The sequence below is a fragment of the Alkalimonas amylolytica genome, assembly GCF_900107845.1.
Taxonomy (GTDB): domain Bacteria; phylum Pseudomonadota; class Gammaproteobacteria; order Enterobacterales; family Alteromonadaceae; genus Alkalimonas; species Alkalimonas amylolytica.
The window spans coordinates 57,672-103,380 of sequence record NZ_FNRM01000010.1 but is presented as its reverse complement, the minus strand read 5'-3'; the positions used below and the strand labels follow the sequence as shown (position 1 = coordinate 103,380).

The 45,709-nt window shown below is 51.6% G+C and carries 57 protein-coding genes, 4 tRNA genes and 1 rRNA gene (1 of these 62 running past the window's edge); 11 read left to right on the top strand and 51 right to left on the bottom strand.

Annotated features, from left to right (window positions below; all coding sequences use genetic code 11):
* The 40 genes from BLW37_RS16460 to murB form a co-directional block, all read right to left on the bottom strand.
* Positions 1 to 207 (bottom strand): 16S ribosomal RNA (locus BLW37_RS16460); the annotation flags it as partial.
* A gap of 262 nt (positions 208 to 469) precedes the next feature.
* Entirely contained in the window at positions 470 to 1,774 is a 1,305-nt protein-coding gene (locus BLW37_RS16455; RefSeq protein WP_091344877.1) for a serine hydrolase, read from the bottom strand.
* A gap of 112 nt (positions 1,775 to 1,886) precedes the next feature.
* Entirely contained in the window at positions 1,887 to 2,288 is a 402-nt protein-coding gene (rplQ, locus tag BLW37_RS16450; RefSeq protein ID WP_091344876.1) for a 50S ribosomal protein L17, read from the bottom strand.
* A gap of 38 nt (positions 2,289 to 2,326) precedes the next feature.
* On the bottom strand, positions 2,327 to 3,316 hold the full coding sequence (locus BLW37_RS16445; RefSeq protein WP_091344875.1) for a DNA-directed RNA polymerase subunit alpha: 990 nt from the start codon (positions 3,314 to 3,316) through the stop codon (positions 2,327 to 2,329).
* Positions 3,317 to 3,340: 24 nt separating this feature from the next.
* Positions 3,341 to 3,961, bottom strand: coding sequence for a 30S ribosomal protein S4 (gene rpsD, locus BLW37_RS16440; protein WP_091344874.1), 621 nt, complete (start codon positions 3,959 to 3,961; stop codon positions 3,341 to 3,343).
* A gap of 33 nt (positions 3,962 to 3,994) precedes the next feature.
* Positions 3,995 to 4,384 (bottom strand): 30S ribosomal protein S11, encoded by a 390-nt coding sequence (gene rpsK / locus BLW37_RS16435; RefSeq protein WP_091344873.1) that lies wholly within the window; start codon positions 4,382 to 4,384, stop codon positions 3,995 to 3,997.
* A gap of 12 nt (positions 4,385 to 4,396) precedes the next feature.
* The gene (gene rpsM, locus BLW37_RS16430) at positions 4,397 to 4,753 is read right to left on the bottom strand and encodes a 30S ribosomal protein S13 (RefSeq protein ID WP_091344872.1); all 357 of its coding nucleotides are present in this window, start codon (positions 4,751 to 4,753) and stop codon (positions 4,397 to 4,399) included.
* Positions 4,754 to 4,878: 125 nt separating this feature from the next.
* On the bottom strand, positions 4,879 to 4,992 hold the full coding sequence (gene rpmJ, locus BLW37_RS16425) for a 50S ribosomal protein L36 (protein WP_091344871.1): 114 nt from the start codon (positions 4,990 to 4,992) through the stop codon (positions 4,879 to 4,881).
* A gap of 22 nt (positions 4,993 to 5,014) precedes the next feature.
* A complete protein-coding gene (gene secY / locus BLW37_RS16420; protein WP_091344870.1) occupies positions 5,015 to 6,340 on the bottom strand; it encodes a preprotein translocase subunit SecY in 1,326 nt (441 codons plus the stop codon).
* Between the two features lie 17 nt (positions 6,341 to 6,357).
* On the bottom strand, positions 6,358 to 6,792 hold the full coding sequence (gene rplO / locus BLW37_RS16415; RefSeq protein WP_091344869.1) for a 50S ribosomal protein L15: 435 nt from the start codon (positions 6,790 to 6,792) through the stop codon (positions 6,358 to 6,360).
* 3 nt (positions 6,793 to 6,795) lie between these two features.
* Positions 6,796 to 6,978 (bottom strand): 50S ribosomal protein L30, encoded by a 183-nt coding sequence (gene rpmD, locus BLW37_RS16410; RefSeq protein WP_091344868.1) that lies wholly within the window; start codon positions 6,976 to 6,978, stop codon positions 6,796 to 6,798.
* A gap of 6 nt (positions 6,979 to 6,984) precedes the next feature.
* A complete protein-coding gene (gene rpsE / locus BLW37_RS16405) occupies positions 6,985 to 7,488 on the bottom strand; it encodes a 30S ribosomal protein S5 (RefSeq protein WP_091344867.1) in 504 nt (167 codons plus the stop codon).
* 9 nt (positions 7,489 to 7,497) lie between these two features.
* Complete coding sequence (gene rplR / locus BLW37_RS16400) at positions 7,498 to 7,848, bottom strand: 50S ribosomal protein L18 (RefSeq protein ID WP_091344866.1); 351 nt, start codon at positions 7,846 to 7,848, stop codon at positions 7,498 to 7,500.
* Between the two features lie 9 nt (positions 7,849 to 7,857).
* Positions 7,858 to 8,391 carry a 50S ribosomal protein L6 gene (rplF, locus tag BLW37_RS16395; protein ID WP_091344865.1) on the bottom strand — a complete coding sequence of 178 codons (534 nt, stop codon included), beginning with the start codon at positions 8,389 to 8,391 and terminating at the stop codon, positions 7,858 to 7,860.
* Positions 8,392 to 8,405: 14 nt separating this feature from the next.
* Complete coding sequence (rpsH, locus tag BLW37_RS16390; RefSeq protein WP_091344864.1) at positions 8,406 to 8,798, bottom strand: 30S ribosomal protein S8; 393 nt, start codon at positions 8,796 to 8,798, stop codon at positions 8,406 to 8,408.
* Between the two features lie 21 nt (positions 8,799 to 8,819).
* Positions 8,820 to 9,125 carry a 30S ribosomal protein S14 gene (rpsN, locus tag BLW37_RS16385; protein WP_091344863.1) on the bottom strand — a complete coding sequence of 102 codons (306 nt, stop codon included), beginning with the start codon at positions 9,123 to 9,125 and terminating at the stop codon, positions 8,820 to 8,822.
* Positions 9,126 to 9,136: 11 nt separating this feature from the next.
* A complete protein-coding gene (rplE, locus tag BLW37_RS16380) occupies positions 9,137 to 9,676 on the bottom strand; it encodes a 50S ribosomal protein L5 (RefSeq protein WP_091344862.1) in 540 nt (179 codons plus the stop codon).
* Positions 9,677 to 9,695: 19 nt separating this feature from the next.
* The gene (rplX, locus tag BLW37_RS16375) at positions 9,696 to 10,010 is read right to left on the bottom strand and encodes a 50S ribosomal protein L24 (protein ID WP_091344861.1); all 315 of its coding nucleotides are present in this window, start codon (positions 10,008 to 10,010) and stop codon (positions 9,696 to 9,698) included.
* Between the two features lie 9 nt (positions 10,011 to 10,019).
* Positions 10,020 to 10,388: a 50S ribosomal protein L14 gene (gene rplN, locus BLW37_RS16370; RefSeq protein WP_091344860.1), complete on the bottom strand. Its 369-nt coding sequence runs from the start codon at positions 10,386 to 10,388 to the stop codon at positions 10,020 to 10,022.
* Positions 10,389 to 10,556: 168 nt separating this feature from the next.
* Positions 10,557 to 10,811, bottom strand: a complete 255-nt coding sequence (gene rpsQ / locus BLW37_RS16365; RefSeq protein WP_091344859.1) for a 30S ribosomal protein S17 — start codon at positions 10,809 to 10,811, stop codon at positions 10,557 to 10,559.
* Entirely contained in the window at positions 10,811 to 11,002 is a 192-nt protein-coding gene (rpmC, locus tag BLW37_RS16360) for a 50S ribosomal protein L29 (RefSeq protein ID WP_091344858.1), read from the bottom strand. The genes rpsQ and rpmC overlap by 1 nt, the downstream gene beginning before the upstream one ends.
* On the bottom strand, positions 11,002 to 11,415 hold the full coding sequence (gene rplP / locus BLW37_RS16355; RefSeq protein ID WP_091344857.1) for a 50S ribosomal protein L16: 414 nt from the start codon (positions 11,413 to 11,415) through the stop codon (positions 11,002 to 11,004). The genes rpmC and rplP overlap by 1 nt, the downstream gene beginning before the upstream one ends.
* Before the next feature lie 12 nt (positions 11,416 to 11,427).
* Positions 11,428 to 12,138 (bottom strand): 30S ribosomal protein S3, encoded by a 711-nt coding sequence (gene rpsC, locus BLW37_RS16350; protein ID WP_091344856.1) that lies wholly within the window; start codon positions 12,136 to 12,138, stop codon positions 11,428 to 11,430.
* 9 nt (positions 12,139 to 12,147) lie between these two features.
* On the bottom strand, positions 12,148 to 12,480 hold the full coding sequence (rplV, locus tag BLW37_RS16345) for a 50S ribosomal protein L22 (RefSeq protein ID WP_091344855.1): 333 nt from the start codon (positions 12,478 to 12,480) through the stop codon (positions 12,148 to 12,150).
* Positions 12,481 to 12,490: 10 nt separating this feature from the next.
* Positions 12,491 to 12,769, bottom strand: coding sequence for a 30S ribosomal protein S19 (gene rpsS, locus BLW37_RS16340; protein ID WP_019677720.1), 279 nt, complete (start codon positions 12,767 to 12,769; stop codon positions 12,491 to 12,493).
* Between the two features lie 16 nt (positions 12,770 to 12,785).
* Positions 12,786 to 13,610: a 50S ribosomal protein L2 gene (gene rplB / locus BLW37_RS16335; protein WP_091344854.1), complete on the bottom strand. Its 825-nt coding sequence runs from the start codon at positions 13,608 to 13,610 to the stop codon at positions 12,786 to 12,788.
* Positions 13,611 to 13,626: 16 nt separating this feature from the next.
* Positions 13,627 to 13,929 (bottom strand): 50S ribosomal protein L23, encoded by a 303-nt coding sequence (rplW, locus tag BLW37_RS16330; protein WP_091344853.1) that lies wholly within the window; start codon positions 13,927 to 13,929, stop codon positions 13,627 to 13,629.
* Positions 13,926 to 14,531, bottom strand: coding sequence for a 50S ribosomal protein L4 (gene rplD / locus BLW37_RS16325; protein ID WP_091344851.1), 606 nt, complete (start codon positions 14,529 to 14,531; stop codon positions 13,926 to 13,928). Before rplD ends, rplW begins: the two co-directional genes overlap by 4 nt.
* An 18-nt stretch (positions 14,532 to 14,549) precedes the next feature.
* Positions 14,550 to 15,188: a 50S ribosomal protein L3 gene (gene rplC / locus BLW37_RS16320; RefSeq protein ID WP_091344850.1), complete on the bottom strand. Its 639-nt coding sequence runs from the start codon at positions 15,186 to 15,188 to the stop codon at positions 14,550 to 14,552.
* Between the two features lie 29 nt (positions 15,189 to 15,217).
* Positions 15,218 to 15,529, bottom strand: a complete 312-nt coding sequence (gene rpsJ, locus BLW37_RS16315; RefSeq protein WP_091344848.1) for a 30S ribosomal protein S10 — start codon at positions 15,527 to 15,529, stop codon at positions 15,218 to 15,220.
* A gap of 213 nt (positions 15,530 to 15,742) precedes the next feature.
* Positions 15,743 to 16,606: a phospholipase A gene (locus BLW37_RS16310; protein ID WP_091344846.1), complete on the bottom strand. Its 864-nt coding sequence runs from the start codon at positions 16,604 to 16,606 to the stop codon at positions 15,743 to 15,745.
* An 83-nt stretch (positions 16,607 to 16,689) separates the two neighbouring features.
* A complete protein-coding gene (locus tag BLW37_RS16305; RefSeq protein WP_091344844.1) occupies positions 16,690 to 18,396 on the bottom strand; it encodes an acyl-CoA dehydrogenase family protein in 1,707 nt (568 codons plus the stop codon).
* A 139-nt stretch (positions 18,397 to 18,535) separates the two neighbouring features.
* Positions 18,536 to 19,720: an elongation factor Tu gene (gene tuf / locus BLW37_RS16300; protein ID WP_091344842.1), complete on the bottom strand. Its 1,185-nt coding sequence runs from the start codon at positions 19,718 to 19,720 to the stop codon at positions 18,536 to 18,538.
* A 72-nt stretch (positions 19,721 to 19,792) separates the two neighbouring features.
* Positions 19,793 to 19,868, bottom strand: a tRNA-Thr gene (locus BLW37_RS16295).
* 15 nt (positions 19,869 to 19,883) lie between these two features.
* Positions 19,884 to 19,958: transfer RNA gene (locus BLW37_RS16290), tRNA-Gly, on the bottom strand.
* Between the two features lie 29 nt (positions 19,959 to 19,987).
* Positions 19,988 to 20,072, bottom strand: a tRNA-Tyr gene (locus BLW37_RS16285).
* A gap of 5 nt (positions 20,073 to 20,077) precedes the next feature.
* Positions 20,078 to 20,153: transfer RNA gene (locus BLW37_RS16280), tRNA-Thr, on the bottom strand.
* A 120-nt stretch (positions 20,154 to 20,273) separates the two neighbouring features.
* Entirely contained in the window at positions 20,274 to 20,969 is a 696-nt protein-coding gene (locus BLW37_RS16275) for a type III pantothenate kinase (protein WP_091344841.1), read from the bottom strand.
* Between the two features lie 3 nt (positions 20,970 to 20,972).
* Positions 20,973 to 21,962, bottom strand: coding sequence for a bifunctional biotin--[acetyl-CoA-carboxylase] ligase/biotin operon repressor BirA (birA, locus tag BLW37_RS16270; RefSeq protein WP_091344839.1), 990 nt, complete (start codon positions 21,960 to 21,962; stop codon positions 20,973 to 20,975).
* Positions 21,963 to 21,984: 22 nt separating this feature from the next.
* Complete coding sequence (murB, locus tag BLW37_RS16265; RefSeq protein WP_091344837.1) at positions 21,985 to 23,004, bottom strand: UDP-N-acetylmuramate dehydrogenase; 1,020 nt, start codon at positions 23,002 to 23,004, stop codon at positions 21,985 to 21,987.
* Positions 23,005 to 23,202: 198 nt separating this feature from the next.
* Between murB and BLW37_RS16260 the strand changes: the two genes are divergently transcribed.
* Positions 23,203 to 23,808 (top strand): YkgJ family cysteine cluster protein, encoded by a 606-nt coding sequence (locus BLW37_RS16260; protein ID WP_091344835.1) that lies wholly within the window; start codon positions 23,203 to 23,205, stop codon positions 23,806 to 23,808.
* A gap of 65 nt (positions 23,809 to 23,873) precedes the next feature.
* Complete coding sequence (locus tag BLW37_RS16255) at positions 23,874 to 24,218, top strand: MGMT family protein (protein ID WP_091344833.1); 345 nt, start codon at positions 23,874 to 23,876, stop codon at positions 24,216 to 24,218.
* A 5-nt stretch (positions 24,219 to 24,223) separates the two neighbouring features.
* Here the strand turns inward: BLW37_RS16255 and BLW37_RS16250 are convergent, their stop codons facing one another.
* From BLW37_RS16250 to BLW37_RS16225, 6 genes are all read right to left on the bottom strand, one after another.
* Entirely contained in the window at positions 24,224 to 25,408 is a 1,185-nt protein-coding gene (locus BLW37_RS16250; protein WP_091344831.1) for a BaiN/RdsA family NAD(P)/FAD-dependent oxidoreductase, read from the bottom strand.
* A complete protein-coding gene (gene waaA / locus BLW37_RS16245) occupies positions 25,398 to 27,404 on the bottom strand; it encodes a lipid IV(A) 3-deoxy-D-manno-octulosonic acid transferase (RefSeq protein WP_091344829.1) in 2,007 nt (668 codons plus the stop codon). Before waaA ends, BLW37_RS16250 begins: the two co-directional genes overlap by 11 nt.
* Positions 27,405 to 27,418: 14 nt before the next feature.
* Positions 27,419 to 28,171, bottom strand: coding sequence for a glycosyltransferase (locus BLW37_RS16240; RefSeq protein ID WP_091344827.1), 753 nt, complete (start codon positions 28,169 to 28,171; stop codon positions 27,419 to 27,421).
* Between the two features lie 99 nt (positions 28,172 to 28,270).
* The gene (locus BLW37_RS16235) at positions 28,271 to 28,744 is read right to left on the bottom strand and encodes a peroxiredoxin (RefSeq protein ID WP_091344826.1); all 474 of its coding nucleotides are present in this window, start codon (positions 28,742 to 28,744) and stop codon (positions 28,271 to 28,273) included.
* Between the two features lie 70 nt (positions 28,745 to 28,814).
* Entirely contained in the window at positions 28,815 to 29,570 is a 756-nt protein-coding gene (locus BLW37_RS16230; protein ID WP_091344824.1) for a class I SAM-dependent methyltransferase, read from the bottom strand.
* Positions 29,571 to 29,638: 68 nt separating this feature from the next.
* On the bottom strand, positions 29,639 to 30,127 hold the full coding sequence (locus BLW37_RS16225) for a hypothetical protein (RefSeq protein ID WP_091344822.1): 489 nt from the start codon (positions 30,125 to 30,127) through the stop codon (positions 29,639 to 29,641).
* 107 nt (positions 30,128 to 30,234) lie between these two features.
* Between BLW37_RS16225 and BLW37_RS16220 the strand changes: the two genes are divergently transcribed.
* Together BLW37_RS16220 and traT are read left to right on the top strand one after the other, a co-directional pair.
* Positions 30,235 to 30,966 (top strand): complement resistance protein TraT, encoded by a 732-nt coding sequence (locus BLW37_RS16220; RefSeq protein WP_091344820.1) that lies wholly within the window; start codon positions 30,235 to 30,237, stop codon positions 30,964 to 30,966.
* Entirely contained in the window at positions 30,966 to 31,820 is an 855-nt protein-coding gene (gene traT / locus BLW37_RS16215; protein ID WP_091344818.1) for a complement resistance protein TraT, read from the top strand. The genes BLW37_RS16220 and traT overlap by 1 nt, the downstream gene beginning before the upstream one ends.
* A gap of 27 nt (positions 31,821 to 31,847) precedes the next feature.
* On the opposite strand, the gene prlC is transcribed toward traT, so the two are convergent.
* Entirely contained in the window at positions 31,848 to 33,896 is a 2,049-nt protein-coding gene (gene prlC / locus BLW37_RS16210; RefSeq protein ID WP_091344816.1) for an oligopeptidase A, read from the bottom strand.
* 147 nt (positions 33,897 to 34,043) lie between these two features.
* Between prlC and gorA the strand changes: the two genes are divergently transcribed.
* Positions 34,044 to 35,399: a glutathione-disulfide reductase gene (gene gorA / locus BLW37_RS16205; RefSeq protein ID WP_091344814.1), complete on the top strand. Its 1,356-nt coding sequence runs from the start codon at positions 34,044 to 34,046 to the stop codon at positions 35,397 to 35,399.
* A gap of 3 nt (positions 35,400 to 35,402) precedes the next feature.
* On the opposite strand, the gene BLW37_RS16200 is transcribed toward gorA, so the two are convergent.
* Together BLW37_RS16200 and BLW37_RS16195 are read right to left on the bottom strand one after the other, a co-directional pair.
* Positions 35,403 to 35,795: a type II toxin-antitoxin system VapC family toxin gene (locus BLW37_RS16200; protein ID WP_091344812.1), complete on the bottom strand. Its 393-nt coding sequence runs from the start codon at positions 35,793 to 35,795 to the stop codon at positions 35,403 to 35,405.
* The gene (locus BLW37_RS16195; protein ID WP_091344810.1) at positions 35,795 to 36,025 is read right to left on the bottom strand and encodes a CopG family transcriptional regulator; all 231 of its coding nucleotides are present in this window, start codon (positions 36,023 to 36,025) and stop codon (positions 35,795 to 35,797) included. The genes BLW37_RS16200 and BLW37_RS16195 overlap by 1 nt, the downstream gene beginning before the upstream one ends.
* Positions 36,026 to 36,131: 106 nt before the next feature.
* Between BLW37_RS16195 and BLW37_RS16190 the strand changes: the two genes are divergently transcribed.
* Complete coding sequence (locus BLW37_RS16190; protein WP_091344808.1) at positions 36,132 to 36,875, top strand: alpha/beta hydrolase; 744 nt, start codon at positions 36,132 to 36,134, stop codon at positions 36,873 to 36,875.
* Here BLW37_RS16190 and BLW37_RS16185 read toward each other — a convergent pair.
* A complete protein-coding gene (locus BLW37_RS16185; RefSeq protein ID WP_091344806.1) occupies positions 36,872 to 38,158 on the bottom strand; it encodes an amidohydrolase in 1,287 nt (428 codons plus the stop codon). The two genes, BLW37_RS16190 and BLW37_RS16185, sit on opposite strands and share 4 nt — an antisense overlap.
* A 63-nt stretch (positions 38,159 to 38,221) precedes the next feature.
* Complete coding sequence (locus tag BLW37_RS16180; RefSeq protein ID WP_091344805.1) at positions 38,222 to 39,454, bottom strand: MFS transporter; 1,233 nt, start codon at positions 39,452 to 39,454, stop codon at positions 38,222 to 38,224.
* Positions 39,455 to 39,647: 193 nt separating this feature from the next.
* Between BLW37_RS16180 and BLW37_RS19030 the strand changes: the two genes are divergently transcribed.
* The 5 genes from BLW37_RS19030 to BLW37_RS16155 all read left to right on the top strand — a co-directional run.
* Entirely contained in the window at positions 39,648 to 40,022 is a 375-nt protein-coding gene (locus tag BLW37_RS19030; protein ID WP_091344803.1) for a c-type cytochrome, read from the top strand.
* Between the two features lie 212 nt (positions 40,023 to 40,234).
* On the top strand, positions 40,235 to 41,257 hold the full coding sequence (locus tag BLW37_RS16170; RefSeq protein ID WP_139243739.1) for a beta propeller repeat protein: 1,023 nt from the start codon (positions 40,235 to 40,237) through the stop codon (positions 41,255 to 41,257).
* Positions 41,258 to 41,337: 80 nt separating this feature from the next.
* Positions 41,338 to 42,225 carry a substrate-binding periplasmic protein gene (locus BLW37_RS16165; RefSeq protein ID WP_091344800.1) on the top strand — a complete coding sequence of 296 codons (888 nt, stop codon included), beginning with the start codon at positions 41,338 to 41,340 and terminating at the stop codon, positions 42,223 to 42,225.
* A 30-nt stretch (positions 42,226 to 42,255) separates the two neighbouring features.
* Complete coding sequence (locus BLW37_RS16160; RefSeq protein WP_171907655.1) at positions 42,256 to 44,298, top strand: S9 family peptidase; 2,043 nt, start codon at positions 42,256 to 42,258, stop codon at positions 44,296 to 44,298.
* Positions 44,299 to 44,394: 96 nt separating this feature from the next.
* A protein-coding gene (locus tag BLW37_RS16155; RefSeq protein ID WP_091344796.1) for a putative bifunctional diguanylate cyclase/phosphodiesterase crosses the window boundary here: on the top strand, positions 44,395 to 45,709 show its 5' portion. The gene runs 1,007 nt beyond the window's last position; the window shows 1,315 of its 2,322 coding nt (coding positions 1-1,315); its start codon is at positions 44,395 to 44,397; its stop codon lies off the right edge, out of view.

Below are 45,709 nucleotides of genomic sequence, written 5' to 3'. Positions count from 1 at the left end.
GGCCCGAAGGTCCCACGCTTTGGTCCGTAGACATTATGCGGTATTAGCCACCGTTTCCAGTGGTTGTCCCCCTCCATCGGGCAGATACCCAAGCATTACTCACCCGTCCGCCGCTCGTCATCACCCGAAGGCATGTTACCGCTCGACTTGCATGTGTTAGGCCTGCCGCCAGCGTTCAATCTGAGCCATGATCAAACTCTTCAATTAAAGTTTTGACTCAGTATTTTCTGACTAATAAATTACATTGGTCACTCATACTGATTATTCGTTTGCACGTATCAACACAAGTACCCACACAGATAATTGATTGCGAATTGTTAAAGAGCAGTGCTTCATTCCGAAGCAGATGGCGATTTGGCGGTAACCTCGTCGTCATCTGTGGAGCGCATTATAAGGATCCGACAAAGTCGATCAAGATCTTTTTTGCATGATCCTGTCTAAGCGCTCAGATTTTGCTCGCCTTGCAGACTTATTGAACGAATTGGTCTAATAATAGCTGCCAGTGGCTTAGATCCGGCTTGTGTTGATTAGGCTTGCTGGATAACTGTTGATACAGGTATTCACCGAGCTCACGGTGAAATGGCAAGCCAATTTGCTGATATTCGTAGGTATCATCATTCAGAGTTTGATTGGCATTGACATAAATGGTAGCGGTGACAAAGAACTCCAACTGCTGCTCAAGATCAACGAAATATCCTGCATCGGTTAAAAAACCATAAGCACTGCCAATCTTATTGAGCCAGCGCTGATTCCTGGGTAGCTCTGTCGGCTGACCACCAAATTTAATGTACTTGTAGCGGTTATCTGCAATGCCATGAGCAGCGTAGTCGGGTTGTTTGCTTTCAGATGGATAGAGCAACATGGCAGCCAGTAACCAGTCACGCATGTCTGGTTCCAAATGAAACTGCTGCTCTTGCGGAAACAACTCAGGGAAGATCAATCGCTCTACTACACCGGATAGATCCTGAATCGACAGTCGGTTCTTATCGCTAAAACCCATCGGCTCATTGATTAACTCGCCGTTTTGGTAAAAGGCCGAACCAAGCTTCGGCTGCAGCTGATTAGGATACTCGGTCTGGCTAGAGCGGGCAGGTAGTTGCAAAATCACCTCGTGCTCGGCATTAAAAAAGGCCAATGGATTGTAATGCCGGTTCTCTGCTGCAGACATCGGCAGACTCAAACGGTGATTGATGGTAGCAGACGATAAGCCTTTACTGCGTAATTGCTGATTGATGTAATCCTGGCCCAGTAATTCATACATTCGGTTAAAGCCGGGGTTGTCGCTAACCATCATCACTTGCCAGATGTAATGCGCCAATGTTGGACGATGACCTACCGCCATCACATCCTCTGTCACCATTTGCTGTGAATCACGGCTGGCATAGGTATGAAAAGTGCTATCCAGGCCTATCTGAGCTTGTTGCTGCAACCACTCCAGAGCCAACAGCGTAACCGGGAGTTTAACGGTACTGGCGGGGTAAAAATAACGCTCATCATCCACAAAAAGACGGTAGCTGATTAAATGCGGCTGTTGCTGCGGATCACGCACAATCTGACTGACTTGGATCTGTACCTTATAGCGCTCGGGATTGGCCAACACCTGCTGCAGGATTGGGAACTGATCCGGGATCTTTGCCAGCAAACGGCTATCGGCCTGATCACAGATGGCCGCATGATCAGAGCGGCATTCAATCTCCACGGGCAGCACGGACGATTGAGCAGTACATGCTAACGAAGCCAAGATGATGGATAAAGCAAAGATACGCACCAACATAGCACAAAACCGAATAATTTATTCCTATGAACATTGTTATAAAGAATAACCCAGCAAATCGCAAGCGAAAAAAAACCGGGAGCAAGTCCCGGTTTTCTATTCAATGTGCAGCTTACTCAGCTACAGCCTCTTCAGTGACAGTTTCCATATCCACTTCTGGACGGTCAACAAGCTCAATGTAACACATTGGCGCATTGTCACCGGCACGGAAGCCACACTTGATAATACGAGTGTAACCACCTGGGCGGGCGTTGTAGCGTGGACCAAGTTCAGTGAACAAGATACCAACTGCTTCTTTATCCTGAGTACGGGCAAAAGCCAAACGGCGATTTGCCACGCTGTCGTTTTTAGCCAGTGTGATCAAAGGCTCAATAACACGACGTAACTCTTTTGCTTTAGGCAAAGTCGTTTTGATGATTTGATGCTTCACCAACGAGCTTGCCATGTTGCGGAACATTGCCTGACGATGGCTGCTGTTCCGATTTAATTGACGACCACTCTTACGATGGCGCATGACCTATTCCTTCTTACTAAACCAGGAACCGGATCCGGTTAGTCTTTGTTTACCAGACTGGCTGGTGGCCAATTCTCAAGGCGCATGCCAAGAGACAAACCACGTGATGCCAGTACGTCTTTGATTTCGGTAAGCGACTTCTTACCCAGGTTAGGCGTTTTCAACAGCTCAACCTCGGTACGTTGCACCAGATCACCGATGTACTGAATTTGCTCTGCTTTCAGACAGTTAGCAGAACGAACCGTTAATTCGAGATCATCGACAGGACGCAACAGAATCGGATCAAACTCCGGCTTCTCTTCGCGTTTTTCTGGCTCACTCTTATCACGCAATTCTACGAAGAACTCCAGCTGTTCAGCCAGAATAGTCGCAGCACGACGGATTGCCTCTTCAGGCTCGAGCGTACCATTGGTTTCCATATCGATAACCAACTTGTCCAAATCGGTGCGTTGCTCTACCCGAGCCGCTTCCACACTGTAAGCAATACGCTCAACAGGACTGAAAGAGGCGTCAAGCAGCAAGCGACCAATTGGACGCTCGTCGTCATCAGAGGACAGACGGGCTGATGCCGGCACATAACCACGGCCTTGCTCAACTTTCAGACGCATACTGAATTCAGTATCGCCAGTCAGATGGCAAATAACGTGATCAGGATTTACAATGACAACACCGTCACCGTGCTGGATATCAGCAGCAGTCACAGGGCCAGCACCTTTTTTGGTCAAAGTCAGTGTGACTTCATCTTTGTCTTCCAGGCGGAAGGCTAAGCCTTTCAGGTTCAACAGAATATCAATGATATCCTCTTGCACCCCTTCTTTCGAACTGTACTCATGGAGTACGCCTTCGATCTCAACTTCAGTGACAGCAAAACCTGGCATAGAAGAAAGTAGAATACGGCGAAGTGCGTTACCCAAGGTATGTCCGAAACCGCGCTCAAGTGGTTCCAAAGTAACTTTGGCACGAGTTGGAGTGACTTTGTCGATCCCAACTAATCTCGGCTTAAGGAATTCGGTGACAGAACCCTGCATTGTATCCTCTCTTAATGGTTAGCTTTACTTAGAGTAAAGCTCGACGATTAACTGTTCGTTGATGTCAGCAGACAAATCTGAACGCTCAGGAAGACGCTTGTATACCCCTTCCAGCTTAGTCGTGTCTACTTCAACCCAAGTTGGCTTCTCGCGCTGACCAGCCAGCTCCATTGCCGCAGCAATACGAGCTTGTTTTTTGGCTTTTTCACGAACAGAAACAACTTGTTCTGGCAATACAGTGAAGGATGGGATGTTAACCACACGGCCATTCACCATGATTGCTTTGTGGCTGACCAGCTGACGTGCTTCAGCACGGGTACTGGCCAAGCCCATACGGTACACTACGTTGTCCAACCGTGACTCCAGCAACTGAAGCAGGTTTTCACCGGTGTTACCTTTCAAACGAGCAGCTTCTTTGTAGTAATTACGGAACTGCTTTTCCAGCACGCCATACATACGACGTACTTTTTGTTTCTCACGCAACTGAATACCGTAATCAGACAAGCGGCCACGACGGGCACCATGCTGACCAGGAGCAGTTGTTAAGTTACATTTAGAGTCAATTGCCCGCACGCCACTTTTCAGGAACAGGTCCGTTCCTTCACGGCGACTTAGCTTGAGCTTAGGGCCCAAATATCTAGCCATCTTCTTTCTCCAATAATCCGTGAAGCGCTATGGTTACACGCGACGTTTTTTAGGTGGACGACAACCGTTATGAGGGATTGGCGTCACGTCGGTGATATTCGTGATACGGAAACCTGCGCCGTTCAAGGCACGGATGGCAGATTCACGACCTGGTCCTGGACCATTCACAAACACTTCGAGGTTTTTTACACCATATTCTTGCGCAGCAACGCCAGCACGCTCAGCAGCTACCTGAGCAGCGAAAGGCGTGGATTTACGAGAGCCACGGAAGCCTGAACCACCAGCAGTAGCCCAGCACAGTGCATTGCCCTGGCGGTCAGTGATGGTGACGATGGTGTTGTTGAAAGAAGCATGGATATGAGCCATACCATCTGCAACTTGCTTTTTTACCCGTTTACGAGTACGAACTTGTGCTTTTGCCATAAGTTACCTGCCTTATTTCTTAATCGGCTTACGTGGACCTTTACGGGTACGCGCATTGGTTTTAGTGCGCTGACCACGAACAGGTAAACTACGACGGTGGCGCAAGCCACGGTAACAACCAAGATCCATCAAACGCTTGATGTTCAAGGTTACTTCACGGCGCAAGTCACCTTCAACGGTGTATTTTGCAACTTCTTCACGAAGGGTATCCAATTGAGCATCGCTTAACGCGCTGATTTTGGTACTTTCTTCGATACCCGCTGCTGCCAAAATGGCCTGAGCGCGAGTTTTACCGATACCATAAACATAGGTCAACGAGATGACCGCATGCTTATTATCGGGGATGTTAATGCCAGCTATACGGGCCACTAACCTTCTCCTTCACTTAAAATTTATGGGTGCCGATTTGAAAAGCCCGTAAGGATACTCAAATGGCGTCTATTTTGCAAACAATTCGTGGGCCAATCGCTCAGCCCACTGGATTGCTTCTGCTGTTAGCCTTGGCGTTGCTTGTGCTTAGGCTCACTGCAAATCACGCGCACAACGTTGTTGCGCTTGATGATTTTGCAGTTACGGCAGATCTTCTTAACGGAAGCACGTACTTTCATGACTTCACTCCGCAATAAACTCTTATCGGCCTACGCCTTTAAGATTCGCTTTCTTAAGCACAGAATCGTATTGATGAGACATCAAATGAGTCTGTACCTGTGCCATAAAGTCCATAATAACCACAACGATAATCAGCAAGGATGTACCGCCGAAGTAAAATTGCACATTCCATGCAACCATCATGAACTCGGGTACTAAACAGATAAAGGTAATGTACAAAGCACCGGCCAATGTCAGGCGAGTCATTACTTTATCAATGTATCTGGACGTCTGTTCACCCGGACGAATACCAGGGATAAAAGCACCGGATTTCTTCAGGTTGTCTGCTGTATCACGCGGGTTAAATACCAACGCAGTATAGAAGAAACAGAAGAAAATAATGGCAGCTGCATACAACATCATGTACAGCGGCTGACCCGGAGACAAGGTTAACGCCAATTCCTGCAGGAAGTTTGCGACCATGCCTTCACCAGTGCCGAACCAGGTAGCAATCGTGCCTGGGAACAGAATGATGCTCGATGCGAAAATAGGCGGGATAACCCCGGCCATGTTGACTTTTAAAGGCAAATGGCTGCTTTGCGCTGCAAAGACCTGACGGCCCTGTTGACGCTTGGCATAGTTTACCACAATACGCCGTTGTCCGCGTTCAAAGAACACCACAAAGGTCGTAATAGCCACTACAATCACAACGATCGCGACCAGTAATAAAAAGTGCAAATCGCCCTGTCGAGCTTGCTCGATGGTGCCACCTACAGCAGATGGCAGTCCAGCAACGATACCTGCAAAGATCAGCAACGAAATACCATTACCTATACCGCGCTCAGTAATCTGCTCACCCAACCACATCAGGAACATGGTGCCGGTAACCAAACTAACCACCGCAGTAAAATAGAACGCAAAGCCCGGGTTAATGACCAGACCAGGCATCATATTCGGCAAACCGGTAGCAATACCAATCGACTGCAGCGTTGCCAATGCAAGAGTACCATAGCGTGTGTATTGCTGAATTTTACGCTTGCCGGCTTCACCCTCTTTTTTCAGCTCCGCCAGATGCGGATGCACCACCGTCAATAACTGCACGATAATGGACGCTGAGATATAAGGCATGATGCCAAGCGCAAACACAGAAGCACGCTCAAGTGCACCACCGCTGAACATGTTGAACATTTCAACGATGGTGCCTCGTTGTTGCTCGAATAACTGAGCTAGCACGGCGGCGTCAATTCCAGGAATTGGCACAAAGGTTCCCAGTCGGAAAACGACCAGGGCTAAAAGTACAAACAGTAAGCGTGCTTTGAGCTCGCCAAAACTGCCTTTACTTTTTAGGTCCGAACCTGGTTTAGCCATTACGTACTATCCTTTTGTTATTCTTCGACTTTTCCACCAGCAGCTTCAATGGCTGAGCGGGCGCCTTTGGACACACGTAGACCTTTTACAGTCAACGGACGTGTCACTTCGCCAGACAGAACCACTTTGGCAAATTTGGTGGTGCGCGGGATGATATTCGCATCCATCAGGGTGCTCAGATCAACCACATCACCTTCAACTTTTGTCAGTTCATGCAGACGAACTTCAGCAGTTACCAGCGACTTACGAGATGTAAAGCCGAACTTAGGCAAACGCTGTTTCAAAGGCATTTGACCGCCTTCAAAGCCTGGACGAACTGAACCGCCAGAGCGGGATTTCAAACCTTTGTGACCACGGCCACCGGTTTTACCCAGGCCTGAACCGATACCACGGCCCAGACGCTTCTTCTCTTTTTTGGCGCCAGCTGCAGGAGAGAGTGTATTTAAAAACATCGCTTACTCCTCCACTTGAACCATGTAGTACACAGCATTGATCATGCCGCGAACTGCTGGTGTGTCTTCTAATTCAACCGAATGCCCGATACGACGTAAACCCAAACCACGCAGCGTAGCTTTGTGCTTTGGTAGACGACCGATACTGGACTTGGTCTGAGTTACTTTCACTGTCTTTTTAGCCATGGCAGATTACCCCAGAATATCGTCCACGCGCAGGCCACGCTTAGCAGCTACCTGAGCTGGTGACTTCACTGAAGCCAAAGCGTCGATAGTGGCGCGAACTACGTTGATTGGGTTGGTAGAGCCGTAGCACTTGGACAGGATGTTTTGAACACCTGCTACTTCCAGTACTGCACGCATGGCACCACCCGCGATCAAACCGGTACCTTCAGAGGCCGGCTGCATGTAGACATTGGAGCCAGAATGCACACCACGTGTTGGGTGATGCAAAGTATGACCATTCAATTCTACCTGAGTCATGTTACGACGCGCTTTTTCCATTGCCTTTTGAATGGCAGCAGGAACTTCGCGCGCTTTGCCGTAACCGTAACCTACACGGCCGTTGCCGTCACCGACTACAGTCAGAGCTGTGAAGCTGAAAATTCGACCACCTTTCACAACTTTGGAAACGCGGTTTACAGCAACCAGCTTTTCTTGCAAATCAGATTGTTGTTTCACTTCTTCGTTAGCCATGTGCTACTCCTAGAACTGAAGACCGGCTTCACGCGCCGCGTCTGCTAAAGCTTTCACGCGACCATGATACCGGAAGCCGCTACGGTCAAAAGCACAAGCGGTTACGCCTTTGGCTACTGCACGCTCAGCGACAGCTTTACCTACAGCAGCTGCTGCATCGACGTTACCAGTGTACTTTAAAGATTCACGGATGCTGTTCTCGACAGAGGACGCAGCCGCAATCACTTCAGCATTAGGTGCGATCAGCTGGGCATAGATGTGACGTGGCGTACGGTGCACAACCAGGCGATTCGCCCCTTGTTCGATAATAGTTCTGCGTACACGCTTGGCACGACGCAGACGAGCAAGTTTCTTATCCATCTTCCTACCCTACTTTTTCTTGGCTTCTTTGCGACGCACGTTTTCATCAGCGTAACGAACACCTTTGCCTTTGTATGGCTCTGGCTTACGGTACGCACGAATGTTCGCAGCAACCTGACCGACCAACTGCTTGTCGCTGCCTTTGACAAGGACTTCAGTTTGGCTAGGCGTCTCAATGGTGATCCCTTCCGGAATTGCGAAGTTGATCGGGTGTGAGAAGCCCAGGTTCATGTTCAGCACTTTGCCTTCGGTTTTGGCACGGTAACCAACACCCACCAGTTCCAGCTTGCGCGTGAAACCTTCAGTGACACCAGCCACCAGGTTGTTGATCAGAGCGCGGGCAGTACCTGCTTGTGCGATAGCGTTAGCGAAACCTTCACGTGCTGTGGTACGAACCACATCACCGTCAATTACAATTTCAACCGCTGGATTGACATCAACTGTCAACTCGCCGTTTTTACCCTTGACTGCTACTGTCTGGCCATTCAGGCTAACCTGAACACCAGCTGGGATAGCAATGGGGGCTTTTGCTACACGAGACATAGATTACCCCTCCGTTACGCTACGTAGCCGATGATTTCGCCACCAATCCCAACCTTGCGCGCAGCGCGGTCAGTCATCAGCCCTTTGGATGTTGATACAATAGCAACACCCAAACCACCCATTACTTTTGGTAACTCGTCGCGCTTCTTGTAAATACGCAAACCTGGACGGCTGACACGATCAATGGTTTCGATTACAGGCTTGCCCTGGAAATACTTTAAAGTAACTTCCAGCTCAGGCTTGCCATCCTGTGCTACAGCGAAATCTTCGATGTAACCTTCACTCTTTAATACATTCGCAATTGCAATCTTCAACTTCGAAGAAGGCATTTTTACCGCAACTTTATTAGCCGACTGGCCGTTGCGGATGCGAGTAAACATATCCGCTACTGGATCTTGTAAACTCATAGCTCGTTACTCCCGTGATTCTTACCAGCTAGCCTTGCGAAGGCCAGGAATTTCACCGCGCATTGCCGCTTCACGGACTTTGATCCGGCTCATGCCGAACTTGCGCAGGTACCCATGCGGACGACCAGTCACGCGGCAACGGTTACGTTGACGGGACGGGCTTGAATCACGCGGTAACGATTGCAGTTGCAGAACTGCAGCCCAACGGTCTTCATCAGACGTGGTTGGGTTTGCAATCAGATCTTTCAGTGCGTGACGCTTTTCAGCGTATTTGGCTGCCAGCTTTGCACGCTTTTCTTCACGCGCTTTCATTGAGTTTTTTGCCATAACCCTACACCTTATTTCTTGAATGGGAAGTTAAATGCAGAAAGCAATGCACGGCCTTCATCATCAGAAGCTGCAGAAGTGGTGATGGTAATATCCAAACCACGTACTGCGTCGACTTTGTCGTAGTCGACTTCTGGGAAGATGATTTGCTCACGCACGCCCATGCTAAAATTCCCACGGCCGTCAAAAGACTTAGGGTTAATTCCGCGGAAGTCACGGATACGTGGAATCGCAATGGATACCAAACGCTCCAGGAAATCCCACATACGCTCGCCACGCAGAGTGACTTTTGCGCCAATAGGGTAGCCTTCACGGATTTTGAAACCGGCAACTGATTTGCGCGCTTTAGTGATCAGCGGCTTCTGGCCGGCGATAGCAGTTAAATCTGCAACCGCGTTTTCCAGAATTTTTTTATCAGCAACTGCTTCACCAACACCCATATTGAGTGTGATTTTTTCAATCCGAGGGACTTGCATGACGCTGGTGTAGCCGAACTGTTTCATCAGTTCAGGAACTACGGTGTCTTTATAAATTTCATGCAGTTTCGCCATCGTATTACTCCAATAGCAATTAGATTACTTCATTATTCGATTTGAAGAAGCGTACTTTCTTGCCTTCTTCAAAACGGAAACCAACACGATCTGCCTTTCCGGTCTTCGGATTGACAATCGCTACGTTTGATACGTGAATCGAGGCTTCTTTCTCGACGATGCCACCAGCCTGGTTTAACGCAGGAACTGGTTTCTGGTGTTTTTTCACCAGATTCACGCCTGAAACATAAACACGGTTTTCAGCCAACAATACTTTGGTGACCTTGCCGGTTTTACCTTTGTCCTTGCCAGCAAGAACAATTACCTCGTCATCACGACGGATTTTAGTTGCCATGGTGACTCCTTACAGTACTTCTGGTGCCAGAGACACGATCTTCATAAACTTATCGCCACGAAGTTCACGTGTCACAGGTCCGAAGATACGTGTACCGATCGGTTCCAGCTTGGTGTTCAATAACACCGCTGCATTGCGATCAAAACGGATTAATGACCCGTCCTGACGACGTACGCCTTTCCGCGTTCGCACCACCACTGCATTCAGTACGTCACCTTTTTTCACTTTACCGCGAGGAATTGCTTCTTTCACAGTAACTTTGATGACATCACCAATTGCAGCATAGCGGCGGTGAGAACCACCTAAGACCTTAATACACATTACGCTGCGAGCGCCGCTGTTATCAGCGACATCCAGCATAGATTGCATCTGGATCATCTTAGTGCTCCGTTATCCACTTAATTAACCCTTTCGGGTCAAGCTGCATACAAATAGAAATTCCCCTCTTAGACGAAGGGCGCGTGATTATAACAGCACTTTATATAAAGTGGTAGTTATCCAATAAAAAAAGCGGCCCTTATCGGGCCGCTTCTATCTTCACCCTGCTTAGGATGCAGATTCTACGACGTTCACCAGAGTCCAGGACTTGGTCTTGGACAGTGGACGACACTCACGAATGATGACGATGTCGCCTGCTTTACACTGGTTTGTTTCATCATGAACGTGCAATTTGGTCGTGCGCTTGATGAGTTTCCCATAAATAGGGTGCTTCACCTGGCGTTCGATGGCTACCACAATGGATTTATCCATTTTGTCGCTAACCACTTTACCTTGCAGTGTACGGGTGTTTTGTTCACTCATTACGCACCTGCCTTCTCAGTCAAGATTGTCTTTACACGCGCGATATCGCGACGTACGTTCTTCAGCAGATGAGTTTGAGCCAGTTGACCTGTGCTGGCCTGCATGCGCAAATTGAATTGCTCACGCAGTAAGCTCAGGAGTTCAGCGTTCAACTCTTCAACGCTTTTTGCTTTCAGTTCGCTCGCTTTCATTACATTACCGTCCGCGTAACAAAGGTGGTCTTAAATGGAAGCTTAGCAGCGGCCAGGGAGAACGCATGGCGAGCAAGCTCTTCCGATACGCCGTCCATTTCATACAGAACTTTGCCAGGTTTAATTTGGCATACCCAGTAATCAACAGAACCCTTACCGCTACCCATCCGCACTTCCAGCGGCTTGGTGGTGATTGGCTTGTCTGGGAACACGCGGATCCAGATTTTACCAACACGCTTCACCGCACGAGTCATCGCACGACGGGCAGCTTCGATTTGACGCGAAGTCATCTGACCGCGCTCAACAGATTTCAGTGCATAGGTACCAAAGCTGACCTTGTCGCCTACTTGCGACAGGCCACGGTTACGGCCTTTATGCACTTTACGAAATTTAGTTCGTTTTGGTTGCAACATCGCTCAATACCCCTACTTACCTTTACGGCCGGCAGCTTTCTTCGGCGCTTTAGGCTGATTCGTGTTGTTGGTGTTGCTGTTTGCCAAAGGCAGTTGACCCAGGATTTCTCCTTTAAAGATCCACACTTTCACACCAATGATACCGTAAGTGGTTAATGCTTCAGAGGTTGAATAGTCAATGTCAGCCCGCAGTGTATGCAGCGGTACACGACCTTCACGGTACCACTCGGTACGGGCAATTTCTGCACCGCCCAAACGACCGCTTACTTCAACCTTGATGCCTTTTGCGCCAGTGCGCATCGCATTTTGTACCGCACGCTTCATGGCGCGACGGAACATGACACGACGCTCCAGCTGACTGCTGATGTTGTCAGCAACCAGTTTGGCATCCAGCTCAGGTTTACGAATCTCAGAGATATTGATCTGAGCAGGTACGCCTGCAATCGCTGCAACGCGCTTGCGCAGTTTCTCAACATCTTCACCTTTTTTACCGATCACGATGCCTGGACGAGCGGTGTGAATAGTCACACGGATGCTCTTGGCTGGACGCTCGATATCAATCCGGCTTACAGAAGCTGATTTCAGTTCTTTGGTCAGGTACTGACGCACCTTGAAATCACCATTCAGGAAGTCCGGAAAGTCTTTCGAATTCGCGAACCAGGTCGAGCTCCAAGGCTTAGTGATACCTAGGCGAATCCCGTTAGGATGTACTTTCTGTCCCATTTCTCACTCCTAGTTATCAGCTACGATCACAGTAATGTGACTGGTACGCTTGACGATACGGTCAGCACGGCCTTTAGCGCGTGGCTTGATACGCTTCATCGATGGTGCTTCATCTACAAAGATGGTTTGCACTTTCAACGTATCAATGTCAGCACCTTCGTTGTGCTCTGCGTTGGCTACGGCTGATAAAAGGACATTTTTCACCAGATGTGCAGCTTTTTTCGGGCTGTACGTCAGGATATCCAACGCCTTATCTACTGGCAGTCCGCGGATCTGATCAGCAACCAGACGAGCTTTCTGTGCAGAAGAACGGGCAAATTTGTGTTTAGCTAATGCTTGCATGATTCACCCCTTAGCGTTTCTTGGCCTTTTTGTCTGCCGCATGACCACGATAAGTACGAGTTGGGGCAAATTCGCCCAGCTTGTGACCTACCATCTCTTCAGAGACAAACACAGGTACATGTTGACGACCATTATGGACAGCGATGGTCAATCCGATCATATCAGGTATGATCATTGAACGACGGCTCCAAGTCTTAATAGGCTTCTTGTCACCGCTTTCCAACGCTTTCTCTACCTTCTTCAGCAAGTGAAGGTCGATAAATGGACCTTTCTTGAGAGAACGTGGCATGGCAATTCCTCACAAATTATTTATCACGACGACGTACGATTAATTTATCAGTACGCTTGTTTGAACGAGTCTTGTACCCTTTGGTCGGTACGCCCCATGGTGTTACTGGGTGACGGCCACCAGAAGTACGGCCTTCACCACCACCGTGTGGGTGATCCACCGGGTTCATTACCACACCACGTACAGTAGGACGAACACCGCGCCAGCGCGTAGCACCCGCTTTACCGTATTGACGCAGCATGTGCTCGGCATTACCAATCTCACCGATGGTTGCACGGCAGTCAGCCAGTACTTTACGTGTTTCACCACTGCGTAAACGCAGCAATACATAAGCACCATCACGGGCGATAATCTGGATGAAGGCTCCGGCTGAACGCGCCATCTGGCCGCCCTTACCTGGCTTCATTTCGACATTGTGCACCACCTGACCAACCGGGATGTTGCGCATCGGCAGGGTGTTACCTGCTTTGATAGGTGCATCAACACCTGACTGCACAGTATCACCAGCTTTCATGCCTTTAGGCGCCAGGATGTAACGACGCTCACCATCTGCATACAGCACCAAAGCGATGTTCGCAGTACGGTTTGGATCGTATTCCAGGCGCTCAACTTTGGCAGGAATGCCATCTTTGGTGCGCTTGAAATCAACCAGACGGTAATGTTGCTTATGGCCACCACCAATGTGACGCGTAGTAATGCGACCATTGTTGTTACGACCACCAGTCTTGCTTTTCTTCTCTAACAAAGGAGCGTAAGGCTTACCTTTGTACAGGTCCGGGTTAACCACTTTGATGACGTGGCGACGACCTGGTGATGTAGGTTTACACTTTACAAGTGCCATTTCCTAACTCCTCTTCTTACTCAGCGCCGCCAACGAAATCGATTTCGCTGCCTTCTTTCAGGGTGACGTAGGCCTTTTTCCAGTCGCTACGCTTGCCCACGCGCAAACCGGTACGCTTGGTTTTACCCTTCACGTTGACCGTGTTTACAGCAGTGACTTCGACATCAAACAGCTTTTGTACAGCAGCTTTGATATCGGCTTTGGTCGCAGTAGTAGCTACTTTGAAAACGACGGTGTTGAAGTTTTCTGCCGCAATGGTGCTCTTTTCAGATACATGCGGAGCAAGAATTACTTTCAGCAAACGTTCTTCGCGCATCATGCTAACAGCTCCTCAAGTTGTTTCACCGCAGCAGCTGTCATCAGCACTTTATCAAAGGCAATCAGACTGGCTGGATCAATACCGTGAACATCACGCACGTCAACCTTGTACAGGTTGCGCGCTGATAAGAACAAGTTCTCATCGACATCGTTGGTCACGATCAGCACGTCTTTCAGCTCCATCGCTTTCAGCTTGCCAACCAATTCTTTGGTCTTCGGCGTTTCAACGGTGAAGTTTTCTACCACAACCAGGCGATCCTGGCGTACCAGCTCAGACAGAATACTTCTGATGGCACCACGGTACATTTTACGATTTACTTTCTGGCTGTGATCTTGTGGCTTGGCCGCAAAAGTCACACCACCGCTGCGCCAGATAGGGCTGCGGATTGTACCGGCACGGGCACGGCCAGTACCTTTTTGACGCCATGGCTTCTTGCCGCCACCGCGAACTTCTGAACGCGTTTTCTGAGCACGGCTTCCCTGACGGGCACCTGCTGCATACGCAACAACGACCTGGTGAACCAGCGCTTCGTTAAATTCACGTCCAAAGGTCGCTTCGGAAACTTCAAGAACGCCTTTTGCGTCCCGTAATGCTAATTCCATCACTTATCTCCCCAGACGTTAGCTTTTGACCGCAGGCTTCACGATCACATCGCCGCCGATGGCACCAGGTACAGCACCTTTTACCAGCAGGATGTTACGCTCTGCATCAACACGGACCACTTCCAGAGACTGGACTGTCACGCGCTCAGCGCCCATGTGACCGGCCATCTTCTTACCTTTGAATACTTTACCTGGTGATTGGTTTTGACCAATCGAACCTGGTGCACGGTGTGACAAAGAGTTACCGTGCGTAGCATCCTGGGTGCGGAAGTTCCAGCGTTTAACGCCACCAGCGAAACCCTTACCTTTTGATGTGCCAACCACATCAACTTTCTTGGTTTCCGCGAAAATTTCAACAGTAATCTCGCTACCCACCTGGATGTCGTTGCTTTCATTGTCTGCCAAACGGAATTCCCACAGACCACGACCAGCTTCAACACCTACTTTAGCGAAGTGACCAGCTTCTGGCTTGCTCAGGCGGCTTGCCTTCACAGTACCAGCAGTCACTTGCAACGCGCTGTAGCCGTCAGTCTCTTGAGACTTCACAGCAGTCACGCGATTTGGTGTCGCTTCGATTACGGTAACAGGAATAGAGACGCCATCTTCAGTGAAGATGCGGGTCATTCCTACTTTACGACCGACTAAACCGATAGCCATTTCCTAAACCTCTCTTAAAACCTGTCTTGTCAGCCCAGGCTGATTTGAACGTCAACACCAGCAGGCAGATCCAATCGCATCAGAGCATCTACGGTTTTATCCGTTGGCTCAACGATATCGATCAGACGCTTGTGGGTACGGATTTCGTACTGATCACGTGCATCTTTATTGACGTGAGGAGAAATCAAGACAGTAAAACGTTCCTGGCGAGTTGGCAGTGGAATTGGACCACGAACCTGGGCACCGGTACGCTTGGCTGTGTCAACGATTTCTAAAGTTGACTGATCGATCAAACGGTGATCGAACGCTTTCAGGCGGATACGTATCCTTTGATTACTCATAAATCAAAGCCTCAAAGAGCAAAAAGAGCAAAAAATAACAAAAGCACAACTCCTAGTAGGAGTGAGCCTTTGCAGCGAAGTACAGTTGCTCCCCAATCGGGAGCATTGTCGGGGCAAGAGTTGCCTCTTACCGCACCTACCTAATACAAGGTCGGACGCGCATTATATAGAATTGTGATGAAAACTCAAGCGGTTTCTGTATTTCGTTGGTAGCTAGATCACATCGTTCAGTTCAAAACCTAAACCAAAGCGGGTGACTGGCCGGTTGTAGTCAATCAAACTGTCGCCGTAACCGGTAAAAAATGATACGTACCAGCGTAGGTACTTGTTCATTGGCCTGGAATAAGACAGTTGTAAAGCCCCTTTGTTATCGCTTTTAAGATTGTTTCTGAGCATCATCCGGTAGGTTTCACTTTGATTTTTGTAAGCGGCTGAGATCTCGAAATAGCCCATATAATGACTAATATCCGGATTGTCATCGCCTTTAGGGTCCCCTTCAAAACGCTTTTCACGCTCCGGAAAACGATACCAGGGTGTGACACTGACAAAAACATCACCAATTGAGCCAATCCAATTGAGTTTTAATCGATTCCAACTCCGCGATAGTTCTCCTGCGCGGCCATTGGACTGATGCGACAGGCTGATACTGATGATACGGCTGGCAGCCTGATCCACTCCGTAAAAATGTGGGAATGCCAGAATCAGCTCTGGTTCGTAGTTAGTTTCTCGAAAAGGTGAGGACACGGCACTGTTGTAGGACTGCCAATACGCCTGCTGGGTGAAGGCAAAAAACACGTAGCCTTTATCCTGATACACCCGGCTCCATAAAGGTGTTTTCAGACTAAGCTGGAACTTGGTTTCAAACCGCTCCATCGGGGCGCTGTCACCATCCCGGTTGATGGTTTCACGCAAACCTTTGGCGTAACTCAGCGGCTGCAGGTAGTTATTGCGATGGGGCAGCAAAGTAAAGGGGGAGTAGTTATCCCAGTCCTCTTCGCTCATCCTTTTATCCAACGCATCCATCGCCAGCATAGGCATGCTGACCAATACCAGGACAAACACCACCAGGGAACGCATACCTGCCTCCTCAATACGGCTACGGATGGCTCATCATACAATAAAAGCGCAGAACGCGCCTTTATTGTAAATTTTTTGCCCATTTATTCCTGCATGATCAATAACAATGCCTCAGCACGTGGCAAGATGCGCTTGAAATAGAAGTCAGCCATCTGCTGTTTTTGGTGCTTTGTTTCAATCGCAATCTCAGCGCGCTCCAATGCATCGACTTGCTTTAGCCACATATAGCCATAGAGCAGGTAGCCATTCAACGTCATAAACTCGTAGGCATAGTCTGCTAACAGGGCTTTATTCTCTGCAGCACGTTGGAGCAAAGATTGCGTCAACACGCTGGATCTTTGTAAGTAGGCGGCTAACTGTTGATGCTGTGGATTGGCTGCATCCAGCCAATGTTCAATCTCTGCAAACAGCGCCAGTAGTACAGCTCCCTTATCACCAGCCACTTTCCGCAACATAAAATCAGCGGCCTGAATGCCATTGGTACCTTCGTAGATTTGGGCAATCCGCACATCACGCACCAATTGCTCCATGCCCCATTCTTTGATGTACCCATGGCCACCAAACACCTGCTGTGCATGAACGGTACATTCGAGTCCCAGGTCAGTCATAAAAGCTTTGGCAATGGGCGTGAGTAAATTCGCCAGTTGCTGCCCTTGTTCATCACCACTGTATTTAGCTTTATCCAGCTGCAGCGCGACCCAGGTAGAAAAGCTCCGGCCTGCTTCGTTTAATGACTGTATGGTATGCAACATTCGCTGTACATCCGGGTGACGGATGATAGGCTCGGCTTTATTGGCATCACGTTCAGTGATACGGCCCTGCAACCGATCATGGGCATATGCCAGCGCATTTTGCCAAGCTCGCTCTGCAGCTCCAAGGCCCTGACTGCCCATCGCAAGGCGCTCATAATTCATCATCGTAAACATGGCCGCCAGCCCTTTGTGCGGCTCTCCCAGCAAATAGCCGGTAGCTCCATCAAAGTTCATGACACAGGTAGCGGATGCATGAATGCCCATTTTGTGTTCGATGGAGCCGCAATGGAGTGCATTACGCTGCCCCGGGTTGCCGGCAGCATCCGGTATAAGCTTCGGTACAATAAATAATGAAATGCCGCGACTACCGGCTGGGGCATCCGGCAACTTGGCCAATACCAGATGAATAATATTCTCGGTAAGATCATGCTCCCCGGCAGTGATAAAGATTTTACTGCCACTAATGCGATAGCTACCATCCTGTTGTGGCTCCGCTTTGCTGCGCATTAAACCCAAATCGGAGCCGGCATGGCTTTCGGTCAGGCACATAGTTGCTGACCATTCTCCGCTGTAAAGTTTTGGCAGATAAAGAGCCTTAACTTCATCTGTGGCGTATTGCTGCAAAGTGACGCAGGCCCCTGCAGTCAGACCAGGATAGAGTGAGAAGGCGATGTCGGCGCTGCACATCATTTCATCCAGCATCATCGACAGCACTTTAGGCATGCCCATGCCACCGTACTCAGGATCGCCACTAAAACCGGCCCAGCCACCCTCGCACCAGGCGCGGTAATTTGCCTGATAATGCTCAGGGGTTGTCACAACACCATCGTGCAGCTGCACACCGGTCATGTCAGCCTGCTGGCTTAAAGGCGCGATTTGTTGCTCACAGATCTTCGCGGCTTCCTGCAGAATGGCTTCGGCGGTTTCGGGTTCGAGCTGCTCGGCCAGCGCAGGCACCTCTTGCCAGTGCTGCTGGACTTGCCAGACATCAAACAACTGGAACTTCATGTCGTTGAGCGGGGCTAGATACTGACTCATTATTGGTCTCCTAACTGGACGGATCTGTTAGCAGCTTCGCATAATGTCAGCTTTCAAACAAGTGTTTGAATTTGTCTTAAGGCAAAAACAGCACAAAAAAAAGGCCCCTTACGGAGCCTTCTTCTTACATCACCGGCAATTAAGCGATGATTTTTGATACAACACCAGCACCTACCGTACGGCCGCCTTCACGGATTGCGAACCGCAGACCTTCGTCCATCGCGATTGGTGCAATCAGCTCAACCACAAACTTCAGGTTGTCGCCTGGCATGACCATCTCAACGCCTTCTGGCAACTCTACTGCTCCAGTTACGTCTGTAGTACGGAAGTAGAACTGTGGACGGTAGCCTTTGAAGAATGGCGTATGACGGCCACCTTCGTCTTTGGACAATACGTACACTTCACCTTCAAACTTGGTGTGTGGCTTGATGGAGCCTGGCTTCGCCAGTACCTGACCACGTTCTACGTCTTCACGCTTGGTTCCACGCAACAGCGCACCTACGTTCTCACCAGCACGGCCTTCGTCCAGCAGCTTGCGGAACATCTCTACACCAGTACAAGTGGTCTTGGTGGTATCACGGATACCAACAATCTCAACTTCTTCACCAACTTTGATGATGCCCTGCTCTACACGACCAGTCACTACGGTACCACGGCCTGCAATTGAGAACACGTCTTCGATTGGCATGATGAATGGCTTATCAATCGCGCGCACTGGCTCTGGAATGTAAGTATCCAGCGCATTGCCCAGCTCGATGATTTTTTCTTCCCACTTCGCGTCGCCTTCCAATGCTTTCAGAGCTGAACCCTGAATAACTGGCAGGTCGTCACCTGGGAAGTCGTAGTCTGACAGAAGCTCACGCACTTCCATCTCTACCAGCTCTAACAGCTCTTCGTCATCAACCATGTCACATTTGTTCATGAACACGATGATGAACGGAACACCTACCTGACGTGATAACAGGATGTGCTCACGCGTTTGTGGCATTGGGCCGTCTGTCGCCGCTACTACCAGAATTGCGCCGTCCATCTGCGCTGCACCGGTAATCATGTTTTTCACGTAGTCTGCGTGACCTGGGCAGTCAACGTGCGCATAGTGACGTGACGGCGTGTCGTATTCTACGTGAGAGGTATTGATGGTAATACCACGCGCTTTTTCTTCCGGTGCTTTGTCGATTTGATCAAAAGCAAATGCCTGACCGCCGTAATGCTTTGCCAGCACGTTGGTGATAGCTGCAGTCAGAGTTGTTTTACCGTGGTCAACGTGGCCGATGGTGCCTACGTTTACGTGCGGTTTTACGCGTTCAAATTTAGCCTTAGCCATAATAAAAACCCTTCCTTTAACGGCGGTTCATGCTTGAAATTAGAATGTAGTTACGAGAGATGAAACAAGAAGTGGTGCTGATACCCAGAATCGAACTGGGGACCTCATCCTTACCAAGGATGCGCTCTACCGCCTGAGCTATATCAGCATCAAAAAAATTGCTTGGAGCGGGCAGCGGGAATCGAACCCGCATCATCAGCTTGGAAGGCTGAGGTAATAGCCATTATACGATGCCCGCAATCTACTCGTAGCCATGGCTGACGAAAGTGGTGGAGGGGGAAGGATTCGAACCTTCGAAGGCTGAGCCGGCAGATTTACAGTCTGATCCCTTTGACCACTCGGGAACCCCTCCACTAATGGTGCCGCTTATCCGAGTCGAACGGATGACCTACTGATTACAAGTCAGTTGCTCTACCAACTGAGCTAAAGCGGCACAACGTCAGTGGGTGCGAATTCTAGTAGAATGATTTGGCAGGCGCAACAGAAAAAAAGCGAAAAGTGCAATTAAATGCATTGAATGCCCAATTCTTAGCCAAAAGCGACAAAGACCACATTAACTGTCAATAAAACGACTGAGGCCATAAAACAATAAATCAGGCTCCAATCGAAGTGGATACTGTTTCAAGTAAGGCGCCAGAAACTGAGTATCGCCACCGGTCAACAACAACTGCTGCATGGACTGCAACTCCCAGGCTTGTTGAATTGCGCCTAGCACCGAGGCCAAACAGCCATTCTGCAAACAGGACACGGTATCATCACCGAGCTGCAACCGGGCCTGATGGGTATCGGCATTGAAAACTTTAGCGGTTTTTTGCACCACACTTTGTTGTTGCAACTTCAGGCCTGGCAGGATCCAGCCGCCCTGATGCGCACCGTCCGCACTTAACCAATCCAGTGTCACCGCAGTACCAGCATCCACCACCAGTACATCCGTGTCTGGTTGCAGCCAATTGGCACCCAGCATGCCCAACCAACGGTCCACCCCAAGCAAATGCGGCTGACTGTAACAATTGCGCACACCGAAACTGTATGCATCGCTTTCAATTTGCCGCCAGGGCTTGTCTTGCAGCTGCAACTGCTTTTTTAAGGCTTGCACCTTGTCCTGCCCGGCCACCGCAGCATAATAAACGGCTTGCACAGCGGATAAATCCGTTGTGTTATTTTGTAAGTCCAGCCGCTGCATGCTGCCGGCAGAGCTGGCCAGCATGGCTTTACTTCGGGTATTACCAATATCCAGCAACAAATACATGGTTCAGTTCTCCGCCCGCAGGCTCAATTCACCACCGTGAAACAATTGCTTTTTACCCTGAGATTCAATCACCAGATTACCCTGCGCATCCACCCCATGACAAATACCACGCACCACCTGCTGGCCCTGGGTTAAACGTACCGGCTGCTGCAAAAACAATTGCCGACGATTAAACGCCGCCTGGAAAGCAGCAAAACCCGACTGCTCAAAACGCTGCAAATGTTTAGCACAACTGGCCTGAAGCCCCGCAACCAATCGATTCCTATCCAGCGGCCCTAAAACAGTGGTTAAGTCAATCCAGGGTTGGTCGATGCTTTGCTCAGCCTGAGCTGCCGACAACTGCACATTGATACCAATACCAATCACCAACTGACAACGGCCATCACTCTGGCCGGATAGCTCTATCAGCACACCCGCCAGTTTCTTGCCCTGCAAATAGATATCATTCGGCCATTTCAATGCTACCGGCAGCTGGTAGTCATGCTCCAGCAACTCGGCGACTGCTACCCCTATGACCAAGCTCAAGCCCATAGCCGCCTGTATACCCTGCTCCAGTTGCCACACCATGGAAAACGACAAACTGGCGGCAAAGGGCGAGTACCAGGCCCTACCATGACGCCCACGTCCTGCGGTTTGAGCTTCAGCCACCAACGCCAGCCCCTTTGGCAGGATTTCACCTTGCTGCAATCGCTGCATCAGCTGCAAATTGGTTGAATCAGTAATCGACAGCACTTCAACAGGGGCGCTCTCGTCGCTTTGCCACTGCTGGATAACGCTGCTATCGAGCAGCTGCAACGGGCTGGCCAGGCGGTAACCTTTGCCTTTGACACTGAAAATATCCAGCCCCAACTGTTGCAGCTGCTGCATATGATTGGCAATCGCGGTGCGGCTCAGGCTCAGCTGCTCACCGAGCCAGCTGCCGGAATAAAACTGGCCATCGCTTAAATAGTGCAACAACTGCCGCTGTACTTGCCAGCTGCTTTGCTCGCTCATCGCAAGTTACCCGATAGTTTGCTCATAGAGAGACGCTCGCACGATGGCTTAACTGACCGACCAATTGCACTTCCGTCTCCAATGCCACACCAAACCTTGTCTGTACCTGCAATTGAATGCTCTCAATGAGCTGCAACAATTGTTCGGCCGTACCAGCTCCATGGTTGACCAATACCAGCGGCTGGCGGCTGTAACAGCCAATATCCCCCAGCTTTTTGCCCTTAAAGCCGGCCTGATCAATCAACCAGGCGGCCGACAATTTGCTCTGCCCCTTGCCCTGAGCAAAGACCGGCATGGCCGGGTAACGCAGCTGCAAAGCCTGAGCTATTTTTTCCGGCAGCAAAGGGTTTTTAAAAAAACTGCCGCAATTGGCTAGTTCACCCGGGTCCGGCAGTTTGGACTGACGAATGGTCACCACTGTCGCCAATACCTGCTGCAAAGTGCAGTTCGCAGGCAACTTATCCAGTCCCTGATAACTGAGCACCCGACGCGGGCTTTTAGATAAGGTAAACCCAACCGCCACGATCACTCCCTGTCCGGCCAACTGATGTTTAAACACGCTGTCACGGTAGGCAAAAGCACAATCGCTTACATCAAGTCGTTGCACTTGCTGGCTGTCCCAGTGAAAAAAATCAACATAGCGGCAGCGATCAGCCAGTTCAACGCCATAGGCGCCTATGTTTTGCACAGGAGCAGCGCCAACGGAGCCTGGGATGAGCGCTAGGTTTTCAAGCCCCCACAAGCCTTGCTCAACCGTCCAGCACACCAGCTGGTGCCAGTTGTGCCCTGCTTCTACATGCAGCAGAGCACGGTCATCATCCAACCAGCGTAGTTCTTTAGTCGATGCAACAAAACGACACAGCGGTGGCAATTCATCGCCAATAAAAACGGTATTGCTGCCCTCTCCCTGAACCCGCGGTTTAGGCTCTAAAGGCACCTGGCGCAAATCATCCAATTGCTGGCATTGGTAAACGGTCGCTAACCGTGCAGGCAAACGAAAGGTGGAGTAATCGCGTCCATCTTGCTCTACAAGGATTTCCATGGCTGGCTCAGAAACTAAATCATGGCGCTATTCTAAACAAAGAGTGCTGGAAACACTACGCAGTTCGTTCAGCGCCATCTAGGATTAAAATTCTGTTGCTGGAATTTTATCCACCGCATACAATAGTTGCGCCAACAAGCCGTTGGTTTCTGAGTACCTACGTTTCTTACTTTATTTGCTTTTTCGTTCGGAGTCTTTATGCAACGACTGCGTGAATTGTCGCGTCGTGTTGAGGCTGTGTATGGCGAAATGGCGGACATCTATGCCGGTTACCAACAAGCACGCGGTCTTCATTGCCGCAGTGGTTGTGGTGCCTGCTGCCTGCACCCGGAGATTGAAGCCACGGTGCTGGATATGTTGCCGCTGGCAATGCACCTGTTTGATCAGGGCACGGCCGAATCCACACTGGCACAACTAGAAGCGGCCCCAGCTGGCAACAGCTGCCCGATGTACCAAGCCTTATCCTTCGATGGCAAACAGGGACAGTGCCGTATTTATCAATGGCGCCCTACCCTGTGCCGTACCTTTGGTGCTGCCGGTTACCGGGATAAGCATGGCAAAACCGCGTTATCTACCTGTAAAACCATTAAAGAGGATCGCAGCAGCGCCTATGCCGACACCCTGATCGCGATGGAGTCCGATCCGCCTCCCATGCTCAGCCATGCCCGCCAACAGGTGAATCAACTGGACTACGAGCTAAGCCGCAGCAGCCTGCCGATCGCCGAAGCGATGCAGCTGGCTTTACGCAAAGTGCTGTTTCAGGCCTGCTATTCCGAAGTAGATATTGATCAACAAATTGCCTAAGCCTTGCCTCATTATCTCTGCTTGTGTCAGGCTAAACAAATAACAGCCTGACACGACAAAGCCTGATGACAACAACCAATCCCTACTATGCCCGCATCTGGCACACAGTGCTGCAAATTCCCGCTGGCAAAGTTGCCAGCTATGGTCAGATTGCCGATTTAGCCGGCTTGCCGGGACGCGCCCGGCTGGTCGGCAAAGCACTGGGGTATGCACCAAAAGAGCTGGCAGTACCCTGGCACCGGGTGCTACGCAGTGATCGTAGCCTGGCTTTCCCAACCGGCTCTGATAGCGCCAAGTGCCAACGTCAGCTGCTGCAGGATGAAGGGGTGCTACTCAAAAACAACCGGGTGCGCAAAGACGATCTCTGGCAACCGGATCTGGCGGAGTTGTTGTTTAAGTTGAAGTACTAGCCGTATTAACAATACTGGCCAGCAACCCAACCCGAGCTCCAGGCCCACTGGAAGTTGTAGCCGCCGAGCCAGCCGGTGACATCGACCACTTCGCCGATAAAGTACAGGCCGCTTTGTTGCTTGGCTTCCATGGTTTTCGAGGATAAATCATCGGTATCAACCCCACCAAGCGTTACTTCGGCGGTGCGGTAGCCTTCGGTACCATTGGGTTTAAACACATAGTGGGTAAGGCTGTCGCAAAGCCGTTCGATGCTTTTCGGATTCAGTGCTTTGAGTGGCTGGTTTTGAAATACCTTCAGCGTCAGCAGTATTTCTACCAGCCGCTTCGGCAATACACGACCCAGTGTGGTTTTTAGCTCCTGCGCCGGGTGTTGCTGCTGTTGAGCAGTGAAAAACGCAGCCAGGTCCTGGCCTGGTGTGAGATTCACCAGCAGCTCATCGCCAGGCTGCCAGTAGCTGGAGATTTGCAAAATGGCCGGGCCACTTAAACCACGGTGAGTAAACAGCATGTCTTCTGCAAAGAGAATGTGGTTCGCTTCGGCTGTCACCGGCAAGGAAACACCACTGATCTGTTCAAATACCGCTTTATCACTGGGTTGCCAGGTCAGCGGTACCAGGCCAGCCCGCACCGGTAATACCTTCAGGCCAAATTGCTCGGCCAGCTGATAACCAAAGGCGGTCGCGCCAAGATTAGGCAAACTAAGACCACCACTGGCCACCACCAAACTCTGACACTGCAACTGATGGGTCGTTGTGCGCAGCAGATAACCCGCCCCTTCAGAGCTCACAGCGGTGATCTGCTGCGATAAAGCAATCTGAACGCCGGCCTGGTCGCACTCCTGCGCCAGCATGGCAACGATGTCTTTGGCGCTGTCGTCACAAAACAACTGGCCTAAGGTTTTCTCGTGGTAAGGGATCTGATAGCGCTGCACCAGGTCGATAAAATCCCATTGGGTATAGCGGCTAAGCGCCGACTTGCAAAAATGCGGGTTGGCCGAAATAAAATTGTCCGGGCTGGCGTAGATATTGGTGAAATTGCAGCGGCCGCCACCGGACATCAAAATCTTACGGCCAATGCGTTTGCCGTTATCCAGCACCAGCACCTTACGACCACGCTTACCAGCCTCGATAGCACAAAACAGGCCGGCAGCACCAGCCCCAACCACGATCACATCCCAATCAAGCTGCACTTGATTGCTCCTGTAGTTGCTCTTGATAACCTGCCAGCAATGGCTGCCAATCCGCCTCCTGCCAATGAAAAGGGTTGAGCTTGCTTTTTTCTTTGGTCAAAGAGCGCAGCAAACGATCGAGGTTTTGCTGTTTCCAGGGGCCCTCGCTGCGCGGTCCGCATTTATCAAAGTCGATCAGCCAAACCTTGCCAGCTTGATCCAGCAAGATGTTATGGCAATTTAGATCCGAGTGAAAAATCTGCTGTTGATGCAGCCGGGCAATCACCCGCCCGACTTCACGCCATTCGTCGGCGCTAAGTGCCCGCTCGTTATGCAGTAGCTGCGCCAGATCGGTACTGTTCGGGATCCGCTCCACCAGAATATCGGCACTGTAAAACAAACCATGCCGTCGCATGCGGGCAGCGGCCGGGCGTGGAACCGGTAACCCCCTGGCATGCAAATCAGCCAGCAAACGAAATTCCCGAATAGCCCGACTGGCCAGCGTTGGCTCCCGCAGGAACTTGTCTTTATTCAGCTTACCAATCAGGCCGCCGCGGTAATAATGGCGTAGCACCAGCTCGTGCTCGCCCTGGCGTACAAACCAGACGGTGCTGCGACCATTGGCCTGGCCCAGCGCCGCTTGCTGTTGTTGCCAGTAGGCTGGCTCAAACTGCTCAGCATCAATTTGCTGGAAAAAAACCGGGTTAAACCAATAGCGACTCTGTTTATCCTGATGTTGTTTCATCGGAACATTTACTCCTGCCAGGTGGGAACCTATCAGCGCTACAGTGCGCTTTGCTGCACCACTGTGCTGTCTGAAAAATTGCTGCGCGCGCTGCCCGGCCTGAAGCCTGAGTTCATCATTGGCAAACTGTTGCAGCACTTGTTGCTCAAGCTCAACTGCGGTACTAGCATAGGACACCAACTGTTGACGCTCTAATTGCTTGAACAAGCTGCTGAAGTTAAATACAAAGGGCCCACTGAGTACGCTTTTGCCAAAGGCCATCGCCTCGAGCGGGTTGTGGCCGCCGCGCTCAATCAGACTCCCGCCTATAAAAACTACATCGGCCAACGCATACCAGTGCAACAACTCGCCCATGCTATCGGCCAGAAACACCTGGCTATCGGCGTCGGGTAGTCCCTGCACGCTGCGCCTGCTCAAGCGCAAGCCATGTTTTTGCACCAGGTTAGCCACATGACTAAAGCGATCCGGATGCCGCGGCACCAGCACCAGCAGCAACTCTGGTAATTGTGGCTGCAAGGCCTGGTAGGCTTGCACCATCAGTTCGTCTTCACCGCTATGGGTGCTGGCTGCGACCCAAACCTTACGGCCGCTAAAGGCAGGGGAGAATTGCGCTTGCTGCATGGCAAAATTTGCCGGCAACTGCATCTCGTATTTCAGGTTGCCTGCCAGCTCCCCTGCCCTGACATCCAGCCCAAGGGCACGGAAACGGCGCAAACTGGCTCTGTCCTGAGCTAATAATAAGCGAATGGCCGGCAACAACAAGCGGGTAAGCCAGTAAAAGCGACGGTAGCCTTTGGCTGAGCGCTTCGATAAGCGGGCATTAGCCACCACCAGCGGGATCTGCTGCTGCCTGGCTGCTGTGAGCAGGTTGGGCCAAAGCTCGGTTTCCATCACCACCAACAACCTTGGCTGCAAGCGCTGCAGAAAACAGTGATTACTAACAGGCAGATCAAATGGCAGGTAGCAGTGCTGCAACCGACCACCAAACTGCTGCAGCAGGCGGGCAGAGCCGGTAGGCGTGGTGCAGGTGACAGTGAGTGGCAAGGCCGGATAGCTGGTTAGCAACTGTTCAATCAGTGGCGCTGCTGCCACCACTTCTCCGACCGAAACCGCATGCAGTACAATACCCCCCGGCTGCATGCCAGCTGGAACAACACCAAAACGCTCGGCCCAGCGCTTCAGATAGCCGCTGTCGTGACGGGCCCGCCAGACAAAGCTGAGCAACACTAGCGGCAGCGCCAGCAACAGCAACAGGGTATAAAGCCAGCGCATAGCGTGTCAGTTCCTTAACCCCACATATCCTTCACCCACTGCACCGGCAATACCCGGCGATACCATTTGCCACTGATACCCGCGATGGCGTCCGGTGGATTTGGCTTGCCATGAAAGGCGACAATTTTAGCGCCCGAAGGAATAGTGGCTGGTTTAAACCAATTCATAATGCCCTTCGGCAAGCAGTGACGCTTAAAGCTGACACACCAACCTTCAGGCCAGTATTGTAGTTTGCCTTGTGCCGCCAGGTTCTGAGTGACAAACTCCTGCTCGTTGCGCACCTTGGCTAGCTCTCGTTCTTTGTGGTTTTTCAGTAGCTCAATTAAATCGCTGTGCGCCCCGATGGTGTAACGATAGACCGAGGTATTGCCGGTTGCGTCGGACTTATCCCATTCTTTAATCACAAAGAACTCGCCATCTGGCTCGAAGAAGCAATTGATGTTGTCGACAATGACCACATCCAAATCGATAAACAGCGTTGGCCCGGTCAAATCATACAAAGGGTCGGCAAAGCTGGTGACTTTTAACCAACCATGGCCAAAACTCCAGGGCTGACGCTCGTCAAAATCTTTAAAACCCACCATGGGGATCTCTTTGACTTCGATGTTGTCATCAATGCCATCTGCATCATCGGTCAAACAAACAAAACGATGTGGCAAGGTCAGGTTGCGCTGCACCATCGCATGCAGCTTATTAACGTAATCCGGGCCATATTTCTTGCCCCATTTGATACAAAGAACATTCACGGTTTGCTGAGTTGTTGGCATAGCGCGGTCACCATCAAAAAAGAGAGGTTTATCATACCAGTTCAGTGGCAGAAATGAAAAAAGGGAAGCGCCATGGCTTCCCCTTTGTTGAGCAAAGCATCAAAGGGCTGCTAAGATAGTTTCCGCCTTACTGACTTCAAACGATTTGGGCGGCTCAACATTAAGCAACGTCACTTTGCCATCGTCGACAATCATAGCGTAACGCTGAGAACGCACACCACCAAAATCTCCGGTATCCATAGTCAGGCCGGTAGCTTTATGAAAAGCACCACCGCCATCCGCCAGAAAGGTGATTTCTTCGGAGTTTTGTGTCTCGGCCCAGGCCGCCATCACAAAAGCATCGTTCATCGAGGTACAAACAATGCTGTCTACACCTTTGGCCTTGATTTGGTCCGCCAACGCAATATAGCCGGGTAGATGAGACTCCGAGCAGGTCGGTGTAAAAGCACCGGGCACAGCAAAGAGCACTACTTTTTTGCCTTTAAAAATATCGGCAGTACTTGGGTTTTTCATGCCATCGCTGGTCAGTTGCGAAAAGCTAACTTCGGGTAAGGTATCGCCTGGTTTGATCATAAGTAGGTTCCTATGGCTGATGAATGGGCTTGCATGAGTGTAGCTGAAAAATACCATCTGGCTGCCAGTTTCAGATGGCAGCCTTTACATAAACATCAAAACGGTTGTTCTTTCCTTTGACCTCATGGCTGGGTTTGGTTCCCGCCAAAGGCGGCGCATAGGCCGGACGCTTCACTACCACCCGCTTGCTGGCCAGTGCCAGTGCCGCAGGTAATAAGACATCGGCGTCCGGATCCTCCCCCACTACCTGATGAAAGGCCCGCATTTCTTTTTTTACCAAAGCCGACTTTTGCCGCTCAGGGAACATCGGGTCAAGATACACCACCTCGACCGCATCAAGCTCAGTGAGCGCCTGCTGGGCCGACGCAAAATGCAATTGCATGCGCTCAGGCAGCCAATCCGAAAGATCCGGTTGTTCACCGGCACGGCGCAGCCCATCGGCCAGCAAAGCCGCTACCAGCGGATTGCGCTCCACCAAAGTGACTCTGGCTCCAAGGCATGCCAGCACAAAAGCATCTCGACCCAACCCAGCGGTAGCATCAATCAGAGTCAGATCTCGTTTTTTGTTCAAACCCACCGCCTTGGCGATGGCTTCGCCCATGCCACCACCATGCTGTCGACGATAGCTGGCACTGCCGCTGGCAAAGTCCACCACAATATCACTTTGCTTGGGTAGATCGGTATGACGAAGCACCAATGCCTGCGACTGCCAGGCCAGATGCCAGCCTTCAGCTTGCTCTGTTAGGATTAAGCCAAAACGCTGGCTTAATCCATCAAGATAGGCTTGCTCAGCAGCACTTAGTACGCTGCCTGATAACACAATCATCCGGAGCGGCTCCAAAAAAGCGCACAGTGTAACCTGCTGCCTGTCAACACACCAGCTGACCTGCTGTCTTACATGACCTCTTGTTTGGACGTGCCCGTTATCTTGCACTGTCCACCCACCAGACTTACCGCCGGCTCTGGCACTATGGCGCAATCCGACATCCGGCCAAGCCTGATATTTTCCGCTTCAGCCGCCTTGTTGTAACTGGCTATTTTTTGCTGCAACACGGTTTCATTCACCCCCTTGGTAGAGTAGGCAATATACTCAGCAGGGCCACCACACGGTTTATGGCCAAAGCCTATCACCCGACATTGCTGAACATCATCGGCTTCTGCCTGACCAATCATGCTAAGAATATCTGCCCGCATTTTCTGTAAATCAGGATGTTCTCGCATTTGTCGCTCCCGCTCTTTTAAGGCTGCTCTGGGGTTAGTGACCGGATCAATTGGCTCTATCAAGGGCTCCGGAGCCAACCGCTCTCCACCGGCTTGGCCCTGCTGACAGGCGCCAAGTAAGGCCACAGCGATAACAGCCATAAGCCAATTCAGTTTTCGCATTCAAATCTCCTGTAGATTGACCATACTTTCTACTAAAATTAAGCACCCGTTAAGCTTAGCAGATTAAGCTTGCAGTTGTTGAGCTTAAGTTACTACAGGACACCAAAATGAAACATACCCTTTGGCTGGCGGCGATTATTGTCAGTTTGTCGCTGAGTGGCTGTGGTGCCATTCATACCTCGGTCGCCAAACGCAATCTGGATGTACAAACCCAGATGAGTTCTACCATCTTCCTGGATCCGGTTGAACCGGAGCAACGCACTATCTTCGTCGATATCCGCAATACTTCGGACAAGCCCGAGTTTGATATCCGCCCTATGGTCATTCAATCCCTGCAGCAACGCGGCTATCAGGTCATCGACAGCCCATCGCAGGCCACCTACTGGCTACAGGCCAATGTGCTGCAAGTCGGTCGTACCAATGCCAGAGCCGCCAATAGTGCGATGAATGCTGGCTATGGTGCTGCTGGTGGCGCTGTGCTTGGCCATACCGTGCACAGAGCAACTGGCGGCTCTTCCGGCAGCGCCGCTACCGGCGCGGCCATTGCCGGTGCTGTGGCGGGCACTGTGTTCGATGCGCTGATTGAAGATGTGTATTACAGCGTAATCACCGACATCCAAATCATGGAACGTTTTGATGGCGTGGTACGAGAGCGCTCCGAGCATGTGCTGGTGCAGGGGGATAGTGGCAGCACAACCTCCAGCTATCAGCGCCAAAGCGATCAACGCCGCTATCAAAGCCGGGTCATCAGCTACGCCAATCAGTCCAATCTGAAATGGGAAGATGCGGCAGCGGATCTGCAGATGGGTCTGGTACGGGCTTTAGCAGGTTTGTTCTGATGCATAAGGCCGGTCTTAGCCTCTGCCTGTTGCTGCTGTTCGTGCAGTTAACGGGCTGCACGGCCATTCACCGTTCCATCGCCAAGGGCGAGCTGGATGTGCAAACCCGCATGAGCCAGACCATCTATCTTGATCCGGTCGAGCCGGAATTACGCACCGTGTTTCTGGATTTTCGCAGTACCGCCGCGGAATTCCAGCAACCGCTGGATCAGGCGGTGATCGATTTTTTGCAACAACGTGGTTATCAGGTCACCAATAGCCCGGCACATGCGCAGTACTGGCTGCAGGTGAATGTTCGCACTGTGCTCAAGCAAGCGCCGGAAAAAGTGCTGGCCCAGGCTGAGTTTGGCATGAGTGAGACAGAGATTGAGCAACTGATGAATCCGGCCTTGCTGGCTATGCCCGTACTTTTGCCGGATGAAGCCACTGAACAGCCAATCAGGCAGCGTCGCTCCAACCGGTCATCGGGTGGCAATGTCTATGTTGGGTATTCGGATAGTGTGGATGTAAGTAGCCGGGATCTGCGCAACGCAGCCATCGCTCTGGCCATCATCGCCGGTACCGAATACGCCGGCCGGCAGTTGGTGAAAGATGTCTACTACACCATGGTCACCGACTTGCAAGTGGCAGAGCGCATTGCCGCCGACAGTGATGAACTGGTGCTGGAGTACAGCCAGCATTTGCTGCTGCAAGGCGATAGTGGCAGTACGGATACGCTTTGGGAGCGCGCGACCGATCGCCGTAAATACCAGGCCAGGGTGATTAGCTTTGCCAATCAGGCCAATCTGCGCTGGGAGGACGCGGAGCCTGGACTGCAATCAGGCCTGATCCGCTCACTGGCAGGTATCTTCTAACCTGCCAGTCAGCCAACGCTCTACTGGTTAACTGGCAATGCCCATATGCCGCAGTAAGGCTTCATTGGATGGCTCGCGGCCGCGGAAACCTTTAAACAACTCCATCGGTTCGGCGCTGCCGCCACGCTCTAAAATCCACTGCAAGAAGTCCCGCCCGGTTTGCGGATTAAACACCCCTTCCTCTTCAAAGCGTCCGAAAGCATCGGATGACAACACCTCGGCCCACAGGTAACTGTAATAACCAGCGGCATAACCACCGGCAAAGATATGGCTAAAGCCATGCTGAAAACGATTAAAACGTGGCGGTACGATAACCGCTACCTGTTGACGCACTTCGTCAAGCAGCTGTTGGACCCGGCCACCCAGTTCTGGTTGGTACTCGGCATGCAGCCTGAAATCGAACAGCGCAAATTCCAACTGACGTACCAGAAACATCGCCGACTGGAAGTTTTTCGCCGCCAACATCTTCGCCAGCATTTCTTGCGGCAAGGCCTCGCCGGTTTCGTAATGGCCGGAGATCAGCTGCAAAGCTTCCGGCTGCCAGCACCAGTTCTCCAGAAACTGACTGGGCAACTCGACCGCATCCCAGGCCACACCGTTGATACCAGCAACCGCAGCCGCATCGACCTGCGTCAGCATATGGTGCAAGCCATGACCAAACTCATGGAACAAGGTCACCACTTCATCATGGGTAAAAAGCGCAGGCTTGCCGCCAACCGGCTTATTGAAGTTGCAGGTTAAATAGGCCACCGGGCTTTGCAGCTCGCCAGTCGCTAAGATGCGCCGGCCCCGGCAATCATCCATCCAGGCACCGCCGCGCTTTTTCGCCCTGGCGTATAAATCAAGATAAAAACTGCCGCGCAGAGCACCTGAGCTATCAAAAATATCGTAAAAGCGCACATCCGGATGCCAGACATCCACCCCCTCACGCTCGCGCACCGTCATGCCAAACAGCTTTTCAATCACAGCAAATAAACCCGGCACCACCTTGGTTTCCGGGAAATAAGGCCGCAGCTGCTCATCTGAGATGGCATAGCGGGCTTGCTTTAATTTTTCCGAGTAATAAGCGACATCCCAGGCTTGCAGCTCAGTATGCTGGTACTCGCTTTGAGCAAAGTCTCTCAGCTCGGCCAGCTCTTTTTCGGCCTGTGGCCTGGCCCGGCGGGCTAAGTCCTGCAAGAAATCCAGTACTTGCTGCGGAGATTCCGCCATTTTCGTTGCCAGTGACTCTTCGGCCGCATTGGCAAAATCCAGCAGCTGGGCCAGCTCATGCTTAAGTGCCAGGGTTTCTTCGATAATAGCGCTGTTGTCAAACTGGCCGGCATGCGGCCCCTGATCGGAGGCCCGGGTACAATAAGCCTGATAGACCTCTTCACGCAAACTGCGATCCTCGGCATAGGTCATCACCGGCAAATAGCTCGGGAACTCCAGCGTCAGCACCCAGCCATCCAGTTCACGGCTTTTGGCCTCCTCTGCCGCGGCTGCTTTGGCATCATCCGGCAGACCAGCCAACTGCGATTCATCGGTCAGGTGCTTGTGCCAGGCCTGAGTGGCATCCAGGGTATGATTGGAAAAGCTGGATGACAGCTCTGAAAGTCGGCTTTGAATCTCACCGTAACGCTGCTTTTTCTCTGCCGGCAAACCGATACCGGATAATTTGAAATCCCGCAGCGCATTTTGAATCACTTTTTGCTGAGCCGGGCTAAGCTCGGCATATGCCTCGCTTTCAGCCAACTGACGATAGGCCTGATACAAACCTTCATGCTGTCCCAGCCAGGTACTGAATTCTGATAGCACTGGCAGGCAGCTCTCGTAGGCCTCCCGCAGCTCGGCGCTGTTGAGCACCGAGTTTAGATGAGACACCGGCGACCACAGTTTTCCTAATCTGTCACTGCCCTCCTCCAACGGCACCACCAGATTATCCCAGCTGAAAGTGTTTTGCGTAAGCACCTGCTCCACACTGTCCCTGGCTCTGGCAATGGCAGCTTCCACTGCAGGCTTCACCTGCTCGGGTTTGATAACAGAAAAAGGCGGTAAGTCGGTGAATTCAAGCAAGGGGTTGTGCACTGTGGTCATAGTGGTTCCTGTTGAGCTTTGTCAATACTATTCAATGTTGGGGCGAATGCCGCACAAGTCAAGGCACCTGTTTAGTCCATAGCTCTTGTGATTCCACGCACTGGGCCTTATATAGAAGCTAATTCGCCTCAAAGAACAGGATCCTTTATGACCCGACATTACGATTACCTGGCCATTGGTGCAGGCAGTGGCGGCATTGCCTCAGCCAACCGGGCAGCCATGCGTGGCGCCAAAGCCGCAGTGATAGAAGCCAAAGCGGTGGGCGGTACCTGCGTGAATGTCGGTTGTGTGCCGAAAAAAGTCATGTGGTACGGCGCTCATATTGCCGAAGCCATCAAGTACAGCCCGGCCTATGGTTTTGATGTGCAGCAGCAAGGCTTTGATTGGGCCACCCTGGTGCGTCACCGCGAGGCTTATATTGAACGCATTCATGGTGCTTACCAGCGTGGTTTTGCCAGCAATGGGGTGGATTTGATTGAAGGCTTTGCCACCTTTGTGGATAAAAACACAGTGGAAGTCAATGGCGAGCGCATCACCGCCGATCACATCACCATTGCTGTTGGCGGCCGCCCTAGCCGGCCCGATATTCCGGGCGCTGAACTCGGTATCGACTCGGATGGTTTTTTTGCTTTGACTGAACAGCCAAAAAAAGCCGTGGTGGTTGGTGCCGGTTACATCGCAGTTGAACTTGCCGGCGTGCTGCACGCCCTGGGCACCGATACCCACCTGCTGGTTCGCAAAGACAGACCGCTGCGCAACTTTGACTCAGATATCACCGATGCCCTGCTGGAGCGGATGAAGCAAGATGAGCTGCAACTGCACACTCAGACCGAAGTCAGCAAAGTAGAAGCTGGCAGCGATGGGCGTCTGACCGTTTACATGCACGATGGTGCCATGCTGCTGAATGTCGATTGCCTGATCTGGGCCATTGGCCGCGAACCTGCCACCGATGCCATTAAACTGGCAGCCGCTGGCGTCGCCACCGATGAGCAAGGCTATATTCGCACCGATGCGTTGCAAAACACCAATGTGCCGGGTATTTATGCGGTCGGCGACATCACCGGCGAGGCCCAGCTGACCCCAGTGGCGGTCAAAGCCGGCCGCATGCTGGCCGAGCGGTTGTTTAACCCGGCCATGCCGGACGCTAAAATGGACTACCGGCTAATCCCTACCGTGGTGTTCAGCCATCCGCCCATAGGTACCATCGGCCTGACCGAAGCCGAGGCCAAAGCCGAGTATGGCGACGCCAGCATCAAGGTGTATCGCTCCAGTTTTGCCGCCATGTACAACGCCATCACGCCACATCGGGCGCTTAGTACTTTTAAGCTGGTTTGTGCCGGCAAAGAAGAAAAAGTGGTTGGCCTGCACGGCATTGGCGAAGGCATGGACGAAGTGCTGCAAGGCTTTGCCGTAGCGATGAAAATGGGCGCCACCAAAGCCGATTTTGACGCCACGGTAGCGCTGCATCCGACCAGTGCGGAAGAGTTTGTGACAATGCGCTGAGTGCTAAAACCAATCAGCCAGTTGCAGTCCCGGGACTTTGCAAAACTCGCGTTGATTGTGAGTCACCAGGATGGCTTGATTGGCTTTCGCGGTTGCCGCTATAAGCAGATCGTATGGGCCTATCGGTTGGCCCTGATGTTCCAGCGTAACCCGGATTTCAGCTGCATGCCTGGCTGCATCGTCGTCAAAAGGCAGTATGCGTATAACTCTCAGCAGCTGAGTCAGTTGCTGTTGCCTTTTTTGCGGGGCGCTGGATTTTAACACCCCAACTTCCAGCTCAAACCGCACGATAGCAGGGATTGCAATGTGCTGTGGTTGTTGCGCCAACAAATGCCTGGCCACATCGCCCTGACCTTTGAAAAAATAGATCAGCGTATTGGTATCCAGCGCAAACATTACCAGTCTTCTCTTGGCGTATCGGTTGTTTTATCCTGACGTAACTCTTGCTCACTGGGAAAGTCTGGCCAGGCACCTGCCAGCTCACGCACTTCACCAGGCCAGTGCTCCGACAGCGCTTGCTGAATTAAGGTCGCGACCCACTTGCTGGTAGATACCTGACTGGCCTTGGCAGCGGCTTTCATTTTCGCTTCACTGTCATCATCCAGGTAAATAGTGACTTGGCCCATGGCTCACCTCAACAAACACTTATAATTGCAAGTATAGGTGGATAAATTTTGACCGTCAATGCAAGCTCAATTAAGCTAACTACATCTGAAACAAGGAATGGATGCAATGCGCACACTGCTAAGTTTAGCAAGCTACCTGTTGGCCGGTTATGGCTTGCTGTGCCTGCTGCTGTATCTGTTGCAGCGCCAGCTGATTTATTTTCCGGTGCCCGCTGCCTTACCGCCAGAACAGCCGCTGGTGTTACAGCAAGGTAAGGTCCAGGTGCTGGTTAGCCAACAGCCGCGGGCCAGTGACAAGGCTTTGCTGTATTTTGGCGGCAATGCCGAGGATGTCAGTGTTAGCCTGGCGGAGTTTGCTGCAGCATTTTCGGAGCATGCCATCTATCTGATGCATTACCGTGGTTATGGCGGCAGTGACGGCCGGCCGTCGGAGCAAGCGCTGGTCAGCGATGCGCTGGCGCTGTTTGACAAGGTCAGCCAGCAGCACAGCGACATCACCCTGATTGGCCGCAGCCTGGGCTCAGGTGTGGCGGTGCAATTGGCGGCGCAGCGTCCGGTGCAGCAGCTGGTGCTGATTACGCCTTTTGATAGCCTGACCGCTTTGGCCAGCCAGCAGTTTCCGTTCGTGCCGGTGCGCTGGTTATTAAAAGATCGTTTTGAATCCGCCCACTACGCCAGTAGTCTCCACACCCCCACCTTGTTGCTGGTAGCAGAGCAGGATGAAATCATTGGCCGGGCGCGCAGTGAGGCGCTGTATCAGGCTTTTCCTACCGGCATTGCCATAATGCAGCTCTATCCTGGCGGGCATAACAGCTATCTACCCGCCAGTCAGATCGCGGCCTGGCTTTAGCCAGCACCGGGATAATCAAACACCCAGTTAATAAACAGATTGGTGCCTACTTTGAGCGCCCGCTCATCGGCATAGAAAAATGGCGAATGATTGGCTGGCATGCTGGCCGGATCTTTATCCGGTGGAGCGACCCCTAAAAACACAAACATGCCGGGTACTTCCAGCGCGTAATAGGAAAAATCCTCGGCACCGGTCACCAGCGGGCTTTCCTGCACCATCTGCTCACCGGCTACCGCCTTAGTGGTTGTCAGCATCCGCGCCACCAGCTCCGGATTGTTGATGGTCACCGGGTAGCCTTCAATAATGGTCACTTCCGCTTTAGCACCGGTGACATGGGCTGACGCCTCTGCCGCCTGAGTCAGTTGGCGGAAAATTTGCTGACGAATGTCCATATCGAAGTTGCGAATGGTGCCTTCCAGGTAGACTTCATCCGGAATAATGTTGTTGCGTACCCCACCTTCGACAATGCCAAAGCTCACCACCGCCGGTGCCCGGGTAATATTGATTTGCCGGCTGACGATGGTCTGCACATTGTTGATGATTTGCGCGGCCGCCACGATGGGATCCACCCCGGCCCAGGGTGAGGAACCATGCGTTTGCCGGCCCTTGACCCGGATCTCAAAGCGATCGGAAGACGCCATCAAAGGCCCCTTGCGGTAGCCAATGACGCCAAGTGGAGCCTGGCCCCAGACATGAATGCCAAAAATGGCATCCGGTTTCAGCTCGGCAAACAGGCCCTCGCGCAGCATCAGCTCCGCGCCACCTTCTTCCCCGGGCGGCGCACCTTCTTCCGCCGGCTGAAAGATAAACATCACGGTACCCGCTACCTGCTGCTTGTGCTCTGCCAGGTACTCGGCCGCCCCCATCAGCATAGCAACATGCAAATCGTGGCCACAGGCATGCATTACCCCTACTTCATTGCCGCGGTACTCGCCTATCACCGTAGAACGAAACGGCACATCGGTTTGCTCCGTGACCGGCAGGGCATCCATATCGGCCCGCAGTGCTATCACCGGGCCCGGCTTGCCACCGCGCAGCACCCCAACCACACCGGTATGGGCAATTTCGGTTTGCACCTCCATACCTAGCTTACGCAGGTGCGCTGCGACTAAGGCAGCCGTACGAAACTCGCGGTTACTGAGCTCCGGGTGTTGATGGATATCGCGCCGCCAGGCAATTACCTTCTGTTCCAGTTCGCTACTGATGGCAGGTCGAGCAGCCTGTTCTGCCAAGAGCCCGGCAGGCACACAGAGAAAAATGGCCAATAATGAAATTCGAAGCATACTATTCCCCTTTCGCATCAACGGCTTTGAGCTTAGCTGCAATATCAGCCGGTAGCAATGCACTTAGTCCTGGCTGTCCTGTTGTTTTTCCAACCCTTCTTTGATCATGCTTTCGGAGGATTGGGTTGGTAACATCACAGTGGCACTGGCACGACGCTGACGCTGACGACGATCAAAAAAGCGCAGGTAAAGCGCCATGGTGCCAACAATGACCGGCAAGCTGGCAATAAACCAGAAAAACACCTGGGTACCAACAAAGTGCATCAACAGGCCTGAAATCAGCAAACCGCAGATCGCCCCCTGCCCATTGGCCCGCACCAAAGCACTGCTGGCCCCCACCATCTGTTCTTTATTCAGATAATCATTGGTATAGGCCACCACCATGGAGAAAATCGGCAACATCACAGCACCAAACGCAAAGTAGCTGACATAGAGCAGGTAGATCTGCTCATTACCCAAGGTCGATATCCAGAGCGCCATGATACAGGAAGCAAAAGCACAGCCAGCAATCACCAAACGCCGATCAAACCGATCGGACAGTTTTCCCAGCTGAAATTGAAAGCAAAGCGCACCAAAAATCAGGCAGGCTACCAGGTTGGCGATCTGTGTCAGCTCCAGGCCGAGGCGGGAAAAATACACAGGCCCTAGACCGAATAAAGAGGCATAGGCAAACTGCATTAAGAAACAACCAATGATCCCTAAAGGGGCAACCCGCATCAGCTCACCAGCACGCATTTTTTGCGGTGGTCCAAAAGGTGGTGTGCTAGTTGGGGTAATTAACAGTGGGATGACCGCAGCACTGATGAGAATGGAGACCAGGGTAAACTGCAGAAAATCACGCGGATCACCGATGTAAAGCAAAAACTGCCCCAGACCAATACCACCAAACAACATCATCACATACAACGACATGAGTTTGCCGCGATTCTGATTGGTGGCCCCGGCATTGATCCAGCTTTCAGCAATGACAAAAATGGCTGAAAAACAAAAACCCGATACCATGCGAAGCACAAACCAGACGCCGGTATTCACCCAGATGGCATGCACCAGAATGCTGATCGATGCCAGCGCCGCCAAAGCGGCGAAGGCCCGGATATGTCCCACCCGATGGATCATTTTGGGCGCTCGGATAGCTCCCAACAAAAAGCCAATGAAATAACCCGCCAAAATCATACCGGTACTGGCGCTGCTAAAGCCTTCCATTTCAGCCCGAATCGACAACAAGGTATTTTGCAGGCCGGTGGTCATGCCGACGATCAGCATCCCCAACAGCAATGGCCAGATGGTTCGTATCATTGCAAACAAAGCAAAGTCCTTGTAGTAGCAAAGCTGGAGCTTGAATTAACGCACTGAAGTTCAATAAGATTAGCAAAAGCAAACCGGTCAGGCCAGCGTCCACTTTAACCACAAAAGAGTACGCACAACGCAGACTGGTGTTCTTTGCCAGTCTGTGGCAGGCTGCCAGAAAACCAAGGAGTAAAAGCATAGCATGAATCAATGTATCCGCCTTTTGATCTTCGTCAGTATTGGCGTCTTCGCTGCAGGTTGCTCCGAACCCGCTAAGGTCACCGATACAGCCAAACCCGATCCCTGGGCGGCGCTTTCCGACAGTGAACGTGAGCTACTTCGTCATGGCGAAGCCAGAGCCCGCAGCTGCGCAGCATGCCATGGCCCCCAGGGCATTTCCCGCAACCGCATGTACCCCAGCATTGCCGGTATGAGTGCCGAGGATATGACCACAGCTTTAAAAGCCTATCGCAGCGGTGACATCGTCAACCCACTCATGTCTCCTCAAGCCAGGGGATTATCGGATGACGACATTGCAGCGCTGGCTTTTTACTTCACTCAACAACAAGTCGATTGAAAGCTTGCGAGCCTATGTAAGATGGATTAAGTTAGTTGCTTACTCAAGGTTAATCCATGTGAACAACTATGCGCTATGCTTCGATACTTATATCCTGCAGTCTGCTAATGTTAATATCCTGTGGTGGAGGCGAATCTACTCAATCGTTGCCACCACCCGTTTCTACGCCTGTCCCTGAGCCTGAACCTGAACCAGCACCTTTTGGTGTTCAGTTGAGCGGATTAAATGGCCTGATCGTAGGTGAATTACAACTTAGCGAGCAGTATCTGTTTGCACTCACCAATGCCGGACTGTTCCGGGCTGATCTAAGCACCATGGAATGGCAAGCCCTTGGTTTTGAGGATACACAAGTCTTATCCCTGGCTCGTATTGCCGATCATCATTTGCTGGCAGGTGTTCAGCAGCAGGATGATGAGGGTTACCCTGTTTTTAGCCTGTATGAAACCACCGATGCTGGCCACAGCTGGCTGGAAATCAAACACAACTTTGGCCATTACGAGACAGAAAACGAACAGGGTAAAAATCAGATATTCCGCGCCGAACCACCTTTCGCGCTTATCTATGAACCCGACAGTGCGACCCTCTACGGGTCTGGTTACGACGTGCTGGCCCGCTCCACAGATTATGGTCTGAGCTGGCAAGTCCTCCATGGTGGCTGGGGTATGTTCAGCCAACCCAACACAGCTCTTGCCATCAACCCGACAAAAACGGAGGTCTGGTCTGGTGGTCAGGGCTTGATTGAAAACCCCTTGCTGTATCAATTCAAACTTCAGACCGATGAACTGGTTGAGCACCATACCGCTATTCACCAGGTGTTGAGTCATCCAAACAACTTAGGCCCGGCCGTGGTTTATTCAATCCGCTTTTTTGCTGACCAACCAAACGCCGTCTTTATCACCGGCGAAGGAGGCATTGCTATAAGTGAAAATGGAGGTGAGGATTGGCGGAACTTACTGGGTGATGTGGACTTTCGCTTTTACTACGATGTGTTGCAAGATCCTAGCTCATCTCGCCTATACACAGCTGGCTGGAACAAAGAGTTCGATTTACCACAGCCTCTGATCATTGAATGGTCTGATGACCATGGGCAAAGCTGGCAAAGCTTCCAATACCCTTCCAGCAGCCTTTATGGTGGGGTTCGCAGTATGGTGATGCATCAGGAGCAAGGAGAGCACACACTGTTTCTTGGGCTTTATAAAGGAGGCGTTGTCCAGGTCAAACCAAGGCTTCCCTGAAACCAGGCTGGCTTTGACAGAGCCAGCCTAGTTTGCCAAGATAACGGCACCTCAGCTACCTCTGCCCACGGGAATCCGTTATGTTGCAAAAACTCACCCAGCCTTGCCTGTTCATCATGCTCAGCCTGTTTCTGGCTGCCTGCTCTCCGGAGCCGGTCGTCTCATTAAGCCCGCTTGAGCAAGACAGTGGCGATACCTTCCAGCAGGCACAACAACAAGGTCAGGCGAGCCTGACAGTGCTGTATGTGCCGGCCGAAGGTTTTGCTTACACCAATGCTGCCGGTGAGCTAACCGGCGTCAGCGTTGAAATTATGCGGGACTTTGCTCGCTGGGCCGAGCGCCATCATCGCATCCGGTTGCAGCTTAACTTTGTAGCCGAGACCAACTGGCAACATTTCTACCAACGCGTGATGATGGCAGAAGGCGGCGTCTTTGGCCTCGGCAATGTCACCATCACCGAAGCCCGCAAGCAGGAGCTGCAGTTCTCGTCCCCATACATGAATAATGTTGCCGCCCTAATCACCCATCAGGATATTACCGAACTGCAGGATTGGGACGATTTTGCCAATCATTTTGCTGAACTTGAACCACTGGCATTTTCCGGTACCTTGCATGAAGTACGTATTCGCCGCCTGCGTGATACCTATCAACCGGATCTAGCCATACAACGCGTTACATCCAACCCGGATTTGCTGGAGCTGGTCGCATCCGGCACCTTCTACAGCTACGTTGATGCTTACAATTACTGGCGCGCCCGTCAGGCCGGTATGCCACTGCGCGATCATCCGTTAGCCGCAGAAACCGATGAAACCTTTGGGTTTATTATGCCGCTTAATAGCGACTGGTCGCAGTTTATGCAGGCCTTCTTTGCCGCAGAAGGAGGGTACCGTAACAGTGCCAGCTACCGCCAGATCATGCAGCAGCATTTAGGGCAGGAATTGGCTGAGCTATTGCTTGGTCACGAATAAGTGATACAGGAGTCAATCCGAATGATGTCGATGCAAACCTCTGTCCGCCATTGGCTTGGTTTTGTTTTGTTGTGCTGCTGGCTGCCATTGGCGCAGGCTGAATTAGCGCATTTTAGTGCCGAGGATATTTTTGAACTGGAGTTTGCCAGTGATGTGCAAATTTCGCCGGATGGCCAGTACATTGTGTTTGTGCGCAACAGCAACAATATTCAGCAGGACAACACCCTGCAACGTTTGTGGATTGTCGATACCAATACTGGTCAGCATTGGCCACTGCTGGACGATGAATTTCAGTACAGCCAGCCACGCTGGGCCCCCGACAGTAACCGCATCGCCTTTATCTCCAATCGTAGCGGCAGCGAACAAATTCACGTGCATTGGCTGACACAACGCCGTACCGCCCGAATCAGTAACCTGACCCACCGCCCCGAGCAGCTGGCCTGGTCACCGGATGGGCAGCAACTGGCATTTTTGATGGAAGTGCCTGCTGAGCCAACCGACTTTGCCCGCAGTGTGTATCGGCCGAAAGCGCCAAAAGGTGCTGAATGGGCCGCTACCCCAGTGATCGTTGAACGCACCTATTACCAGCAAGATGGCCGTGGGCTGCTGGAGTCGGCTTATCGTCAAATTTTTGTTGTCCCAGCTGCTGGCGGCAGTGCCCGCCAGCTGACGGAAGGCCCTTACCTGCATCAGGGGCCTCTGGCCTGGGCACCCGATAGCCAGCGCTTAGTATTCTCTGCCAACCGCAACAGCGATTGGGAGTATCAACCACGTCAAGCCGATTTGTATCAAGTGCAGCTTAAAAACGGCAGTGTTCAATCACTGCTGAGTGGTGCTGGCCAACACTATCACCCGGTATTCTCGCCGGATGGCTTGCAACTGGCTTTTTTGTTTGCCTCGGATAAGCCAGTCGCCTACCGCAACAGCAAGTTGCAATTGCTGGATCTGCGTAACAACGAAGTGCAGCCGCTACTAAAGGAGCTGGACCGCTCGGTAGAGAACCCAGTCTGGCAGGACAATCAACAACTGGTGTTTCAATACGAAGACCGTGGCCTTACCAAAGTGGCCCGGGTCACCCTGCGCAACCGGATGGCGGATTTAGTCAGTGACTTATCCGGCGCCAATTCGGGCCGGCCCTATTTAAGCGGCATGTTCAGCCTGTCGGATAAAGGACAGCTCGCTTATACCCGCGGCTCCTCCAAGCGACTGGCCGATGTCGCGCTCTGGCAACATGGCCAGGTGCGCAATCTGACTCAACTGAATGAAGATCTGCTGGGCCAACGCCAGTTGGGAAAGGTGCACGAATTTACCTACCGCTCAAAGCTGGATGAAGAAGAAATTCATGCCTGGTACATCACACCACCGGGGTTTGACCCCAGTAAAAAATACCCGCTGATCCTGGAAATTCATGGCGGTCCGCACCTGCCTTATGGCCCGCATTTTTCCGCCGAGCTGCAGCGCTATGCCGCCGAAGGTTATGTGGTGCTGTACAACAACTACCGCGGCAGCATCTCTTATGGCGAGCGCTTTGCTCTCCTGCTGCAAAACAAATACGCTTCCACCGATGACTTTGCCGATCATATGTCCGGCGTCGATGCGATGATTGCCAAAGGCTTTATCGATGAAAATAATTTGTTTATTGCCGGCGGCTCGGCGGGCGGTATCGCCACCGCTTATGCCATTGGCCTGACCGATCGCTTTAATGCAGCAGCAGCCACCAACCCGGTGATCAACTGGGTCAGCAAAGTGCTCACCGCCGACAGTTACATGGCGCAAATTCAGAATCAGTTTCCGGGCATGCCCTGGGAGCAGCATGAGCATTACTGGCAGCGCTCACCGCTGTCACTGGTGGGTAATGTGACTACACCCACCTTGCTCTTTACCGGCGAGCTGGATCGCCGTACCCCAATGGCCGAAACCGAGCAGTTTTATCAGGCCCTTCGGCTACGGCAAGTGGATACCGCCATGGTGCGGGTGCCAGGTGCTTATCATGGTGTATCCAGTCGCCCCAGTCGAATGATTGCCAAGGTCGAGCACACCCTGGCCTGGTTTGCCCGTTACCGTAAGGAGTGATGGGACGCATAGTACAAAAGCAGTGCCGGTCAGCATTCGATTCTGCCGGCTTTATAGGCTACACTGCCTCTTCATCTGGTTGAGAGGAAAAGAGATTTGGCCAAACTGCGGCAAAACATCTGGTTTCTCTTTGCACTGCTTTTTCTTGGCAGCTGTGTGCTGCTGACTTTTTTCCTGCATCAGCGCTGGCAATTGGTGCTGCAGGAGCACAGCCAACAACAACATACTCAGGTGCAGCAGTTGGCGTCTTCTGTGCAATCGCTGCTTTCCGTACAACAAGTGTTGGCCGATTTATACCACGATCAATTGGTGCAACTTGTGTTGGCCGAGCAATTGGATGTCGAGCAAGGAACCCGACTACTTGACCATCTGATGCAAAATAATCGTTATGCCACCGCTTATGCTGTAGCACGCACTGACGGCGACTTACTGATGGTGAGCTCCAACCGAAGCATTGAGCAGCTGGGTAACCTTCGCCGTTACACCATGGATCATGGTGAGTTTGAACGGGCTCTGGCTTCAGAAAAACTAGAGCTTGGCCGAATCTACTACATTGAATCTTTAGATGCATGGACTTTTCCTGTACGAAAATCGCTTCGATCTGACGATGGCCAAGCTGTGGCTGTCATGGCACTCGGTGTTTCTTTAAAACGCGAACTGAATGCCTTTGTCGCACCATTACTCTTGCCAAAAAAGAACAATGTCGCCCTGATCCGCCAGCAAGATGGCTATTACCAGTTTTTTGCCGGTGAAGTATCGAATTTAGCAGAACGTTATGAGACACCGATTGCACTCAGCGTGTTGCAACAATTGCAAGCCAGATTAGGCGAAAATACCGGGCTTAATCTGCAACAACTCAGATTATCGGAAGAAACTCACAGTGTCCGGCTGGCATTGCCCGAAGGCCGTGTGCAGGCGGTGATCCGCTATTTGCCGGACTATCAGTTATGGGCTGTGTCAAAATTGCACAGTCAGGTGATGCAGGAGGCCTTCTGGCACAGCGCATGGCGTTACCTGTTGGTGTACATTCTAAGCCAACTGTTGTTGCTTTTTCTGGTTCGTACCATAGCACAGGCCGATCGTTCCCGCCGGGCCGAATTGTTATTTGAAGCCACCCACGACCAGCTTACCGCTTTACCAAACCGCAACTATCTTCGCCAATACAAAGGGACCTTGCTGGGTTCTGCAGCGAGCGGTTGCTATTTGCTGTTTCTGGATTTAGACAACTTTAAAACCATCAATGACTCTTTTGGTCATGAGCTGGGGGATACGGTGCTAAAAGAAGTGAGCCGTAGAATTAAGGCGCAGGCCAGTAACTCCGCAGCCATTGTGCGCCACGGTGGTGATGAGTTCCTGATTTTCCTGCCCGCCACTTCCGAGCAGGCTGCCATGCAGCTGGCAAGCGAACTGA

Bases quoted from the DNA above. Each gene is read 5' to 3' on its own strand.
- BLW37_RS16455 (WP_091344877.1), bottom strand. From the start codon at position 1,774: ATGTTGGTGCGTATCTTTGCTTTATCCATCATCTTGGCTTCGTTAGCA.
- rplQ (WP_091344876.1), bottom strand. From the start codon at position 2,288: ATGCGCCATCGTAAGAGTGGTCGTCAATTAAATCGGAACAGCAGCCAT.
- BLW37_RS16445 (WP_091344875.1), bottom strand. From the start codon at position 3,316: ATGCAGGGTTCTGTCACCGAATTCCTTAAGCCGAGATTAGTTGGGATC.
- rpsD (WP_091344874.1), bottom strand. From the start codon at position 3,961: ATGGCTAGATATTTGGGCCCTAAGCTCAAGCTAAGTCGCCGTGAAGGA.
- rpsK (WP_091344873.1), bottom strand. From the start codon at position 4,384: ATGGCAAAAGCACAAGTTCGTACTCGTAAACGGGTAAAAAAGCAAGTT.
- rpmJ (WP_091344871.1), bottom strand. From the start codon at position 4,992: ATGAAAGTACGTGCTTCCGTTAAGAAGATCTGCCGTAACTGCAAAATC.
- secY (WP_091344870.1), bottom strand. From the start codon at position 6,340: ATGGCTAAACCAGGTTCGGACCTAAAAAGTAAAGGCAGTTTTGGCGAG.
- rplO (WP_091344869.1), bottom strand. From the start codon at position 6,792: ATGTTTTTAAATACACTCTCTCCTGCAGCTGGCGCCAAAAAAGAGAAG.
- rpmD (WP_091344868.1), bottom strand. From the start codon at position 6,978: ATGGCTAAAAAGACAGTGAAAGTAACTCAGACCAAGTCCAGTATCGGT.
- rpsE (WP_091344867.1), bottom strand. From the start codon at position 7,488: ATGGCTAACGAAGAAGTGAAACAACAATCTGATTTGCAAGAAAAGCTG.
- rplR (WP_091344866.1), bottom strand. From the start codon at position 7,848: ATGGATAAGAAACTTGCTCGTCTGCGTCGTGCCAAGCGTGTACGCAGA.
- rplF (WP_091344865.1), bottom strand. From the start codon at position 8,391: ATGTCTCGTGTAGCAAAAGCCCCCATTGCTATCCCAGCTGGTGTTCAG.
- rpsH (WP_091344864.1), bottom strand. From the start codon at position 8,798: ATGAGTTTACAAGATCCAGTAGCGGATATGTTTACTCGCATCCGCAAC.
- rpsN (WP_091344863.1), bottom strand. From the start codon at position 9,125: ATGGCAAAAAACTCAATGAAAGCGCGTGAAGAAAAGCGTGCAAAGCTG.
- rplE (WP_091344862.1), bottom strand. From the start codon at position 9,676: ATGGCGAAACTGCATGAAATTTATAAAGACACCGTAGTTCCTGAACTG.
- rplX (WP_091344861.1), bottom strand. From the start codon at position 10,010: ATGGCAACTAAAATCCGTCGTGATGACGAGGTAATTGTTCTTGCTGGC.
- rplN (WP_091344860.1), bottom strand. From the start codon at position 10,388: ATGATCCAGATGCAATCTATGCTGGATGTCGCTGATAACAGCGGCGCT.
- rpsQ (WP_091344859.1), bottom strand. From the start codon at position 10,811: ATGAGTGAACAAAACACCCGTACACTGCAAGGTAAAGTGGTTAGCGAC.
- rpmC (WP_091344858.1), bottom strand. From the start codon at position 11,002: ATGAAAGCGAGCGAACTGAAAGCAAAAAGCGTTGAAGAGTTGAACGCT.
- rplP (WP_091344857.1), bottom strand. From the start codon at position 11,415: ATGTTGCAACCAAAACGAACTAAATTTCGTAAAGTGCATAAAGGCCGT.
- rpsC (WP_091344856.1), bottom strand. From the start codon at position 12,138: ATGGGACAGAAAGTACATCCTAACGGGATTCGCCTAGGTATCACTAAG.
- rplV (WP_091344855.1), bottom strand. From the start codon at position 12,480: ATGCAAGCATTAGCTAAACACAAATTTGCCCGTTCTTCTGCACAGAAA.
- rpsS (WP_019677720.1), bottom strand. From the start codon at position 12,769: ATGCCACGTTCTCTCAAGAAAGGTCCATTTATCGACCTTCACTTGCTG.
- rplB (WP_091344854.1), bottom strand. From the start codon at position 13,610: ATGGCACTTGTAAAGTGTAAACCTACATCACCAGGTCGTCGCCACGTC.
- rplW (WP_091344853.1), bottom strand. From the start codon at position 13,929: ATGATGCGCGAAGAACGTTTGCTGAAAGTAATTCTTGCTCCGCATGTA.
- rplD (WP_091344851.1), bottom strand. From the start codon at position 14,531: ATGGAATTAGCATTACGGGACGCAAAAGGCGTTCTTGAAGTTTCCGAA.
- rplC (WP_091344850.1), bottom strand. From the start codon at position 15,188: ATGGCTATCGGTTTAGTCGGTCGTAAAGTAGGAATGACCCGCATCTTC.
- rpsJ (WP_091344848.1), bottom strand. From the start codon at position 15,529: ATGAGTAATCAAAGGATACGTATCCGCCTGAAAGCGTTCGATCACCGT.
- BLW37_RS16310 (WP_091344846.1), bottom strand. From the start codon at position 16,606: ATGCGTTCCCTGGTGGTGTTTGTCCTGGTATTGGTCAGCATGCCTATG.
- BLW37_RS16305 (WP_091344844.1), bottom strand. From the start codon at position 18,396: ATGAGTCAGTATCTAGCCCCGCTCAACGACATGAAGTTCCAGTTGTTT.
- tuf (WP_091344842.1), bottom strand. From the start codon at position 19,720: ATGGCTAAGGCTAAATTTGAACGCGTAAAACCGCACGTAAACGTAGGC.
- BLW37_RS16275 (WP_091344841.1), bottom strand. From the start codon at position 20,969: ATGTATTTGTTGCTGGATATTGGTAATACCCGAAGTAAAGCCATGCTG.
- birA (WP_091344839.1), bottom strand. From the start codon at position 21,962: ATGAGCGAGCAAAGCAGCTGGCAAGTACAGCGGCAGTTGTTGCACTAT.
- murB (WP_091344837.1), bottom strand. From the start codon at position 23,004: ATGGAAATCCTTGTAGAGCAAGATGGACGCGATTACTCCACCTTTCGT.
- BLW37_RS16260 (WP_091344835.1), top strand. From the start codon at position 23,203: ATGCAACGACTGCGTGAATTGTCGCGTCGTGTTGAGGCTGTGTATGGC.
- BLW37_RS16255 (WP_091344833.1), top strand. From the start codon at position 23,874: ATGACAACAACCAATCCCTACTATGCCCGCATCTGGCACACAGTGCTG.
- waaA (WP_091344829.1), bottom strand. From the start codon at position 27,404: ATGCGCTGGCTTTATACCCTGTTGCTGTTGCTGGCGCTGCCGCTAGTG.
- BLW37_RS16240 (WP_091344827.1), bottom strand. From the start codon at position 28,171: ATGCCAACAACTCAGCAAACCGTGAATGTTCTTTGTATCAAATGGGGC.
- BLW37_RS16235 (WP_091344826.1), bottom strand. From the start codon at position 28,744: ATGATCAAACCAGGCGATACCTTACCCGAAGTTAGCTTTTCGCAACTG.
- BLW37_RS16230 (WP_091344824.1), bottom strand. From the start codon at position 29,570: ATGATTGTGTTATCAGGCAGCGTACTAAGTGCTGCTGAGCAAGCCTAT.
- BLW37_RS16225 (WP_091344822.1), bottom strand. From the start codon at position 30,127: ATGCGAAAACTGAATTGGCTTATGGCTGTTATCGCTGTGGCCTTACTT.
- BLW37_RS16220 (WP_091344820.1), top strand. From the start codon at position 30,235: ATGAAACATACCCTTTGGCTGGCGGCGATTATTGTCAGTTTGTCGCTG.
- traT (WP_091344818.1), top strand. From the start codon at position 30,966: ATGCATAAGGCCGGTCTTAGCCTCTGCCTGTTGCTGCTGTTCGTGCAG.
- prlC (WP_091344816.1), bottom strand. From the start codon at position 33,896: ATGACCACAGTGCACAACCCCTTGCTTGAATTCACCGACTTACCGCCT.
- gorA (WP_091344814.1), top strand. From the start codon at position 34,044: ATGACCCGACATTACGATTACCTGGCCATTGGTGCAGGCAGTGGCGGC.
- BLW37_RS16200 (WP_091344812.1), bottom strand. From the start codon at position 35,795: ATGTTTGCGCTGGATACCAATACGCTGATCTATTTTTTCAAAGGTCAG.
- BLW37_RS16195 (WP_091344810.1), bottom strand. From the start codon at position 36,025: ATGGGCCAAGTCACTATTTACCTGGATGATGACAGTGAAGCGAAAATG.
- BLW37_RS16190 (WP_091344808.1), top strand. From the start codon at position 36,132: ATGCGCACACTGCTAAGTTTAGCAAGCTACCTGTTGGCCGGTTATGGC.
- BLW37_RS16185 (WP_091344806.1), bottom strand. From the start codon at position 38,158: ATGCTTCGAATTTCATTATTGGCCATTTTTCTCTGTGTGCCTGCCGGG.
- BLW37_RS16180 (WP_091344805.1), bottom strand. From the start codon at position 39,454: ATGATACGAACCATCTGGCCATTGCTGTTGGGGATGCTGATCGTCGGC.
- BLW37_RS19030 (WP_091344803.1), top strand. From the start codon at position 39,648: ATGAATCAATGTATCCGCCTTTTGATCTTCGTCAGTATTGGCGTCTTC.
- BLW37_RS16165 (WP_091344800.1), top strand. From the start codon at position 41,338: ATGTTGCAAAAACTCACCCAGCCTTGCCTGTTCATCATGCTCAGCCTG.
- BLW37_RS16160 (WP_171907655.1), top strand. From the start codon at position 42,256: ATGCAAACCTCTGTCCGCCATTGGCTTGGTTTTGTTTTGTTGTGCTGC.